Genomic DNA, 57,671 nt, shown 5'->3' on the forward strand with positions numbered 1-57,671 from the left:
ATCGTCGGCGCGGGTTATATCGGACTGGAGTTCGCATCGATGTACGCGGGCTTCGGCTCGAAGGTTACGGTGCTCGATACCCATGCCGATCTGTTGGCGCGGGAAGACCGCGACATGGCCGAGGCGCTGCAAGGCTCGCTGGAGAAGAAGGGAATCGCCTTCATCCTTGGCGTCGAGATCGAATCCGTGCGGGATACGGAGCAAGGCGTTGTCGTGACGTATCTGGATGGCGAACGGAACCGCCGCGAACGGACTGCGGACGCCGTTCTCGTCGCCGCGGGCAGAAGGCCCAATACCGAGGGCTTGCAGCTCGGCAAGGCCGGGGTTGCCGTTACCGGGCGCGGAGCCGTTCAGGTCGACGAACGGCTGCTGACGACCGTTCCGCATATCTTCGCGATGGGCGACGTTGTCGGCGGACTTCAATTCACGTATATCTCCCTGGACGATCAGCGCATTATTCTGGATCAGCTGTACGGGCAAGGCCGGCGGACGACGCATGACCGCAAGCACGTGCCGTATTCGGTCTTTATCGATCCGCCGTTCTCCCGCGTGGGATTGACCGAAGAGAAGGCGATCGCCGAAGGCTACGAGGTGAAAATCACCCGCCTGCCGGCCGCCGCCATCCCGCGAGCCAGATTGACGGGCGAGACCGAAGGCATGCTGAAGGCGGTCGTCGACGCGAAGACCGACCGGATACTCGGCTGCGCGCTGTTCTGCGCGGATTCCCACGAGATGATCAACATCGTGCAGATCGCCATGGAGACCGATCGGCCGTACGCTTTCTTGCGCGATCATATCTTTACCCACCCGTCGATGAGCGAGGCCTTGAACGACTTGTTTCAAATTTTGTGATGGATCGCGCAGTCAGCGACGATGCGGCTCGGGCATGGGACGGACGAACCGAACTTCGGCAGCAGCCGCGGTTTGGTTTTTTTTGCGCAGCGCCTATATTGCCCGCGATCTGCCGGGCGGGCTCAAAATCCGAGTCTGCGGCCGAAGAACCGTTTGATCAGCGCGGCGGACGCGGGACTGGCTTCCTCCAGGACGAAATGCCCGCCGCACAGCAAATGCGTTTCCACGTCCTTGGCGTATCGTTCGAAGGCGAAGGCCCCCTCCAAGGTAAAGATGAAATCGTTCTTCCCCCATGCGACCAGAACCGGAGGTTGGCAAGTATGCAGATAGTGCTGCCATTTCGGGTATTGCTCCACATTCGTGCGATAGTCGTAGCCGAGCGCCAGCTGAATGTCGGCGTTGCCCGGTCGGTCGAGAAAAAACTGGTCCATGGAGTACCCGTCCGGACTGATGAGATAAGGGCGGCAAACGCCGGTCAGATATTGCTTCTTCGTGAAATCGAAGCTGACCAGCGAAGCAAAGGCGGCTTTCGTTGCCGGATTCGGGTCCGCCCACAGCGCCTTGAACAGATCGAACGGCTGTCCCAATCCCGCTTCGTTGACCACCGCGTTCTGGATGACGAAGCCGAGAATCCGCTCCGGATGGCGCACGGCCAAGCGGAACCCGACGGGTCCGCCGTAATCGTGGCAGTACAAGACGTACTTTGGAATGCCGAGCCGGTGAAGCAGCTCCTCGATTATGAGGGATAAATGCTCGAACGTATAGGAGAATTCCTCGACTCCCGGCATGCTGCTGTTTCCGTAACCGGGATAATCGGGGGCGATGACATGGAAGCGATCCGCCAACAGGGGAATCAAGTCTCGGAACATATGAGAGGAGCTCGGAAAGCCATGCAGCAGAATAATGGCCGGGTTGGCCGGGTTCCCGGCCTCGCGGAAAAAGATCGAAAGCCCCTCGATTTTCATTCGTTTGTACAACACGGGCATGTGCAAGCGAAACTCTCCTTTCATCGCGGCGCTGCGCTATGATTAAGGGTATGAACGCGCCGGAAGTTTAAGTCCGGGGAGGAGCTCGCCCGCATGCCTATGGATTGCCGCAGAACGAGCCTGTATAATGGCATGAGTAACGTTAAGCTTGGCATGGGGTGAGGATATTGTCACGGCATGACTGGAAGGCTGCCGCCGAGGAAGCGGCCGAAAGCGGCCGCAGCGTGATCAGCTTGTACGTCTCTGCGGCCGGGCCGGGCGAGGATCCGGTCAAGCTGGCCGGCGGCGAAGCGGCCGAAGCGCTGCAAAACGCGATCTATCCGCTGGATGTCCGCTGGACGGCCGGGATGGGGCGGCCGACGACGCCGATCCGGCAGGATAACGCCTACGGCTTATCGGCGCAAAGCGATGACGCGATCCGGCTGACGTCGTCCGGTACGGCGGACTTGTTCGGCATTACGCCCGCCGCGTCCGCGTCCGCCAGGCTGTTCGAATTGGTACGGGCTTCGGGGAATATTGAAGATTTGCAGCGGGAGCTGGATCAGCTTCACGCGCCGGCTATCCTGGCATACGGCAGGCTCGCGGCCGCGCTGGCCAAGCTTCGTTCGTCCGTCACGTTCGAGCTCGCGGCACCGGCGGGCGGCCGATGCGAGACGGAGCTCGACCGCCGGCAGCTGGAGGAAGCCAGCGCCTATATCGACGAAACAAGGATCGAGACGGTGCCGTTGCGGATCAGAGGTCAATTGACGGAACTGAATCCCGCGGGCAGGACGTTTCGATTGGAGGCGGACGACGGTCAGCGGTATGCCGGCAAATTGGCGCGCGAGCTTCGGCAGCGCTATGGCAAGACGGAGGCCGTGCCGAACCTGCCGGTGCTGTCGGAGGCATGCATCGAGAGAAAGACCGCCTATCGGGTACGGCTCGACACGCTGACGATCGTCGATACGTTGACGGAGCTCGATACCGATCCGGGCATGAGCCGGGAAGAGACGCTGCCGACATTCCGGCGCGCGCGCGACCGGCTGCGCGCGGCGCTGGAGCAGGACGGCGGTTACGAAGCATCGTCGCCCGTCTCGGCCGCGGATTATTCGGCGCTCGCGGCGCTGATCGACCGGCTCCTCGACAGCAATCCGTTGAAAGGGGTCAGGCGCGAGCTGGACCCGGGCGTTCTAGCCGAGGCGAGCGCGTTATTGGCGGAGACCAAACCTATCGGCAGACTGGCGCTCATGGAAGGAAGCGGCTACGAGTCGGCGGGAGACGAGTCGGACGGCTACGAGCCGGATCCGGTCGCGCGCGCGGAGAGGCTGAGAGCGGCCGCCGACCGGCAAAAGCTAGCCGCCGCCGCGTATGCCGATACCGTCAAACTGGCGGGCAGGTTATCGAGAATGATCGATGCCTTGGAGGACGATGTGCCTGGTTAATCGGCAGCGGGCGCTAAGCTATGTACGTCGCGGCCGGTAACTTTGGGTCGGTCCTACCTGTCGGAATAGCAGTCATTTATGGTATAATAATAGAAAGAGATAGCAAAGGAGATGGCGAATATGACACGTTATTTATTTGAATACGAGGTTCCTTCCACCGGCAAAACGGCTACGTTCAGCTGGATCGGCAAAAGCGAAGAAGAGGCACGCGCCGCCGTGCACGCCAAGGTCGCCGATTTCGAATTCATGGAATTGTCGGATATCGTGGTCGGCAAGATGCTGGAAGCGAAAGAAACGACGGGCAACCAATATTACGAATGCGAAGGCTGCAGCGCCTAAGCGTTATCGGGATGGATTCGATACAAAAAAGCCCTGTTCGCAGGGCTTTTTGTTTTTCTCCGGCCGGGAAGGGAACCGGAACCGAACGGAGAAAGAATAAAAGGAGCCGCTGATGCGATCCTTATTCGCGTGCGGATGGATTAAATCCACTTCTTGAAGGAGCTGTCCCATGAAGCTGACATTCGAACAGAAGGCATCGATGCTGAAGAACGGTTATATTCACGTACCCGGCGTCATTCCCAAACTGATGGTCGACCGGGCCGTGCGGCACATCAATCATTCGGTCGGCGAAGGCATGGATCCGGCGAACATGCAGATTTACCGCGCGCAATCGTTCTGTCCGGAGCTGCAGGATCAGCCGCCGATCAGCGAGCTGTTCAACGCCACGCCGGTCAAATCGCTTGTCGAGGATCTGCTCGGGGAAGGGCAGGCGCTGCCCGTGGAGAGCGGTCAGATCGCGCTGCGCTTTCCTTCCCTGGAGGATCCGCCGAGCATTCACAAGCCTCACTTGGACGGCATGTATTCGCCGACCAACGGCGTGCGTGAGGGTACGATCGCCAATTTCACGATGCTGGTCGGCGTGCTGCTAAGTCCGGTCAGGGAAGCGTTCGCGGGCAATTTCACCGTATGGCCCGGTACGCACAGCTTGTTCGAATCGTATTTCAAGGCGCATGGACCGGAGTCGCTCTTGAACGGGATGCCGCCGATCGAGCTGCCGCAGCCGGTTCAGACCCTCGGCGAGCCGGGAGACGTGTTTCTCGTGCATTACCAGCTCGGGCACAGCGTCGCCATGAACGTCTCGCCGCTGCCAAGGTATGCCATCTTCTTCCGCGTCTCGCATGCGGAGCACGGACGGGACTGGAAGGCACCGATGACGGACATCTGGCTGCATTGGCCGGGCATCCGCGCGATCCGCGGCTAGCGCCGACGACGACAACGAGCCTGCCGGATTCGGCAGGCTCGCGGTGTTCACGAGATGGCTTGTTTGTTCTTGACGCCGCGGGAGAAAAAGATCTGTTGGACGATGACCGCGAGCAGGCCGACGTTGATGCATAGGTCCGCGATGTTCAAGATGCCGTCCCCGGATCCGAATTGAAGGAAATCCGTTACTTTGCCGAACAGCAGCCGTTCGATGCCGTTGCCTGCCGCTCCCGCCACGAGGAAGGCCAGGCCGATATCCATCAATCGGCGTCCGTCGCGGTTCTTCCTCCGGTAATAGATCACCAGCGCGATAAAGAGAACCGCCACGACGCCGAACAGCCTCCCGTACCCCTGGAAAGAGCTGCGCGCGGCGCCGGAATTCTGGTAAAAGGTAAAGCGCAGGATACCGTCCCAAACCGTATGGGAATCCCCGACCTGCATATTGAAACGCACGAACAGCTTCGTGATTTGATCGACCGCGGTCATAATAAACGCTATCCAGTAGAAAATAAGATCACCAGCCTTCCCGTCATACGTTCATCATACAAAGGATTTCGCCTTTGCACAACCGACGGGATCGGCCGCGGCGGCAGCCTCCGCGCAAGAAAGTCGTTGACGGCTGCTCCGCGATTCAACTAGGATAGCTTCATAAGCACTAGGCTTGACTGAAGAAGGAGATAACGAACATGCACAAGAAAGCAGAACGATTGCAGCAAGTGAAGCCGCCCGCGGCGGAATCGATACCCGAATTGGCCCATCGTTTGCCGCCCGGGCAGCTGTGGACGGATAGATTTCCGATCCTGCACGAGGGCGAAGTCCCGCAGTACGACATGGCGAAGTGGAATCTGCGCCTGTTCGGGGAAGTGGGCAGCGAGCTGCTGCTGAATTTCGAAGAACTGATGGCGCTGCCGCAGACCGAGATCCAAGTCGACATTCACTGCGTCACGCGCTGGTCCAAGGCGGATACGGTATGGAAGGGCGTGCTGGTCCGCGATCTGTTCAAGCATCTGAAGATCGACCCGCAAGCCGCGTACGTCATGGTGCACGCGGATCCGGATTACGAAACGAACCTGCCGCTCGCGGATCTGCTCGGCGACCAGGCGATGATCGCGCATACCTACGACGGCAAGCCGTTGACGGCAAAGCACGGCGGACCGCTGCGCCTCGTCGTGCCGCATCTGTACTTCTGGAAAAGCGCCAAGTGGGTGCGCGGCTTCGAGTTCATGAAGGAGGACCGGCACGGGTTCTGGGAGCGCAACGGCTTCCACAATGTCGCGGAACCGTTCCAAGAGCAGCGGTTCTCAGCGGAGGACTCGCATATGCCGGAGGACGAGTGGAAGAACTTCGACTTCGATTGAGGCGCGATTGATCGCGCCGTAGGATGCACGAGCGATTCCGGATGCGGCTCGCGCATCGCGCGCAAAAGGCTGCCCCTTGAGCCATGGCTCGAGGGGCAGCCTTTTTATGCGCATTTCCGGACGGGACGAGGCCTTAGTAGGCATCCACGCCCAGCTTCTTGATCGTTTCCTCGATAAAGTACGGCTCGTCGTCGGGCGTGCGGGAAGTGATCCAGTTGTCGTCGACGACGACCTGGTTGTCGATGTAGCGGCCGCCGGCGTCGTTGAGCTCGGCATGCAGTTCCGGATACGCCGTCAGGTTCCGGCCGCGGATCAGACCGGCTTTCTCGAGCAGGAGCGGTCCGTGGCAGATGGCGGCGATCGTCTTCTTCCGTTTGTCCATCCGGCGGACGAATTCCAGCACCTTCTCGCTGCCGATCAGGTGCGAGGGCGATTTGCCGCCCGGTATGATTAAGGCCTCGTAATCGTCCGGGTCCGCCTCGCCGATCGACAAATGGGTCGTGTACGAGATCGTTCCCTGCTTCCCCGTCAGCTCCGCGCCTTTCTCCAAGCCGATGATGACGGCTTGATGGCCGTTCTTCGTTATCGCGTCGTAAGGATTTTTCATCTCCGAGTCCTCGAAATCGTTCGCGAGCAGAAAAGCGACTTTATGCGCCATCGGTTCCACTTCCTTTTCTACGTGAATGGGCAGCCTCAGCTTCGCCGGCTCGGCAGCTTATGGCTTATTACCCGGGGGCGCGGAAGCGGAATCATCCGGGTTCCGTTACGTCCCGGTCCGAAAATGCGATCGCCGCCGCTGCTCTGGGCGAGGATGGAGTTGATAAAAACTTTATTTGACGATTGCCCTCCGGGTTGTTACAATAATCCACAGTAAAGGACTGGGTTTTGTCGAAATAAATCATTGTTGACCGGACCGCCGGAGACACGCGAATTACTGCGATGTCTCCTTTTTGCGTTTATCGGTACAGTACCGGAAACGTTCCGGAGACAGAAGGGAGCGAGAACCATGAATATTCGAAAAATCGCCGAGCGATGCGACGTTTCGGTCTCGACCGTATCGCGCATTCTCAACAACAAACCGGACGTCAACGCCGAAACGCGGGAAAAGGTGATTCGCTTCATGAACGAGCACGGCTTTCAGCCGACCGTCGTCGCGAATCGCCAGGAAACGATCGGCATCGTAACGCCTGTCGTCTCGTTCCCGGAATACATGGGCGAACTGATGAACGGCCTCATGGAGAAAGCCTATGCCTTGAACATGTACCTGACGCTGGTTCCTTACCAGGGAAAACTCTTCAGAGACGCCGGCTCGGTCGCGCATTTCTGCCGGTCCAACGGGTTCAAGGGACTGATCGCGATCAATCCGCCGCTCGTATCTCCGCTGCCGCAAGCGCTTGTCTCGAGCCGCATTCCCCATGTGGTCGTGGCGGCTTCCTATCCGAATACGGACGTGTCCTGGGTCGATGTGGATAATGCCGACGGCTGCAGGCAAGCCGTCCGTCATCTGGTTCAGCTTGGCCATAGGCGAATCGCGCTGTTTCATGCGCCAGTGGCGCATCCGTGCGACGCGGATCGCGTACGGGGCTACCGCGAAGCGCTGCAAGAGGCAGGGATCGAGGTCGGCCCCGGCTGGGTCCAAGAGTTAAACGCGCTTCGCGAGCCGGTGCGGAACACCGTCATGCACGTGCTGGAAGAAGCCCGGCCGACCGCGCTCTTCTGCTCGACGTACCGGGGAACGCTCGCCGTGAGCGGCGAGCTTCGGGAGCTGGGGCTGCGCATCCCGGAGGATATGGCGATCGCCGGCTTCGGCGATTACGACGTATCCCCGTTAATGAGTCCGCCGATGACGACGGTGCATCAGCCGATCGCGGATATCGGCAGGACCGCCGTGGCGGCCTTCGATGAACAGCTTCGCCAAGAGGCCTATGCCCGCATTCAGACGTTATTGCCGGCGCGCCTGATCGTGCGCGCTTCGACCAAGGGAGGGTGAAACCATGAAGACCGCCGCGCGAAGCGTTGCAGCCCGGACGAGCAAGATCGGCCTTTTACGGAAGATCTGGCGCGTCCGGCACGCTTATTTCTTCCTGATACCGGTCTTTGCCGTACTCGGGACGTTCAAATACGGACCGCTAGTCGTCGCCGTTCAAAAGTCGTTCTTCGAATGGAACGGAGCGAATATCGACCGTTTCGCGGGCTTATCGAATTACGCGAAGGTATTCCACGACGCTTCGTTCCGCGGCTCCGTCGGGAACGTCCTCTTGCTGACGGGAGGCGCGCTGCTCGAAACGTTGACGCTTCCGTTGCTCGCGGCCGTGCTCGTCTTCCATATTCGGCGCAGGCGGCTCGCGGAATGGGCCCGCGTGTTATTCATCGTTCCGCTGATCGTGCCCTCCCTCGTCGTCATCAAAATCTGGACGTGGGTCTATGCCGGCCAGAATGGCCTTCTCAATAGCCTGCTGAAGTCGATCGGACTGGACGGTTGGACCCATGCTTGGCTGGGCGAGAGCGGCACCTCCCTCTGGGCGTTGATTTTTTACAACTTTCCGTGGATCGGCGGCATTTACTTTCTGATTTATTTGGCGGGGCTGATGAACATTCCTTCGGAGCTCTTTGAGAGCGGGAGCATCGACGGCATGAACGTCTGGCAGCGATTCCGCTACCTGGAGCTGCCGCTCATCCGCGGCCAAATCCGGCTTGTCTCGCTGCTGGTGATCATCGGGCAGCTGCAGAATTTCGAGCTTCCCTTGATTTTGACCGGCGGCGGACCGGGCGAATCGTCCTTGACGCCCGCGCTTTATCTCTACGACCGCGCGTTCACGTATAACGAAATGGGCTACGCTTCATCGCTCGGCATGGTGCTGTTCGCCGGCATCCTGCTGCTTACGTTGACGGTGCAGCGGCTTATCAAATCTTCCGAGACTTCGGGTTAGGAGGCAGACGCATATGGCTGCTAGAACGACCTTCCGGTCGATCGTCCACTACGCCGTTTTGGCGATCCTGCTGCTGGCCACGGTGTTTCCGTTCTATATGACCTTGATCAACTCCTGGAAGCACCGAATGGACATCTACAACCATTTCTGGAGCTGGCCGACGCACGCTTACTTCGATAACTACGGGACTGCCTGGGGCTACCTGCTTCCGTACATGCTGAATTCGTTTCTCGTCGCCGGCGGGATCGTCCTGGCCGTGCTGATCCTCTCGTCCATGGCGGCTTTCTCGTTCGCGGCCTACGATTTTCCCGCCAAAGGCGCGCTGTACGTGCTCGTCATCATGATGATGATGATTCCGGGTTTCCTGCTGCTTGTGCCGCAGTTCGTGCTGGCAAAGGCGCTTGGGCTGCTCAATACGTACGGCGGTCAGATTTTTCCGCCGGCCGCGGTCGGCTCCGCGATGGGGACGATGCTGATCCGGGAGTTCCTGGCGGGCCTGCCGCTCGGGTTGTTCGAATCCGCGCAGCTGGACGGCGCCGGCCCTTGGCGGATCTTCAGAAGCATCGCGGTCCCGCTGGCGAAGCCGATCCTGTCGGTCGTCGGCATTCTGACGGCCATCAGCGGTTGGAACAACTATATCTGGCCGCTGGTGATCATCTCCGACGAGCGTCTGAAGCCGGTTATTCTGGTGCTCGGAAATATCTCCGGCACGGTCGAGCAGGGAACGGGGCTGCAGCTGGCGGGTTACGTCGTTTCTTCCTTGCCGTTCCTGGTGCTGTTCATATTCGCGACCAAGCCATTCATATCGGGCCTTACGTCCGGCGCGATGAAAGGCTGAGCACGAGCGGCATGAATCCGATTCTGCCTGGGAGGTGAGCCTCGCGTAAGTCGAAAGCCGGATTCGTTAACGATTCGCGATCCGCTATAATAAATGATTGGAGAGAATCCACCATGTCCAAGAAACGCATGCAATCCACGGCCATTCTGGCGCTCGGTCTCGTCCTGCTCGCAGGCTGCTCGAAGAACGCAGGCTCCTCCGACCAGGCGAACGCCGGCGGCGATGCCGGCTCGTCGAACGGCAAGCCCGTCATTCAATTCACGACCAGCAAAAGCAAAATCGAGGACGACAACAAGGCGTACGAGAAGCTTGTCCGCGAGTACAACGCCAATCCGAACGCCAAGGCGGAAGTCAAGCTGACGCTCGCCAACTGGGGGGATAACGGAACCGACCAGCGCACCTGGGTCACGACGCAGCTCATCGGGAATAACGCGCCGGATCTGTTCCAGTCCAAGTACCTCTGGTCCCAGGAGGATTACGGCAAAGGTCTCGTCGCCGACCTGACCGGCGATCTGGGGCAGCCGAACCCTTACGACGGCGGCGCGGATTGGCGCGGCACGCTGTCCGATACCGTGATGGCCAACATGCTCGTTCCCGGTACCGATAAGTACGCGGGCATTCCCACGTATTCCGCGACGATCCGTCTCTTCTACAACAAGGATCTCTTCGATAAAGCGGGGGTATCGACGCTTCCGGAAACCTGGGACGATTTCCTTGACGCGCAGGAAAAGATCCAGCAGGCAGGCATCACGCCGATGGCGATCGGCTTCGCCAAGCAAGGGGGCGACCGGCCGAACTGGATGCTCCGGTATTTGTCCGACCAGACGGTCGAGCAGCTCATCCCCAAAATGGATCTCGACCAGAACAAGATGATCGGCTCCAACGAGATCGTCGCGGCCATCGACGAAGGCGTACTCGACTTCGCGAAGGCGCCGTGGAAGGACGTGTTCCCGATCCTTAAGGATTGGACGCGTTATTGGCCGAAGGGGTTCAACGGCATCACGGTGGACGACGCGAACGAGATGTTCCTGCGCGGGGACGCGGCGATGACGCTGGCCACGCCCGATTTCGTCAAGCAGCTGGAAGGCATGAATTACGGCGTCATGCGGGTGCCTTACCTCACGAAGGAGAACCATCCGATGGCCGAAGGGAAATATTACGAGGTGGCTTCCGGCAATCCGGACGGCGTCTACGTCATGCCGAAAACGATCTCGGCCGAGAAGAAGGCGGCGGCCGTCGATTTCCTGATGTACCTGACTTCGCCTTCCGTGCAGAAGGAAATCGCCGAGCAGCTGTACCGGGTGCCGGTGCTGAAGGACGCCGAATTCCCGGACAACATCAAGCAGTTCCTCGCGGTCAACGAACCGTTCAAGATGAACCTGTTCGGCCCGGCATTCAGCAAAAACCTTTATGATACGTTCGGCAAGGACGGTCAGCTGTATCTGGACGGGTCGCTGCCGCTCGACGTCTTCCTCGGCAAAATGAACGACGTGGCGAAGCGGGAGGCGGACGCGCTCAAACAGTCGCAGGGCTGGAACGAGCAGAACGGCTACGGTACCCATAAATAAAGGCCAAAGCGCCAGAGGAGCGGCTATATGACTACGAATCGATCACGCCCGAACGTCATCGTGTTCTTCACGGATCAACAGCGCTGGGACACGACCGGCGTCCACGGCAATCCGCTGGGCTTGACGCCGAATTTCGACCGGATGGCGCAAGAAGGCACGCACGCGGCGTATTCTTTTACGTGCCAACCCGTTTGCGGACCGGCGCGGTCCTGCCTGCAGACCGGCAAGTACGCAACGACGACGGGGAGCTACCGCAACGGCATCCCGCTCGGCGCGGAGCATGCCACGCTGGCAGACCATTTCACCGCGGCCGGCTATCGCACGGGCTATATCGGGAAATGGCATCTTGCGGACGAGGAACCGGTGCCGGCCGGCAAACGGGGCGGCTACGACGAGTGGCTCGCGTCCAATCTGCTCGAGTTCACGTCCGACAGCTACGACACCGTGATGTACAATAACGAGAACGAGGCGGTGAAGCTGCCCGGCTATCGGGCGGATGCGCTCACGGACGCGGCGATTCGGTACGTGGACCGGCACCGGGAGGATCCGTTCTTTCTGTTTCTCTCGTACATCGAGCCGCATCACCAGAACCACTTGGATAGTTACCCGGCGCCAATCGGCTACGAAGGCCTCTACGCGGGGAAATGGACGCCGCCGGATTTGGCGGCGCTGGGCGGAAGCGCGCCGCAGCATCTCGGCGGCTACTACGGCATGGTCAAACGTCTGGACGAAGCGCTTGGACGCCTGATCGACGCGGTTCGAAGCATGGGCTTGTCCGACGATACGATCATCCTGTTTACGTCCGATCACGGCTGCCATTTCAAAACCCGCAACGCCGAGTATAAGCGCTCCTGCCACGACAGCTCGCTTCGCGTGCCGACGGCCTTCATCGGGCCCGGGTTCAACGGAGGAGGGCGGCTCCGGCGTCTCGTCAGCCTGATCGATCTTCCGCCGACGCTGCTCGAAGCGGCGTCCATACCGGTACCGCAAGAGATGGAGGGGCGATCGCTTCTCCCGACGATCCGCGGGGAAGAAGCCGAGGCGCCGGACGACGTGTTCGTGCAGATCAGCGAATCGCAAGTCGCCCGCGCGCTTCGAACGCCGCGCTGGAAGTACAGCGTATCGGCGCCCGATAAGAACGGTTGGGACGATTCGAGCTCGGAGACGTACGTGGAGGAATTTCTATACGATCTGGAGGCCGATCCGCACGAGCTGACGAATCTGATCGGCTTGGATAGCTATGACGCCGTGAGCGAACAACTCCGGAGACGGCTGCTGCAACGAATCGCGGAGGTGGAAGGCAAGACGCCCGTCATCGTTCCGGCAGAACGCAAGCCTTCCGGGCAGCGGCGCGTTTCCATCCGCGGGTCGGCGGAGTAGGCGAGATTCGCGGTAGAGAAGGTCATGCCCCGCTTTCGCTTTCAACAAGGCACCTGACGTCTTTCGACGGACAGGGCCTTGTCTGAGGTGGACGGATCAGGCAACGAAAAAGCCGCAAGAACCGAACACGGGCCTCAACCCCCGAGCGGTCCTTGCGGCTTTTTGCGGATCGCCGCCGTAAGATAAAGCAGCAGCGGGATAAGCACGAGCGGGATAAGCGACATGGTCGACCAGGATTGGGAGATGCTTTGCTGCACGACGACCATGTTGGAATAGCACATCAACCCCAAGACGATTCCTCCGAGCATGACCGGCCAGATCAGAATCTTCTCGTCCTGCAGGCGCAGGACATGCGAGACGCAGACGATCGCCGCATGGAAGGAGATCAGGATCCGAATGAAAATGGAAAACAGCCAAATGAAGATCAGCACGCCTTCGAGCCGCTCGAGAAAACCGCCGATGGAGACGTTTTTCGCCAGCAGATAGGTAGGGTACACGTTGTTTCCGGTCTGCTCGGCGCCAAGCATCATCACGCAGAGCAGCGTCATCAGGACGAGCACGAAATTACCTGCCAGCGTGCCGCCGACGAGCGCCCGCCGCCGGCCTTTTCCTTTCGCGACATACGGGTAGAGCGTCATCAGCAGCACCGAGTTTTGCAAGGAATAGAACGAAAAGGCGCCCTTCATTATCGGCTTGGCGCCGAATTCGAATACCGGAAGCAGCCTGGAGGGATCCAGGATCGGCAGCAGGCAGACGAGGAGCAGGAGCATCAGGACGGCCGTCCACGGGTAGAAGATCTCGACCGCATGGGAATAGACCGTGCAGCCCGACTTCAAGGCGATGACCACGACCAAGGCGAATAGCACCATCAGCGCTTCGACCGGCGTATCCTGCAGCAGCTGGGTCGTCATGAAGAAGCCCATAGAGCCGATCATTAGCGAACCCAAGAAGAAGCAATACAGCGTAAAGATGATGGTGATCAGCGCGCCGATCCATTTGCCGAGCAGCGAATCGGCGTATTGGGCCAGATGCTGGTCCGGAAATTTCTCGGCCAGCGCGGCATACAGCATGACGAGCAGCACGTTGACGGCGGAACCGACGATACCCGCGATCCACGCATCCTGTTTGGCCGCGGCGGCCAGCCCGCTCGGCGCGATCAGGATCGACGTGCCGATCGTGACGAAGATGACGATGAGGGTAAATGCCCGAATGCTGATTTGGGGTTTGTTCGTATCCAAGCTTATCCACTCCTTGGCTCAGCCGAGCATGGCGAAGATCGCCTTGCTCAGCGGATCGAATAGCGACATCGTCATTTTCAGCGGATTGGGCAAGTCGACCTGCGTCAATTCCAAGGTGAACAGCACCGCGCCCGCCGTCATGAGCAGGAAGTAGACCGAGATGTCCTTCCCTCTGCGTTTTCCTTTCAACGGACGAAGCTCGAACCAGCTGATAGCGGCGATGACAAGGATGACCAGTATGGCGGAAACCATCGGTTCATTCTCCTTTCTCGGTTTGGCGGGTTACGGGCTGCTGGGTCGTTCCGATCCGCCTCGTGTTGGTATGGACATGGATGTAGACGGGAACGTCCATGTACGTCGCGTTCCAATCCTTGATTCGATGCCAAATTTTCGGATGCTGGCGATGCACCTGCTGCCCGAACCCGAACACGTCGATCCCCAGTCTTTTCCTGGTATTCGCGACCGTGCTCTGGACGATCCGGCGGACCTTCGCGTCGGTTTGCCGGTCAAACCATTTCATCGTCGCTTCGTTCATCATGTCCAAGTCGCATTCGACGTCGGAGATGTCCTGTTCCATCGTGAGGTAGACATGGACGGCCAAGTCGTCTTTGCTTTTGCCGCGGATCTTGATCTTGGAATGGATATTGAACAGCTCCACCGAGGCGCGCCCTTTGTCCGGGCAGCCCAGATAGCCCACGGTCCACTTGATCGAATCGTGCACGTAATTGAGCGCTTTCGTCCCGCTCTCGTCCAGCCAGCCGACCATGCGGTCCTGCTTGAAGATGGCGGTCCCGGAGTACTTCAAATTGCTGGACGGGGAGATCTCTTGATGGTTCTTCTCGTTGGTATTGCTGGAATCCCCGACGATCTCGATGCCGGTCATGAAGGCGCTCATGCCTTCCGTTTCGGTGGCGATCAGCAGCTCGTTAAGCGTCATCTTGCTCGTCGCGGCCCACTGCTCGTCGGAGTTCCGGAGCTTGGTATACAGATTGTTGGCCGGAATCGGGTCCATCGAGCTGTACATCTTCAGGATGTCCGATGCCCGGCGGTTCTTCGCCACGACCAGGAAGAAGTCGTTGCGCATCTCGGCGTAGCGGGACAAATAATCGAGCGGCTTGCGCAGTCCTTGGCGCGCGGTATTCTCCCCGAACACGACCATGCGCAGGTGGGAGAATTGCAGCCGCCGCGGCGTGAGCACGGTCAAGCGACCGAGCGCGTCGGGCAGCGTTTTTCCGTCCTGCTCCAGCGTTACGACCGGCGCCAGCTTGGACCCGTAGCTGCTTTTGGGAGATACCTCCGCGGGATTGACGATCTGCACGGATATGTGATAGTTATCGCCTACCCGGTCGATGCCGAGGCCGGCGACGATGGAGATCTCGTTCAATTCTTGACGGTCCCAGCAGCCGGCCAAGGGAACGAGCAGGATCATCGACAACATAACGGGAAGGAATCTCCGAAGGCGCATCTCTCGTTCCTCCTTTGGCGCGGACCTTATTTCTGACGGATGGCGTTCCGCTTGGCCACGTTCTCCGGACGCTTCTTCATGAAGGGAAGGGGCACGCGCCACAGCGTGTCCTTCTGGTCGGATTTGTTGAACGGCGCAAGCGGCGACATGTAGGGAATGCCGAAGGAACGAAGCGCGCACAAACGCAGCACGAGCACGATCATGCCGAGAAACAGCCCGAACAACCCGAAGGATGCGGCGATCATCATGAATACGAACCGGATCATCCGCGCGGCGATGCCGATGTTGAAGGCCGGCATGACGAAATTCGCGATCGCCGTGATCGACACGACGATGACCATGGCGGCGGTGACGAGTCCCGCTTCGACAGACGCCTGGCCGATGACGAGCGTGCCTACGATGGAGATGGATTGGCCGATCGTTCGCGGCATGCGCACGCTGGCCTCGCGCAGGATCTCGAACGTCACCTCCATGATCAGCGCTTCCACGAAGGCCGGGAACGGCACGCCTTCACGCTGGCTGGCGAGGTTGTAGAGCAGAATCGTCGGCAGCAGCTCCTGATGATACGTCGTGACGGCGATATACAAGGACGGGGTGAATACCGCCAGGATAAAGGAGAGCATGCGGATCATGCGGATCAAGCTGGAGAACATCGAGCGCTGATAGTAATCCTCGGGAGATTGGAACATCTGCGCGAACAGCGCGGGCACGACAAGCGCGAACGGCGTGCCGTCCACCAAGATGGCGACCCGGCCTTCGAGCAGCTGGGCGGCGATGACATCCGGCCGCTCCGAGTTGCTGACCGTCGGAAAGATCGAGAATTGGCTGTCCTGAATCGATTCTTCGATGTAGTTGCTCTCCAGTATCCCGTCGATGTCGATCTTGTCGAGCCTTCGCCTGAGTTCCTCGAGCACCTCCATGGACACGATTCCGTCCAAATACACGATCAGAATGTTCGTCTGCGTCACGCGTCCGATCTTGCGCGGCTCCGCCCACAAACGGCGATCCCTGATTTTGCGCCGAAGCATGGACATGTTCCAGCTCAGCACCTCGGTGAACCCCTCCCGGGGTCCGCGGACGACGGACTGCACGTTGGGCTCTTCGACTTGGCGCGCATTGATTTTCTGGGTCGAGACGCATAGCGCGGCCGTTTCGCCTTCAAGCAGCAGAATGCCGTTCCCGGCGAAGAGGTGATCGTACAATTCGTCGAAATCGGTGATTTTCCATACGTTGCTGTCCGCGATGACGAATTGCATCAGATAGTCGGGCAACGAGAAATTGTCGTCCGACGTTTCCTGAGCCGCCGTCTTGCCGTATTCCAGCAGGGAGCGGACCAGGTCATGCGTATCGGAGAGGCCTTCCATCGAGACGATGGCGGCAGGGACCGGCTTTTTCCCCGGTAAGCCGATATGCAATTCCCGGATCTTGATGTCGCTGCTGCTGCCGCTCTCGCGCTTGAGCCGGGTTACGTTGTCTTCGACGCGCGCGCCGATTGCCTCCGGTTCGCCGTTGACCGTTGTTCCGCTCATGATGCTCACCTGCTTACTCGGGATAGAATGATGCTTAGGATGCGCACGTTGCGATCCGATTATTCCTGATTATGGGTTTCGAACCATGAAGCGGCAGACGGAACAAGCGGATCGATGATGGCAGGGCAGGAAAAAAATGACGGCCTGCGAATATAAGTAGAAGGCTGCGATAAGAAATGCACGCGCAAGTCCTCAAGCGCGGATGGAGGTGATGCGGTGGCCGAATTAGGGATGACCCTGCTGACCGTTCTGATCGGATTGACCGCAATCGTATTGCACGCGGGAAGGTTCGTGGATTTTTTTCGGCCGAGCGTGCTCCAGATTCAACTGTTCGGCATCCATATTACGCTGTTCGGCATCGTCTCGGCGGCAGCGTTTGACGGGAGCCGAGGCTATGGCTTCGCGATCGGCTTGATCGGGCTTCTTACCGGAGCATTGACGCCATTCAGCGAACCCGGTACGTCTCGTTCCGACGATAAATGACCGTCATGCGGCTTCGGTCCGGCCGAAGCAGACGGCGTGCGTTCATAATATTCCTTGACGGGAATATTCCATTTGGAGTATATTTAAGCCACAGCATGAAAGTGGACCTTGAACAAAGGACGTGATTACGAAAAAAAACCAAAAACAGAGGTGAGCGGCATGTCATGTTAAAGTCCGGCATGGACATAATGGCGCTGAGTGCTTTAGCCGAACCCAATCGAATAAATATCGTTCAACTGTTGCGCGACGGACCTCTTACCGTAGGAGAGATCGCCGAACGGCTGGAGCTGTCCCAACCGAAAACGTCGAAGCATTTGAAGGTGCTTAGCGAAAGCGGAATCGTGGAGGTGCGGGTCGATGCCAATCGCCGGATCTACCGGCTTCGGCCAGAGCCCTTTCAAGCATTGAATAGTTGGTTGCAGTCCTTCCGCCACATGATGGAAGATCGGTTGGATAACTTGGACGACTATCTGCATGAACTGCAGAACAAAAAAGAACCGTAATAGCGTGGGCAGGCCGAGAATGCTGAAAAATGAGCTTGAACCGAATATTAATTACCGATGAGGAGTGTATACAAGATGATCAACAAAATCAGCCAAGTGATGTTATATGTGAACAATCAAGACGCTTCGAGAGAATTTTGGACGGAAAAGCTTGGTTTCGAGGTGATCGCGGATGAAAAGAGCGGCCCGATGAGATGGATTGAAGTCGCGCCTAAGGGTGCGGCGACCAGCATCGTGCTTCATAATAAGGATCTCGTGGCCCAAATGAACCCCGGAATGAATCTCGGGACGCCGTCGATCATGTACTGCTCGGATAATTTCGATGCGTTATACGCCGATCTCAAGAACAATGGCATCAAGGTTGGAGACATCATGGAAATTCCCTCCGGCAGAGTCTTTAACTTTGCGGATAACGAAGAGAATTACTTTGCCGTATCGGAAATGAAGTAAGCTCGTAAAAATGTTGCGACAGCAGCTGATCCATAAAATCAGCTGTTTTTCTTATTTCTATCCAGTCCGTGAAACAGGGGGGCGTTTGAGAAAATCATGCATTTGTTCAAGTAAACAGTTGACTTGTAAACGATTCGGCATATAATAACATTATAGTTGACTAGTCTACTTTTATTCTCGTTGCATTGTCTTGGCAAACCAATCGCGAAAGGTGAGATGAAGCATGAATCAAGCAGATTTTCCGTATGAGAAGAAACGGCGGCGGGTTCTGGACTTGGAGATGGCCTATGTCGACGAAGGAAGCGGCGATCCGATCGTCTTCCTGCACGGGAATCCCGCGTCTTCGTATCTCTGGCGCAATATCCTTCCTTATGCGATCGGGCATGGACGCTGCATCGCGCCGGATCTCATCGGCATGGGGGACTCCGATAAACGCCGGGACGGCGGACCGGACGCGTATACCTTCGCCGAGCATCGCCGCTACCTGGATGAACTGCTGGAGCAGCTCGGCGTTCGCCGGCGCGTCGTCCTCGCGGTGCACGACTGGGGATCCGCGCTGGGCTTCGATTGGGCGCGCCGTCATCCGGATGCCGTGCGGGGTATCGTCTACATGGAGGCCATCATCAAGCCACGCAGCTGGAGCGAGATCCCGGAGACCGGACGCGTCGTCTTCCAGGCGCTGCGATCGTCCGAGGGGGAACGGATGGTGCTGGAACAAAACTCGTTCATCGAATTCAACCTGCCCGCCGGTATATTGCGCTCGCTGACGGATGAAGAGATGGCGCAATATCGCCGGCCGTTCGCGGAGCCCGGCGAGGGCCGCCGGCCGATGCTCGGCTGGGCGCGGCAGCTTCCCTTCGACGGGGAGCCGGCCGGCGTGACGGCCATCGTGACCGCTTACGGCGATTGGCTGGCGCAAAGCGCGGTCCCCAAACTATTCGTTCGCGCCGAGCCCGGCCTGCTGCCGCAATCTCACGTGGAATTCTGCCGTACGTGGCCTTCGCAAACCGAGCTCGCGGTTCCGGGACGCCACTACCCGCAGGAGGACGCCCCGGAGGAAATCGGCAAAGCGCTCTCTTCCTGGTTGAACGCGCTGGAGCGGCGCGATCCGCCCGGATGATCGACTGGACGGAGGATATAAACGTGCTTTATGGGCCGGTCGGCAGATTGCGGATATCGGCGGATCGGGTATAATCGATTGGTGCGAATGCGAAGAAAAGAGGGAAACACGAATGAAACTTATCGATTTAAGCGTACCGATCAGTCCGCGAATCCGGGAACCGCTGCCGGCTAGCATCGAATATGCAAGTCACGAGGACGGGGCGAAGCAAGCGGCCGCGGCGCTGGGCTTGAAGCAGGAGGATTTTCCGGAAGGGAAGGCTTGGGCGACCGAGACCGTCACGCTGAACACGCATGCGGGCACGCATATCGATGCGCCGTGGCATTACTGGCCGACCTCGGAAGGAACGAAGGCGAGAACGATCGACGAGCTGCCGCTCGAATGGTTTTATTCCGACGGGGTGGTGCTCGACTTCAGCAAGAAGCCGCCCGGCTACGAGATCACGAAGGAAGACCTGATCGCGGAGCTGGACCGGATCGGGTATTCGCTCAAGCCGTATGACATCGTGCTCATTCGGAGCGACGCGGACAAACGCCTGTATCAGGAACATTACGCCTTCCTGCATGCGGGCGTGTCGGCCGAAGCGACCGTCTGGCTGCTGGACCAAGGCATCAAGGTCGTCGGAACGGACGGCTGGGGCTGGGACATTCCGCTCAATCTCCAGGCCGAGGCGTACCGCGCGCAGCCGAGGGACGGCGTATTATGGGCCGCGCATTACGTCGGCAAGGACCGGGAGTACTGCCAGATCGAGAAATTGGCGAATCTCGATCAACTGCCGAAGCCGTACGGCTTCAAAATCAGCTGTTTTCCGGTGAAAGTGGAGCAGGCGAGCGCCGGCTGGGTGCGCCCGGTGGCCATGTTCGAAGACTGAACGGAAGCCGATTGCCAGGGGCTGTCGCGCGTACGATCAAGTTTTCCGGCAGGGGCTTCGAGCGCGACGACCTGCGAATCATTCGTTAGCGGCAGTCCATCATCGTTAGTGCGCTGACGAATGTCTGCTTACGACATAGGAACAGCCCGACAGGGCCCGGGAGGGACGCCGCGACGAAGCGGCTTCCTCCGAGGGTCCTGTTCGTCGTTCGCGCAGGCGTTCCGATTTTCTTCGCGCCAGCAAAGCAAAGCTTGTGTTACGATAAAGCTGAACTTGCACGCGCGGTTGGCCGGCAGACGAGAGAGACCGGCGATCGCAGGCACGAAGGGGAGTCGAAGCATGGAAGCGATCCGCCGGTTTTCGTTGATCGGGTCATTGAAGGGAAGATTGGCCGTTATCTTGACCGTCGCGACGATCGTGCCTATCCTGTTGACGGGTTATATCTCGTACCGCTGGATCTACGTGGTGCAGACCGAGAAGATCGAGGGCGACTGGCAGGACAAGGTGCGGCAGGAGCGGGACGAGCTGGGGCGCAAGCTCGACGAGCTCGGGAGGGTGTCGCAGCTGATGGATATCGAGGGCGGCATCGGACGGGACGTCGTCACTTTCATCTCCAGCACCGATTCATACAACAGGTCCATCCTGTACCGCGATATCAATCAGTCGGTGGCGAACGTGAATTTCTCGAATCCCAATCTGGGGGCGATGTTCTATTACGCGCCGGAGCTGGCGGAGCCGATGCTGTTTCCGAACGCCGCCGTGGGAGCCGGCTTCGAGCCGGACGCCCTGCATATCTTCTTCAAACAAAAGCTGTTCACCTATTACGGTCCTTATCCGTCGCTCGACGAATCCAATCGCAACGAGCTCGTGTTCTCCCTGCTGCGGAAGCTGGAATACGGCGAAGGGCGCTTCCTGTACGCGTATATCGAGACGAAGGTCATCGGCCTGGAAGCGATGTTCGCCCCGGGGGGCGAGTCGGATGGCGCGGGCAACGATCCCGTCTATCACGTCTTGACGACGCCGGACGGCAAGGTGGCGTACAGCAATCTGCCGGATGCCGCGATCGCGGCCGGGCAGCCGTTCTCGCTCGCGGGCGAAGCCTATCAGAGCTTTCAAGCGACCGGGACGCAAGGCTGGACGCTCTATCAGCTCATTCCCGAGAACGCTTACAATAGCGTGATGAAGAAATGGCTGTCGCAATTCATTTTGTTCGCTTCCTTTTCGCTGGTGCTCGGCATCGTCCTGGCTTGGCTGATCTGGCGCATGGTTTATCGGCCGATCCGGTTGATCAACCGGGAAATCACCCGCTTCAGCCATATTCCGTCCGCCGCGAGCACGCCGGCGACCGGACTTGCGGAATTCAATCACATCATGGACAACTTCCATCAGATGAGCCGGCGCATCACGGAGCTGATCACGGACGTGGAGGACAAGGAGAAGCGGCGGGGGCAGCTCGAGGTCGAGAAGCTGCTCGTACAGATCAATCCGCATTTCCTGCACAATACGTTGAACACGATCCAATGGCTGGCGCGAATGGAAGGACAGACGACGATCGCGGGCTTGGTGGCGATCTTCACGCGGGTGCTGCATTACAATCTCGGCAAGAAGAACATCATCGTCACGGTCCGCGAGGAAGTCGACGCCGTGCGGGACTATATCGATCTGCAGAACATTCGCTACGATCATTCCTTCAAGGTGAAGCTGCTGGTCGATCCGGATTGTCTCGACGTGCCGATTCCGCGCTTCATCCTGCAGCCCCTCGTGGAAAACGCGCTGTACCACGGCTTCGACGACGACGACAAGGGCGAGATCGAAGTGGCCATCGCCCGGGAGCGCCGGTCGCTGCTGCTGCGGGTCAGCGATAACGGCAGGGGAATCCCGGAAGAGAAGCTGCTCGTCATGCTGGAGGAGGACGACGAACGGCTGCGGAGATCGGGCCTAGGCATCGGGTTGCGGTACGTCAAGAAAATGCTGTTCGTCTACTACGGCCATGAAGCGCGGTTGACGATGGAAAGCGGAGCCGGCGTCGGAACGACGATCGCCATCCGGCTCCCGGACACCTTGAGAGGAGTGGAGGATCTTGATTCAGGCATTGATCGTGGATGACGAAAGCTTGGTGCGCAAAGGGATGCGTCTGCTATTCCCGTGGGAGAAATTCGGGGTCGAAATCGCCGGCGAAGCGGCGACGGGCGAGAAAGCGATGGAATTCATGCGGACGCATCCCGTGCAGCTGCTCATGACGGATATCACGATGCCGGGCATGTCCGGTTTGGAGCTGGTCAAGCTGGCGCGGGAGCTGGATCCGCCGCCGAAGGTCGTCATCCTGACCTGCCATCAGGATTTCGATTACATTCAGGAGGCGCTGCGGCTCGGCGCGATCGATTATATCGTCAAGACGCAGCTCGAGGAGCTCGACTTGGATCAAACCATGGAACGCATCCTGCGGGTCGTCCGCCAGGAGCTGCCCGGCAGCGTGCAGGCGCAGGGCAAAACGAAGCCCGGCAGCGCGCGGAAGGCGGTCGTCCGACTGGCGGAGAACGTGCAATGGGTGATGGACGACGAGAAGTTCGCGTCGCTCGCGGCAGCGGTCGCCGAACTGGACGGCGGCGATTCCTCCGAGCCGTCCTCCCTCTTGCGCGCCGCGATGGAGCGCTGGAGGCGGAGCTTCCCGATGTTCGGCTGGGAACGGCTGACCGGGCCGGGGCAAGCGGATGCGGGCGCGTGGCTGCGGACGCTTCGCGCCGAATTGGCCGCGTGGCTGCGCGGCTCGGCCTATTCCGAGGACGTCATCAAAGCGATCGTCAAGGCGGTCGATCTCATCCTGGAGCAGCCGGGACTTCATATGAAGCAGAGCGAGATCAGCCAGGCGGTCAATCTGAGCAAGAGCTATTTCAGCACCAGCTTCCGCGACATCACGCGGCTGACGTTCACGCAGTTTCTCCAGGCCGCAAGCCTGCACGCCGCCAAGGAGCTGCTGCTCGCCACGAACCATCCCGTCTATTGGATCGCCGAGCAATGCGGGTTTACGGACCAACGGTATTTCAGCAAATTGTTCAAGGAGCAGACGGGGGTGCTGCCGAGCGAATACCGGCAGCGGCATCCGGCACGCTCCTGAGCTTCGATCCAAAGCCCGAGCGCGGACGGCGGCAGACGATGCCGCCCGCGCTCGGGTTTTTGCTGATCCGGCGAAGAGCGGCGTTGCCTTGGCGCACGTAATCGACCGCCGTTCTCCCCGGAAGAGGGAAAATATTCTCCGCCTGGTGCGGTTATCGTTTTCTCGGCCACGGCAGCGGAAGAAAATATTCCAACCGATCGCGAACGGGAGCCGCTCACGGCGCGATGAAGGCGTTTGCTATACTTGCGAGGCAAGGGAAAATACAGACAGGGAGGGTCCTCTTCATGAAGAGAAACAAGGCAGCGGCGCTTATGCTCGGTTTGGGTCTGATCCTTACGACGGCGGCCTGCAGCGACGGCAACGGCAACAATAACGGGACGCAGACGCCGAATGCGAACGCGGCATCGCCCGATGCGAACGCGCCGGCGGCCGCCGGCAGCGACACGGACGCCGCGGCACCGGCGGATCCGCTCGGCAAATACGATCCGCCGATCGAAGTGACGGCCGTTCGGGGCATTACCGAAGGCACGAAGTTCGTCGACGGCGAGGCTATCGATAACAACGTTTGGTCGAAGGCGTACGAGAACGAGCTGGGCGTGAAGGTGAAGTACCTGTGGACGACGCCGACGGCCCAGTACGACCAGAAGCTGAACATCGCGATCGCGTCGGACGATCTGCCCGATATTACGCCGGTCAGCGCGTCGCAGCTGAAGCGGCTCGTGGAGGACGGCGGATTGGAAGATCTGACGTCCCTCTACGGCCAATACGGCTCCGAGCTGACGAAGAACATCTTGTCGCAGGACGGCGGCAACGCGATCAAGTCCGCGACGTTCGACGGCAAGCTCTACGGCCTGCCGAACATGACCTCGGGCCTCGGACAGTCGCATGTGCTCTGGGTGCGGACCGACTGGCTGAAGAAGCTGGGCTTGCCGGAGCCCAAGACGATGGACGACGTCCTGAAGACGGCCGAAGCCTTCGCCAAGCAGGATCCGGACGGCAACGGGAAAGCGGATTCGTACGGACTCGGCATCACCAAGGATATTTTCGGCTTCTATGCCGGCATGGAAGGCTTCTTCAACGGCTTCCATTCGTATCCCAACACGTGGGTGAAGGACGCCTCGGGCAAGCTGACCTACGGCAGCGTCGCGCCGGAGACGAAGGCCGCGCTGCAGAAGCTGCAGGAGCTGTACAAGAACGGGATTCTCGACAAGGAATACGGCACGAAGGACGCGACCAAGGTGAGCGAAGCGGCTAATAGCGGCAAGCTGGGCTTGTTCTACGGCTACTTCTGGAATGCCGGCTGGCTGCAGGACGGCAAGAACGCCGATCCTTCGATGGAGTGGAAGCCGCTGCCGATCGCGTCGGCGGACGATCAGCCGGCGAAAGCCCAGGTGCCGTTTGCCATCAGCACGTACTACGTCGTGAAGAAAGGCGCCGCGCATCCGGAGGCCGCCGTCAAGCTGCTGAATTTCGATTACGAGAAGCTTTGGGGCAAGACGGCCGAGCCGAACGCGTACAACGCGAATAACGGCGTAGGGGTCTTCGAATACGCGCTGCTCTACGGCGAGGCGCCGCGCAAAAACCTGGATGCCCATCTCCATGTGGTCGATGCGCTCAACGCGAACGACCCGTCCAAGCTGAATCCGGAGGAGAAGGGCTACTACGACAGCCTCGTGGCCTTCCGCGGCGGAGACAATAAGATGTGGGGCAACGCGCTGATGTACGGACCGGGCGGCTCGCTGTCCGTTCTCGACGGGTATTCCAAGAACGGCCGGATCGTCGACGACGCTTACTTCGGCGCCCCGACGCAGGGCATGACGGACAACGAGGCGACGCTGCAGAAGCTGCAATTGGAAACGTTCACGCGGATCATCATGGGCGGCTCGATCGACGAGTTCGACAAGTTCGTCGCCCAGTGGAACGATCTCGGCGGCAGTACGATTACCGGAGAAGTGAATGACTGGCAGGCTTCCCGCTAAGGGAAGCCGTCTCCGGCAAGGAAGAGGCGAATGAAACATGAGACGCAAGACCATCCGGGAGCTGCCCTTTCACTTGATGATCCTGCCGGGCTTTCTCCTGGTGCTGATCTACAGCTACGTGCCGATGGCCGGGATCGTCATGGCATTCGAGAGACTCGTTCCGTCCAAGGGGATGTTCATGTCCCCGTGGGTCGGATGGAAAAATTTCGAGTATATGCTGCGCTTGCCCGGAACGCTGGACGTGCTGCGCAATACGTTCGTCATCGCCGGCATGAAAATGGCCGCGGGCATCATCGTGCCCGTCTCCTTCGCCCTGCTGCTGAACGAAGCGCGGCAGCGGCTGTTCCGGCGGAGCATCCAGACGATCATTTATTTTCCGCATTTTCTCTCGTGGATCATCCTGAGCGGGATTCTGATCGACATTCTCTCGCCGTCGACGGGGATCGTGAACGGCATGCTCGGGATATTCAAGATTCCTCCGGTCTATTTCCTGGGCGATTCGCGCTGGTTCCCGTTCACGCTCGTGCTGACCGATACGTGGAAGGAGTTCGGCTACGGCACGATCGTCTACCTGGCCGCGCTGACCGGCATCAATCCGGCATTGTACGAGGCTGCCTCCATGGACGGCGCGGGCAGGCTCCGGCAGACGATCAGCGTCACGCTGCCCGCGCTGCTGCCGATGATCGTGCTCATGTCGGTGCTCAGCCTCGGCAATATCCTGAACGCGGGCTTCGAGCAGGTATTCAACCTGTACAGCCCGCAGGTCTACAAGACGGGCGATATCATCGACACGCTCGTATTCCGCATCGGGCTCGAGAACGCCAATTACGGCGTGGCCACGGCGGTCGGGCTGTTCAAATCGGTCGTGTCCTTCGTCATGGTCGGCTTGTCTTACCTGCTGGCCTACAGGCTGACGGATTATCGCATCTTCTAGGAAAAGCGGGATGATCATGCATAAACAGCATTCGATAAGCAGACGGACGTTTCTTGCGTTCAACTACGTGTTCCTGACGGCGGTCGCCGTCGCCTGCCTGCTGCCGCTGGCGAACGTGCTGGCCATCTCGTTCAGCTCGAGCGCCGCGGTCGGCGCGGGCAAGGTCCATCTATGGCCGGTCGGATTCAACTTGAAATCCTACGCGTTCGTGCTGAACAAGCCGGAGTTCGCCAAGTCGTTCCTCGTCTCGCTCGGCAGGGTGGCGGTCGGCGTTCCGCTCAATATGCTGCTGACGATCCTCATCGCCTATCCGCTCTCGAAGGGGAGCCGGGAATTCCGTTTCCGCAATGCCTACGCCTGGTATTTCGTGCTGACCATGCTGTTCAGCGGCGGACTTATTCCGTGGTACATGACCATCAAGCTGACGGGCATCATCGATACGTTCTGGGCCATGATCCTGCCGGGGGCCGTGCCGGTCTTCAATGTCATCCTGCTGCTCAATTTCTTCAAATCGCTGCCGGACGAGATCGACCAAGCCGCCCAGATCGACGGGGCGGGCAGGTGGCAGGCGCTGTGGCGGATCGCCGTTCCGTTGTCGGCGCCGGCGGTCGCGACGCTGACCTTGTTCTGCATCGTGACGCATTGGAACGCGTGGTTCGACGGCTTGATCCTCATGAACCGGCCAGAGCATTACCCCTTGCAGAGCTATCTGCAGACGGTGATCGTCAACCGCGACCTGTCGCTCGTGACGGCCCAGGACCTGCTGAACTGGTCGGAAGTATCCGATCGCACCTCGAAAGCGGCGCAAGTATTCGTGGCCGTGATTCCGGTGCTGCTCGTCTACCCGTTCCTGCAGAAGTATTTCGCGGAGGGCATCGTCATGGGCAGCGTGAAAGGCTAGCGAGGCAAGAGAGGCGCAACGCGTAAAAGAGCGCAAAGGTAACGCCGAAAGACTGCGTGAACGGACATGACCGGCGGAAGGCCGGCCGCGTCCGTTCGGGCGCCAAGGCGGCATTTATCGTTCGACATCTAAGCATACGGAAAAAGGAGCAGGAAGAAGCCATGCCAAAAATCGCCTTCATCGGTGCGGGAAGCACCATATTCGTCAAAAACGTACTCGGGGACTGCATGCTGACGCCGGCGCTGGCCGACGCGCATATCGCGCTGCACGACATCGATTTGGAACGGCTGAAGGAATCGGAGAAAATGCTGCTCAACCTGAACGCCAACCTCGGCGGGAAAGCGACGATCAAAGCGTACGCCGACAGGCGCGAGGCGCTCAAAGCCGCGGATTACGTCATTAACGCCATCTCCGTCGGCGCATTCGAGCCGGTCATCCGGCGCGATCACGAGCTGCCGCGCAAATACGGCTTGAAGCAAACCTATGCGGATACGCTCGGCATGGGCGGATTGATGCGCGGGTTGCGGACGATAGACGTCATGCTCGAATTCGCGCGCGACATGGAGGAGCTGTGCCCGGACGCGTGGTTCCTGAACTATACCAATCCGATGGCGATCCTGACGGGCGCGGTATTGCGGGAAACCGGCATCAAGGCGGTAGGGCTGTGCCACAGCGTTCAGGTCTGCGCGAAGGAGCTGCTCGAAGGGCTCGGCATGAGCGCAGAGAATGTCCGCTGGCGGATCGCCGGCATCAATCATCAGGCATGGCTGCTCGACATCACGCGTGGCGGCGAGGATCTTTACCCGGAGATCAAGCGCAGAGCGGCGGCAAGACCGGGACCGCATGACGACATGGTCCGGTACGAGATCATGAATACCTTCGGTCATTACGTGACCGAATCCAGCATGCACGGCGCCGAATACCTGCCTTACTTCATCAAGAATGCCTATCCGGAGCTGCTGGAGAAATACAATATCCCGACGGAGAACTACAAGGGATGGGGCGAGAGCGGCAAAACGTACTGGGAACGGGCGATGAACGATCTGGTCCGCAACGCGTCGGTGACGCATGTGCGCACGCATGAATACGCCTCCTATATTATGGAAGCCATGGAGACGAACGTGCCTTACAAAATCGCGGGCAACGTGCTGAACACCGGAGGGTTGATCTCGAATTTGCCGGAGGAGGCTTGCGTGGAGGTATCCTGCGTCGTGGACGGCGAAGGCGTCACGCCGACGCGCTTCGGCGCGCTCCCGCCGCAGCTCGCCGCGCTGAACCGGACGAACATCAACATGCAGCTGCTTACCATCGAGGCGGCGGTCACCCGAAAGCGCGAGCATATCTACCATGCGGCACTGCTCGATCCGCACACGTCCTCCGAGCTGCCCATCGACACGATCAAGGCAATGGTGGACGAGATGCTTGAAGCTTACGGCGATTTGCTGCCGGCGTACAGGTAACCGGTAACCGATATCGGGAAGTAATCGCTTAAACCCGAACAAGCGCGTACCATCCTTCTAGGGACGATACGCGTTTGTTCGGCGTTGGCGATGAGGGGCGGGACTTTTGTGGGCTTGCGATTAGCGAGCTCGCGCTGTGCTTTTTCGAATCTCTCATGCCGACGGAATCGTACTTGGACGATGCATGTTGGCGGCGGTCGCGTAACTTCGCCAAAATAATACGGACAGCCCGGCGAGCTGCCCGTATTGACCGCTATGAGAAATGCCATGTCCGTACGCTGTAGTGCTCAGGCGCCGCCGCTCTTGCTTTGCTCGAGCTTGAAGCGTTTGATGTACCCGAAGCCCATCAATTGCTTGCGGTGCTCATCCCATATGCGAAAGCGAAACGAGCGCAGGCTGGTGAACAGGGTAATCGGATGGTCGCTCTGAAGCATCTCGTTCTCGTCATGCGTGCGTTCCAGGTAGTAGTTCGGCACGCGCGGGCTCAAGTGATGGATATGATGGTACCCGATGTTTCCCGTGAACCATTGCAGCACTTTCGGAAGCTTGTAGAACGAGCTTCCTTGGAGCGCCGCGTCGACGTAATTCCAGTTCTCGCCCTTCTCGAAGTAGCTGTGCTCGAACTGATGCTGCACATAGAACAGCCAGAAGCCGACGATGCCCGATATCAAGAAAGTCGGTCCTTGGATCAACAGGAAAGCCTGCCAGCCGAAAGCCCAGCACAGCAGCCCCGCCGCGGCGACGATGCCGGCATTGATGATATACGTGTTCAGCCGTTCTTTGATTTTCGCTTCCTTGCGGTTGAAGCGGTACTGGAACAGGAAGACGAAGATGGGACCGAGTCCGAACAAGACGAACGGATTGCGGTAAATCCGATAGCCCATCCGCTTGTAGAAAGGCAGGGCCAGGTATTCCTGGACCGTCAGCGTCCGGATGTCGCCGGTTCCCCGTCGATCCAGGTTGCCGTTGGTAGCATGATGCATGGAGTGGCTGTAACGCCATTGATTTAACGGACAGCAAGTCAAGATGCCGGCAATCGCGCCGACGATTTCGTTGGCCCTTCGATTCGCGAAGAATGAGCCGTGGCAGCAATCGTGGAAAATAATGAACACCCGAACCAGCAATCCCGCGGTGATGACGGTTAGCGGCAGCGTCAGCCAATAGGAAACGGAAAGACTCAAATATGCCACGTACCACAGGATGAATAAGGGGGCAAAGGTATTGAACATTTGCCATACGCTCCGCCATACGCTCGATTTCTCGTAAGGCGCAACGATCTTGCGCAGGTGTTTCGTGCTGCCGAGTAAGTTCATCGAATAACTCCTCTACTGTATCGAACGAATCAAGTGTATCATATCGGAGCGGCAATAACCGGAACTCGCGCAAGGGAAAAGGAGGGGTAGGGAATATTTAATTCGGAAAGCGAATACAATTGCAGTTCTGCCCGCAATGTGCTATGATAAACGCATTGAGATTTTGACCTTAATTCACATTTTGCACAGGGTTAATGTTTTGATATCAACCTTGTGCAATATGTGAATTTTTCTAATATGGAAAATTCATGTAATTTTTGGAGGTGTTTCCATGCAAACAGGAACAGTGAAATGGTTTAATGCAGAAAAGGGCTTTGGTTTTATCGAGGTAGAAGGCGGCCAAGACGTATTCGTGCATTTCAGCGCGATTGCCGGCGACGGCTATAAATCGTTGGACGAAGGCCAACGCGTCGAGTTCAACATCGTTCAAGGCAACAGAGGCCAACAAGCCGAGAACGTCGTAAAACTGTAAGCAGCCATGAATCCCCGAACTTCGCGTTCGGGGATTTTTTATTGTCCAGCCGCGTATAACGCGGCTTTTTTTGTGAGCATTTTCAACGGAACGGCTGAAGTACAATCTATGATGCATGAAGATCGCCGGTGCTGATTTCGCCAAGAAACGACAATTTACGGAGAAGATAGCCTTTCCGTCTAGTGAAATCTTCCTGGATAAGCACCTAGTTTGCCGAGTAGGCAATCGTCCATACTTTCGATCGGAATTATCCGGCATTTGGGGGGATAGATCGAATCCGTCATTACGCGTAAATCGTTTAGTCAAACGATCAGCTCAAGCCAGCACGGCTTGAGCTTTTTGTTTTTCAGTGACCTTCCGCGACGTTAAAACGCGGTATAAGGGGTCATCAGAAGCTAGTTATTTATTTGCACTATTTGTATACTGCTATTTGTTGCGAGAGACCGGAAGATACGATGGAACCAAGGGGTTTACATCATTTTCATATTATAAACCTCACATGAAGTCATGAGGAAAGTAGACAAATCCTTTGTACTGAGTTACTGAAATTGGAATTTATTCGGCTAAATTACTTTAATTAATTAACGCTTTGCTGGAATAATTGGCTAAATCTTTTTTAATATCAGGTGAGAAAATAGCGAAATTGAAATAAATAACGAAATTAGTTACGTGGATATAACATAATAAGTTATGTCTTAAGTCGTATATACTTTGGAGTCAAGTCCTGTTTATCACCAGAAAATAGAAAATATTTTTGTCGGACGATTGATAAGGAATTTGCACTATGCTACAATTCGCAACATGATGTTCCAGCTCTATTAAATCGTGCTAGATTCAAAATGGTAGAGGAGGTTAAAGCGCGGGGGATCCGGAAGCTTGCCGCAGCCTACATAGTTCAACATTATTGTCAAACAGGAGGGCGACAACTTGAAACGAGAACAGGTAATAAAGTCGATCGCGATCACGGCATTATCTTCGCTTATGATCGGCTCCGTTAGTCCCGCTTTGACCCATGCGGCCGAGGCGAATCCGAAGAAAAGCACTTGGACAGCCAAGACGGCTCCCAAAGAAAACATCGTGCAAATCGCGCCGAAAGCCGGCGCTTCGAACGACGTGAAAGCCGTTCCGCCAACATCCGACAAGAGCCTTGAGGGCGTCGACCGGATCATCGTGAAATACAAGCAGGGTCATGCTTCGGCCGCTGCTTCGATTCTGCCCGCCGGCAAGACGAAAAGCAGCGCGAAACTGGCAGGCATCGATGCCACCGTCATCGAGCTAACCTCTGCCGACGACGTGAAATCGCTGCTCGACAAACTGAACGACGACCCGAACGTGCTCTATGCCGAACCCGACCGCAAACTGTACAAATCCGGCACATCGGCCGACAGCCTGAATCAAATCAAGAAAATCGCCCAAGACGTGACGCAACCGGACGATACGTACTTCGACAGGCAATGGGCGCTGCAAAATACGGGGCAAACCCCGCCTTTCAACTTGAACAATCCGTTCCAGGAAGGGTATCCAGGCCTTCCGGGACTCGATATCAAAGCGCCTGAAGCGTGGACGGTCACGAAGGGGAATCCGGACGTGGTCGTCGCGGTGATGGGCACCGGCATTCAGATCGACCATCCGGACCTGGCGGACAGCATCTGGACCAATCCGAAGGAGCGGGCCGGCAACGAAACGGATGACGACAACAATCATTACGCCGACGACGTGCACGGCTGGAACTTCGTCGAGGACAATAACCAAATTTATTCCGAACTCGACTTGAACTCGGAAGGCACGGCTTTAGCCGGCATCATCGCGGGCTCCGTCAATAACGGAACCGGCTTGGCGGGCATTGCGCCGAACGTCAAGATCATGCCGCTCAAATACATCGGCGCGGATAACGGTTACGTGTCCGACCTGATCGAAGCCATCGAATATGCCGACAACAACGGCGCTCAAATCGCCGACATCAGCGCGCAAACCTTCGAATACAGCCAAGCCTTTAAGGATGCCATCGACTCTTCCTCCATGCTGTTCGTGACGGGAGCGGGCGATTATCAGGTGAACATCGACGGCACGCCGTCTTACCCCGCTGCTTTCGACAGCCCGAACATCCTCTCGGTGACGGGAATCGATAACGAAGGCCGTATTGTCAACGATGCCAATATCGGCTTTGCGTCCGTTGACGTCGCTGCCCCCGGGGAGGCGATCGCGGCCGCGGTTCCGGTATCGAACACCGGCTTGGCGGCGGAGATCCACGATCCCGCGAACGGCTCCAAGGCGATCTTCAACGGCATTGCCTTCGAGAACATCCTGGACGAGGAAGACGCGGACTATGACTATCGTCAAGACGCGTTCGACACGGCCATGGACTACCTCGAGGTATCCAAAAGCGATCCGGACCGTAAAATTCTCCTTGTTCAGGACGACCTCTCGAATTACACGGCCCTTCCAAGCGCCAGCAAACTGGCGAAGTACACCGACCTTCTTCAGGATTACGCCGGGGTCGATATCGTGCAAGCCTCGCCGGACGGAGGCGACGGCCCGACGCTGGCGAAAATGCAGGCGTACGACGCCGTGATCTGGTTTACGGGCATGGCGGACCGGTTTTACGTTTCCAACCTGACCGCGAACGATCAGAAGAACCTGACGGATTTTCTGCACGGCGGCGGTCATCTGATGCTGACCGGCACGAACGTGCTGAACGGACCGACGGAATACATGGGCGAAGAAGCTTCAAGCATCATTGACACGCCTTTCGTCAAGGATGTCCTGCACCTTGCTTTCATGGATCAGTATTTCTACAGCAACGCAATCGGGGTGTCCGGCACGATTTACGACTATAAGGACTACCCGCTCGACGAGGACAAAGACAGCTACAACTGGATCATTTCGCGGGATCCTTCGATTGCCAAGATCGACCTGTTGAACGTGACGAAGGATTTTAAAGGCAGCAGCTACGGCTACATGCGAGGCACCTCGATCGCCGCCGCGCATGCGGCTGGCGCAGCGGCGCTGGTGCTTGGCCAAGAGACTTCGCTCAGCGCGCTGGCCGTCAAGCAGCGGGTGATCAACAGCGGCACCAAGATCAGTTCGTTGTCGGGGAAAGTAGCCAGCGGCCGGATGATCAACGCGTATCAGGCGTTGACCGACGACGAGATTCCCGGTTCGCCGTTCACCGGCGACAGCATCTCCAATCGCTTGGATGACAGCTCTGACCTGAACGACGTCTATGCGGTCGAGCTCCATGCCGGCGAGAATATCAGCGTCTCGATGACCGGCGACAAGAACGCGGATTTCGATCTCTATCTGTACGCGCCGGACGCAACGACCGTGAACCTGAACGATCATATGCTCGCTTACTCCGAGAACGACAAGACATCCTCGGAATCCTTCGATTACAAGGTAACGACGAGCGGCACTTACTACCTGGACGTTTTCGCGCATAAAGGCAAAGGCGCGTACAGCCTGACGCTCCAGCGGGATAACCAGATCGGCGACTACGAGGATTCCAGCAGTTCGCTCGCCTTCTCCGGACCTTGGAAGCAGATGGACGGCAGCGCCTATTCGGGCAGCAGCAAGAAGGAAATCGATGCCGCGGGCAAAGTCGAATTCGCCTTCGTCGGCAGCTATTTCTCCTGGATCGGCTCCAAGAACGCGGATCAAGGGATCGCCGACGTCTACGTCGACGGCGCGAAAGTGGCTTCGCCTTCGCTGTACAGCGCCAAATCGCTGAACAAACAGATCGTGTTCGAGAAGATGCTGCCGTTCGGCCAGCATGCGATCAAGATCGTATGGACCGGCAAGCACGATCCGTCCGCCAAGAAATCCGACGGCACGTTCATCAACGTCGATGCGTTCAATGTCGCGAATTTGGTACAAGACAACGATCCCGGTTTGACGCTTTCGGGGCAATGGACGACGAACTACAGCGTGAAGCATCTCGGAGGCAGAGCCATCTACTCGGATAAAGCGGGCAGCTACGCGAAATTGAAGTTCGAGGGCACGCAGGTGAAGCTGTATGCGCTCGTCGGCAAGGACCGCGGCAAAGCGAATATCTACATCGACGACAAGCTGGTTACGCCGGACGCGGTCGATCTGTACAGCGAAGCCGACCATTATCGTACCGTCGTCTTCGAATCGAACATTCTCACTTCGGGCGCCCACACGATTAAGATCGTCAACCTGGGCGAGAAAAATCCGCAGTCGGGCGGCACGATCGTCTCGTTCGACGCCTTGTCCGTCACGCAGTAAAAGGTCATCATTCATCAATCATAGGAAAAGAGGAATCGCAAATTGGCTAAATCCATGATCAAACAATCGGTCGCCCTCCTCACGGCCGCCATGCTGCTGACGGCTCCGTTCGGCCACGCAAGCGAAGCGGCCGGAGCGGAGACGAATCTCGCCAATATCCTTCATCCCGGCGGTCCGCTGTTTCCTTCGAACCTAAGCGAGCTGAAGGCGCTCAATCCCGCCGGCAGCGGCGCTTCCGGCAATCCGGGCGCGACCATCGATCCGAGCCTCGATACGACCTCGACCGACAAGGTCAACGTGATCGTGCAGCTGAGCGCGCAGCCGGTGTCCGTCGCCAAGTATGCATCGGAGCTGACGAGAAGCTCGTTCTCGCCTGATTCGGTTCAGCGCGCGGTCAAGGCGGAGCAAACGTCGTTCGTCAGCGCCGCGGGCAGCAAGGGCGTCGCCATGACCGTGAACTATCAGTACGATACGGTGTTGAACGGCATGGAAGTGACCGTCAGCGCCAATGAAATTCCGAAGCTGGCGCAAATGGCCGGCGTAAAGGCGATCAGCAAGAACCGCACTTATTATCCGATCCCGATGCCTGCAACGCCCGAATACGGCGCGGATGGCGCAAGCGAAATCAACTACGATATCGATCCCATCAAGCAAATCGGAGCGGATACCGCCTGGATGAACGGCTTGACGGGGAAAGGCATGAAGATCGGCGTCATCGATACGGGCATCGATTATGACCATCCCGATCTGAAAGGCGCCTACAAAGGGGGGTACGATTCCTACTATAAGGATAACGACCCGTACGAGGACGTCCCGAACATCAGCTACGGCTTTGCGGGCTCCGAACACGGCACGCACGTTGCCGGAACCATCGCAGGCCGCGCGGCGAACCCGAATGCGGAGCTCGTGCAGAAGGGGATCGCGTACGAGGCCGACCTCTATTCCTATAAGGTGTTAGGGGCGAAATGGAACGAGGACAAGCAACAAGTCGATGTGACGGGCTCATCCGCCCAGGTCATCGACGGCATCGAGCATGCCATCAAGGACCACATGGACGTCATTAACATGTCCTTGGGCTCGGATATGGAGAAAAGTCCGAATTCGCCCGACTCCATCGCCGTCAACAATGCCGTGCTATCCGGCGTGATCGCGGTCGTGGCGAACGGCAATGCCGCGGCCGACGGTTACTATTACTATTCCATGGGATCCCCGGCGAGCGCGCAGCTGGGCATATCGGTCGCGGCGGCCACGAGCACCAGCCGCCACTTCGGCGGCAGCTTCACGGATTCGCTGTCGGTTGATCAACCGCCGTATTCGCTCGATGCCATGGCTTGGCAGGACAATCAATCGAACTTCGGCGAGATATTGGGAACGGATCCGCAGGATGCCGTGTACGTCGGCCTGGGCAACGACGACGATTACACGACCGACGTGTCGGGCAAAGTGGTTCTCGCCTCGCGCGGCGTGCTTGCGTTCGTGGACAAGATCGCGATCGCCAAGCAGCACGGCGCGAAAGCGATCGTCATTTTTAACGGCAAAGAGGTTACGGATACGAACGAAGCCGACCTCTCCGAGCATATCGCGGATCGGGACGGCAAGATCGGTTCGATCGCCTTCCTTGGCGAAAACTCCGACTATATTCCAGCCTTCGACATGTCGGGTTCCGAGGGAAGGGCGCTGGCAAGGAAGATCCTCGATCCCGCGAACGAAGGCAAGCCTCTGCAATTCGCATTCGGAGCGGATTATCCCGAGACGGTGCTGCCCGGCGACACGATCGCCGATTTCAGCTCGCGCGGTCCGAACTCGGACGGCAATTACAGCATCAAGCCGGATATTACCGCGCCGGGCGTGAACATCCGCTCTACATGGCCCGCTTACGGGGAAGTCGATTACGGGTACGAACCGATTCCCGATTATGACACGGCCTACTACCGGATCAGCGGCACGAGCATGGCTACGCCGCATATTGCCGGATTGGCCCTGCTCATGAAGCAAGAGCATCCCGACTGGACGCCGCGCGACGTGCGCGCCGCGCTCGCCAATACGTCGGATACGCTGCATGACGAGAACGGCACGCAATACGACGTCTATTCCCAAGGCGCCGGACGGGCGGACGTGGCGAACGCCATCCTGACGCCGGCGATCGTGGAAGCCATGGATCCGATCACGATCTACGACGAGAAGATGAATGCGAAAATCATCGACAGCGAAGCGAGCAGCGTAAGCTTCGGGGCGATCGAGCCCGGAGCCGATCCGCTGTCCAAACCGCTTCGGCTGAAGAACTTCTCGGACAGCCCGGTGACGTACACGGCTTCCGTGATCATGCACCCGAGCGTGACATCGGATCCGTCCGATCCGATCGCGACGCCGGACGTGAACGACGTCGCTGTGGAGCTGGGCGGACTTGATGCCGGCACCAATACCATCACCGCGGATGCCGCTTCCAGCCACGCATTCACTTTGACGGCTGCAGCCAAGAGCGATGCCGCGCATGGCGTGTACGAAGGAGAAGTCAAATTGGAAAGCGGCGACGGGAAGCCCGCGCTTCATCTGCCGTTCGTTATCCATGTCGGCGACGACGTGGCCGATAACGACTTCACGCTGCAAAACTTCGCCCTGTCCGGCCAAAAAATCGTGCCTGAGTCGCCTATCGACATCACGGCGACGTTGGCCGACGATTCCATGAACTACGCCGCGGTCTATGCCTATAACATGGACGAAGAATACGTGGGCACGCTGGCGTATATGTACAATGTCGATGAAGAGACGCAAAGCTTGAATTCGCTGCCGGCCGGCGATCTTCGGATCGAGAAGCTGGATGGCACCTATACCGACGAGACCGAGGACGAGAACGGGTTCGAGACCATCAAGCAGCTGCCGGAAGGACAGTACGTGCTGCAATTGATCGTGGCGCATCTCATAGGAGGAGGCAACGCGGATCTTGTCCAATCGGCCGGCTCGATGATCTATGTCCAGGATGAGCCGGACGGTACCGAGGAACCGGGCAATCCGGATGAGCCGGGCAATCCTGGCGATCCGGGAACCCCGACCAATCCGGGTAACGGCGGAGGCGGCGTGCCGACCGAACCGGTAACGACGCCAATCTCGGAAACGCTGGCTTCCGTCGTGCCATTCGATCAGAAGCTGGTGTCGCTGACAAGCGCTAGCGAAGTGAAGGATAACCAAACGGTCGTCACCGTAACGGATGCCGAGCTTCAGAAAGCGATCGACAGCGCGAACGGCGCTCCGTTTGCCTTCTCCGTCGCCGCGACATCCGCGGATGCATCCGCCGCCGATGCGCGCCTCTTCTTGACGGCCGCGCAGGTGAAGCTGCTGCAATCGGCTTCCGGGCAAGGAACCGTTGCTTTCACGTGGAACGACGCTTCGGTTGCGATCCCGTTGTCGGCGCTCAAAGGAATCGATGCCGATTTCGAGCTCGAGATCAATCAAGCCGCCGATCAAGCATCGATGTTTACCAAGGGTTATCCGACTGCAACCGTGCTTGGCACGCCGTATGAATTCGAAGCGCATACGATCGCAGGCGGAGTGGAAAGGCCGGTTGCCTTCGCGCCAGAACAAGCGGTTCGCCGCGCGTTCCTGTTGGACAAAGGCATCGATGCAAGCACGGCCGGCGCGCTCTATGCCGAAGACGGCAGCGTGTATCCCGTCCCTGCCGCCTTCAAGAAAACGGCAGACGGTCGTACGCTCGTCTCCATTAATCGCCCAGGCTTCTCCGTGTATGCCGTCGCAACGCGTCATGTCGCGTTCACGGATACGACAGCCTCATGGGCAGCGGAGCAAATTCAGTCGCTTGCGGACAAATTCATCTTGAACGGCACTTCCGATTCCGCGTTCTCGCCGAAGAAGTCCGTCACGCGGGCGGAATTCGCCGCCATGCTGGTGAATGCGATCGGCTTGGACAAACGCTCCCCATCCGCGCCGTTCTCCGATATCCGCGGAACGGAATGGTTTGCCCAAGACGTGGCCGCGGCCTATAAGGCTGGACTGATCACGGGCAGCGACGGCAAATTCAGACCGAACGATCAAATCACGCGTCAGGATCTGACCGTGATGCTGGCGAGAGCCATCAAGCTGCTGCATATCGACAAAACGAGCGGCACGCCGGATCGCCCTTATGCCGATGCCTCAACGTTCGGCTCGTATGCGCAAGAAAGCATCCAAGCCGTAACGGATGCCGGCTTGATGCAGGGACTCGAGAAGCAAGGACAGCTCTTCTTCGATCCCGCGATGCCGACGACGCGCGAAGCGGCGGCGAAGGTGCTGTACCAATTGCTCACGGCAGCAAACTTGATCTGATTTCAAATCGACCGGATATCAATTATTCTGAATCGAATGAAATTCCATGATTCGAGGCTCGTACGATAACCCGGCAGGCGGACGCTGACACAGCGTCCGCCTGCCGTTTTTATTTGCGTTCCGAAGGAAACGATCTCGGCTGCGAGCAGGCGAATATTCGTGTTAGCCGCTTGATTTCCGGCCATGCTAACGAGAAGCGCGCGGAGCGGCGATTACAGCCGAACGATCCATTCCGTGTTGCGCGGTTTGTCGAATCGTGACATGATAAGGGAAAAAGCGGCATAATCAAAGAGAGGCAAGCGCGATGAAGAGCACCGACCGAACCATGCAACGGCCAAGCGGCAGGTCCATGACGTTGAAAAAAAGAATCATCATTCTTTTTTTAATCAGCTCCCTGCTGCCGTTTATTTTTGTATTCTTCATCTCTTACCACACGATTTATTCGATCCTGACGAACAAAATCCAAGATAACCTGCAAAGCAATCTGAGGCAGGTCGAGCTTTCCCTCGAAAATGCCATCGGGAATTTGAATTCGGTCTCGGAGCAGCTCGCCTTCAAAGGCTCGATCGGCCGGGATTTGGAGATTCTGCTCACCTCCAACAACGCCTACGAACGATCGCAGATGACGACGCAGATCAACGCCGAGCTCAACCTGATCACCTTTACCAATACGAACGTCGGGCTCACGATGTACTACTTCCAGAAGGACGGGCTGCACCAGTTCGAGAATACGGGCGTCAAGCCCGATTTCGATCCGAATACGCTCCCGCTGCTGACCGAATATTACGGCATTACCTATTACGGCCCGCATATCAGCTACGACCGCTTCAACAATAACTACGTGCTGTCCGCGCTGCGGAAGGTCGATCTGCCAAGCCGTGACGACGTGTACGTCTATATCGAGAGCAATTTCAAGCTGACGGAAAGCCTGCTCGACAACGGCGAGAACCCGCAGCATGCGTACTATCTGTTCCTGGACAACAACCGCAAAATCACCTACAGCGAGATTCCGGACGAATACCCGCTCGACTCGGCGTTCACCAGCGATTCGCCAGACAAATCCCACGGCTTGAACAAGGAATTTTATTGGTTCGACGAGACCAGCAACCAAGGCTGGAGCATCGTGTCCGTCATCTCGAACGCGGATTACAACAAGGAAATGAACAAATGGTTTCTGCAGACACTCGTGTCCTCGCTGTTCTTCCTCGGGGTCAGCGTGTTCATGGCTTGGCTGCTGTGGAAAATGGTATATCGCCCGTTATCGAACTTCAACAAGGAAATCAAACTGATGACCAGCAACAAGACGCCGTCCGTGCTCGTCCAGACCCGGATCCCGGAATTCGATCAGCTCCTGGAGCAGTTCCGCGACATGAAGACGCAGATCTGGGACCTGTTCGTGGAGGTTCAGCATAAGGAGAAAAGGAGAGCCGACTTGGAGGTCGAGAAGCTGCTCTACCAGATCAATCCGCATTTTCTGATGAATACGCTGGACACGGTGCATTGGCTCGCGGTCATGAACGGGCAAGGCGAGATCGACCGGATCATCACGTCGCTCAACAAGCTGCTGCACTATAACTTGGGCAAGCTCGGCCAGTCCTCGACGATCCGCGACGAGGTGGACGCGCTCAAGCAGTATTTGATCCTGCAGAAGGTCCGCTACGATTTTGAGTTCCAGGTGGATATCGAAGTGGATCAGAGCTTGCTCGACATGCCGATTCCCCGCTTCATCCTGCAGCCGCTGGTGGAGAATTCGCTCTATCACGGCTTCAGCGACAACGGGATCATCCAGGTTCGGGTCAAGGCGCAGGAAATGATCGAGATTTCCATACAGGATAACGGCTCCGGCATGACGCAGGAAGCCATCGCCAAGCTGCTCCACAACGAACAAATGGAGCGGGAGAAGGTAGGCATGGGCATCGGCATGAATTACGTGAAACGGATGCTGGAAGTGTATTACAACGGCAAAGCGCGGATACATATCGTGAGCGCGCCCGGACAAGGGACGAGCATCTATCTAAGCTTGCCGATATCGAAGGAGGATACGCCGTGATTCGGGTACTGGTCGTGGACGACGAGAAATTGGTGAGGCAGGGCTTGATCACGTCCTTGCCATGGGCGGAATACGGCATGCAGGTGGTGGGCGAAGCCAAGAACGGGGAGAAGGCCATCGAATTTCTGGCGGAGCACGAGGTGGACTTGATGCTGACGGACCTGGCGATGCCCGTCATGTCCGGCATCGAGCTGATGCGGATCGTCCGCAAGCGTTATCCGCGGCTGTATATTATCGTCCTGACGCTTCACCAGGATTTTGAATATATCCAGGAGGCGCTGCGGCTCGGCGCCATCGATTACATCGCCAAAGTGGAGCTGACGGCCGACCGCTTCTCCGAAATCCTGGCGCGCATTCGCGAGCGGATCGCGGAGGAAGAGAAGAAGCGGCCGCAGTCGGGCGGCGAGACCGAGACTTCCGCCGAAGGCATCGAGGATCGTCATGTCCCGGAAGCGCGGGAGTCACGGCCGGACGTGAACGAAGACCAACTATCCGATGCCGCCGAGCATTGGCTGTCTCCCGGCTGGGTACAGGACGACGAAGGCTTCGAAGTTCTTCTGGACAAGCTATGTGCCATGAACCTTTCTTCGGACAGGCTGATGGGGCTGCTGAGCAGGCTGACGGAGGAATGGAATGCGCTGTACGGCTCGATTTTGGCGGACCGGCTGGAACTGCCGGAGGTCTTCGCCGATTGGCAGGCGGTCGCGGATTGGCTGAACCGGATCAGGGGGGCGCTCGGCAAAGCATTGGGATCGCCGCATTATTCGCAGGAAGTCCAAGATGCCGTCAAGAAGGCCGTCCAATTGATCCAAGAGCAGTTGGCCGGACAACTGTACGCCGCCGATATCGCGAAGCGGGTCAACATGAGCCGCAGTTATTTCAGCCAATGCTTCCGGGACATCGTCGGAAAGACGTTCAACGAGTACGTGCGTCAGGCGAGAGTGGACAAAGCCAAGGAATACCTGGTGCATACGAATATGCCGATCCTGTGGGTTGCCGAGAAGACCGGGTATTTGGACGGCAAGTATTTCAGCACGGTATTTCGCGATCAGACCGGCGAACTGCCGAGCGCCTTCCGCAAAATCCATCGCAAGGAATAGGACGTAATACCCTATCCCCGAATCGGACATATGTCGCACTCCTGCCGCCGAATGCGCCGCAGGGTAGACATATGTCCGATTCCATAAGGCGGACAAGTGTCCGATCCGGACATGAACAGTCCTGAGGCGCAGCAATCCCGCACATCTCTCCCCATGATCTCCAAACCGCTTCCCGTCTTAATGGGAGCTATGGATGCGTTATATTTATGGAGCAAGAACGATGACTAGTCGGAAAGAAGGGGAGCAAGTTGAAGAACAAAAGAAAAAGCATGTCGGCCGTTGCGGCATTATTGACGACAGCGCTGCTGATCAGCGCTTGCAGTTCGAACTCGGATTCGAACACGAACGCGGCATCGGACAACGGCGGCAACCAGTCGGGGAACACTGCCTCCGCACCGGCGGATCCATTCGGTAAATACGCGGAGCCGGTGTCGCTCGCGGTCGGCATGAAGGTCGATCCCGCCGACAAATCGCTCCCGGCCGGAGACACGCCGGAAAACAACCAATTCACGCGCTACATCAAAGACAACCTGAACATCGACGTCACCAACGCCTTCACGGCGTCGCCGACCAACTACGATCAGAAAGTCAGCTTGTCCATCTCGAGCAACGACCTGCCGGACGCGATGGTCGTCAACGCGCAGCAGCTGCGGAATATGTACGAGAACGGTCAATTGGCCGATTTGACGGACGCGTTCGATCAATACGCGTCGCCGGCTCTGAAGCGCGTGCTGCAGGATTCGAACAAGCGCGCGATGGATACCGTCACGTTCGACGGCAAGATCATGGCGCTGCCGCAGGCCGAGGATGCCGGCATCCACGAGATGTGGATCCGCAAGGACTGGCTGGACAAGCTGGGCTTGCAGCCGCCGAAGACGATGGCCGATCTGGAGAAGGTCGCCGAAGCGTTCGTCAAGAATGATCCGGACGGCAACGGCAAGGCCGATACGATCGGAATCGCCGGACCGTCCAGCAGCGGCAAAATGTACGCGAACTTCCTGGATTCCGCGAATAACCTGTACGGCTTCGATCCGATCTTCTCGGCTTACGGCGCTTACCCGGGGTACTGGGTCAAAGACGCGGACGGCAATCCGGCCTACGGCTCGACGCTGCCGCAGACGAAGGAAGCGCTCGGCGAGCTTCATGATCTGTACGCGAAAGGCTTGATCGACCAACAGATGGCGATCCGCACGGATTCCGGCGAGTCGATCGTCAGCGGCCAAACGGGCATGTTCTTCGCGCCGTGGTGGATGGGTTACGGCCCGCTTACGGACGCGATCAAGCAAAACCCGAAAGCCAACTGGCAGGCATATGCCTTGCCGCTGGACGCCCAAGGCCAATTCAGCCCGCATCTGAGCGCGCCGGCCGGACAATTCGTAGTCGTCTCCAAAGACTACAAAAATCCCGAATCCGTCATTAAGCTGCAAAACCTGCTGCTTCGCGACGAAAGCAAATTCGATCTGACGAAAGGCTCGATCGGTTTCTACCCGGTTCGCCTCGCGCTTGGACCGTCCGACGAATCGGAATTCACCGTGCAAGCGGTGCGCGACGTGCTCGCCGGCACGAAAACGCCGGAGGATTTCGCGGACAAGCCGGAATACAAGCTGCTCGCGGGAGACCTGAACAGCATCAAGAAGGTGAAGCTGGAGCCGTACGACAAGATGGATATCCAATACTGGAATCCGACGGCCGATATGGGCGCATGGACGCGGCTGTACTCCGTCATGGTCGGCGTCGCGCCGTTCGTGGACGTGCCGATGAACCGGGTGAGCAGCCTGCTGTACTCGCAAACGAACGCGATGGAAACGAAATGGGTCAACCTGAAGAAGATGGAAGACGAAACCTTCCTGAAAATCGTCGTCGGCGGAGCGTCGCTCGATACGTTCGACAAATTCGTAGCCGACTGGAAGAAACAAGGCGGCGATCAAATTACGGCCGAAGTCGCCGAAGCAGTGAAGTAATTAGAGGTTGAACGGAGGGGCTTGGCTTCAAGCGAGCCCCTTTTCATTGCCCGCCATTGGAAGAGTTGGGGAGGGATAACGAGTGAATACCAAAGGATTTGCCAAGCATTACTACTTGATGCTTCTGCCCGGCCTTGTCTGGCTCGGAGTATTCAGTATTTTCCCAATGTTCGGAATCGTCATCGCTTTCGAACATTTCAGCCCCGTCAAAGGCATGTTCGGCTCGGATTGGGTCGGTTTGGAAAATTTTCGCTACATGTTTACGCTCAGCGATACCAGAAGCATCTTTTTCAACACGATATTCATCGCGGTGATGAAGATCATCGCCAATCTGCTCGTACCGCTTGTCTTCGCTTTGCTGCTTAACGAACTGCGCCTGACCGTACTTAAGAAGTGGGTACAGACCATCGTCTATTTGCCTCACTTTCTGTCATGGGTCATTCTCGGGGGGATCGTGCTCGATCTGTTCTCCTTCGACGGTCCGATCAATGGCATCCTGTCGGTCTTCGGTCTGAAAGCAACCAATTTCTTCGCGAACGCGACGCTGTTCCCGTTCCTCGCGGTCGGCACGGACGTCTGGAAGGAATTCGGTTTCAATATGATTATTTATTTGGCCGCGCTGACCGGCATCAACCCCGCGCTGTACGAAGCGGCAGGGATGGACGGCGCCTCGCGGATGCGCCGCTTGTGGCATGTGACGCTGCCGGGCATTCGCACGACGGCCGCGCTGCTCGCCGTACTCGGTCTCGGGAACGTGCTGAACGCGGGCTTCGACCAAATCTTCAATCTGTACAATCCCCTCGTATATTCGTCCGGGGATATCATCGATACGTGGGTGTACCGTACCGGGTTGCTGAACATGCAGTATGAGCTTGCTACGGCCGTCGGGCTTCTGAAATCCGTCGTCGGCTTCATCCTGATCGCGATCTCGTACGTCGCGGCGAGCAAGTGGGCCAATTATCGGATTTTCTAAAGAAAGGAGGCGAGCGGAATGGTCAAAGATACGACATTCGGTTCAAAAGCGTTCGATGTGCTGATCGTGGCGGTGCTGGTGCTTGTCGCCCTCACGTGCATACTTCCGCTATGGTATACGCTGGCCGTATCGTTCAGCACCAAGGCCGCCGCGGCGGGAGGACAAATCTCGTTATGGCCGGTCGGCTTTAATTTGAATTCCTACAAGCAGCTGCTGCAGGACAACCAGTTCTTCATCTCGTTCTGGACGTCGATCAAGCGCGTCGTGCTGGGGGCCGGCTTGAATCTGATTATCGTGCCGCTGATGGCGTACCCGCTGTCGAAGACGATCCGCGACTTCCGGCTGCGGAACGTGCTCATGTGGGGCGTAATCTTCACGATGCTCTTCAACGGCGGATTGATTCCGCTGTACCTGACGGTCAAGAACCTGGGCCTGTTCAACAGCATCTGGTCGCTGGTGCTGGTCGGCGGAGCGCAAACGCTCGTGTTCAACGTCATTCTGGCCATGAACTTCTTCCGGAATCTGCCGAAGGAGCTGGACGAAGCGGCGCTCGTGGACGGCGCGGGACCTTGGTATATCCTGCTCAAAGTGTACGTGCCGTTATCAGCGCCGGTGCTGGCGACCGTGTCGCTGTTCAGCATCGTATACCACTGGAACGAATTCCTGTACGGGCTGGTGTTCATGACGCGGGAGCATTTCTATCCGCTCCAGACGTACATTCAGCAGGTCGTCGTCATGCTGGACCCGTCGACGATGTCCACGGACGAGCTGCAGCGGCTCAGCCAGCTGTCCAACCGGACCTTGAACGCGGCCAAGATCTTCATCGCGATGGTGCCGGTGCTGGTCGTCTATCCGTTCTTGCAGCGCTTCTTCATTCACGGCATCACGCTCGGCTCGGTCAAGGAATAAGCCGGGCGCGATTCGATCTATTTCTAGCTTATCATTCTAATCGATCATCCAAAGGAGCCTGACCTCATATGAAACAAATCCGAATCGGCACGCTCGTCGGCGGCGGAGACGCGGTACGCGTCCTGCCGCAAATTCTTCCGCACGGCTTCGAATCCTTCAGTCTGACGTTCTGGCAATCGACCAATGGTCTCGACCTGTCCGAGACCGCCAAGCGGGTCAAGGAAATACTGGCCGAGAAAGGCGTTCCCATCTCGAGCCTCGGCATCTTCGGCAATCCGCTGACCGGCGCGGGAGACAACGCCGACACGCTCGCCAGCTGGGAACGGCTGATCGATCATGCGCATGAATTCGGCACGGACCTGGTGGCGGGCTTCACGGGCCGCATGCCCGGCACGATCGACGATTCGCTTCCGCGGTATGCGGAAGTATTCGGCGAGCTCGCGAAACGCGCGGCGGACAAAGGCGTGAAGCTGGCGTTCGAGAACTGCGACATGGGCGGCACCTGGGACAGCGGCGATTGGAATATCGCCCACAATCCGACGGCCTGGGAAAGAATGTTCAATGCCTTGCCCGCGGAGAACATCGGACTTCAATGGGAGCCGACGCATCAAATGGTCAGTTTGATCGATCCGCTTCCGCAGCTGCGCAAGTGGGTCGGCAAGATCTTCAACGTGCACGGCAAGGATGCGACCATCGCCTGGGACGTCGTGCGCGAATACGGCATTCACGGTCCGAAGCCGTTCGTCTGGCACCGGACGCCGGGCTTCGGAGACACCAACTGGACGGACGTCATCTCGATCCTCCGTCAGCACGGCTACGAGGGCAGCATCGATATCGAAGGCTGGCATGATCCGGTGTATCGGGATGAATGGGAAATGACGGGCCAAGTGCACGCGCTCAATTATTTGAAAAACTGCCGCGGCGGCGATTTCGTTCCGAACCCGTCTTAACCGTATTTGCGATAGTGGCATCGAAATAGACAGAAAGAGGTGAGCGGAGTGGCACAACATAAAGTAGTGGTGGCCGGATGCGGCGGAATGGCCAACGAATGGCTCGATTACGCCGCGCAGCGGGAGAACGTCGAGATCGTCGGGCTGGTCGATTTGTTCGAAGAAGCCGCGAAGAAAATGGCGCAGAAGCGCGGGCTGAACGTGCCGACGTTCACGGATTTGTCCGAAGCGCTGGCCCAAACCGGCGCGAATCTCGTATTCGACGTGACGATTCCGGCGAGCCACAAGCAGATCGCCACGACGGCGCTCCGGGCGGGCGTCCACGTATTCGGCGAGAAGCCGATGGCGGAAACCTTGGCCGACGCGCAGGAAGTGCTGGCCGTGGCGAACGAGACCGGCAAGCGGTATTCCGTCATGCAAAACCGCCGGTATTTGAAGCATATCCGCGCGTTGTCGGGCTTCCTGGCAGACGGCGGGATCGGCAAGGTCGGCGCGCTGCACGCGGATTTCTTCCTCGGGCCGCATTTCGGCGGCTTCCGCGAGACGATGGCGAGTCCGTTGATCCTGGACATGGCCATCCATACGTTCGATCAGGCCCGTTTCTTGAGCGGAGCCGATCCCGTGTCGGTCTATTGCCATGAGTTCAATCCGGCCGGCTCCTGGTATGCGGGCAACGCTTCGGCGATCTGCATCTTCGAGATGAGCGACGGATCCGTATTCTCGTACCGCGGTTCATGGAGCGCGCAGGGCGCGGGCACCTCGTGGGAGTCCGATTGGCGCGTGACGGGCAGTCTCGGAACGGCGCTATGGGACGGGGACAATCGTCCGACGGCCGAGATCGTCAGCGGAGAGGAAGGCTTCATGCATCCGACCAAAGCGATCGAGGTACCCGATATCTGGACGGGCCGCCAAGGCCATTTCGGCTGCCTGGACAATATGTTCGACGCGCTGGAGCATGACCGGCTGGCCGAAACGGACAGCAGCGACAACATCAAGAGCGTCGCGATGGTCTTCGGCGCGATCGAGAGCGCAAGAACCGGACAGAAAGTAATGCTTGGATAAAACGGCCGCTTGATCGGCCGAGCGAATATAGAACAGCGCAGGATAGGATGGAGGCACAAGCATGAAAGAGATCCAAGTTGGCATGATCGGCTATAAATTCATGGGCAAAGCCCACAGCCATGCGTATCGCGATTTGCCGATGTTCTTCCCGGATGCTCCGGCTCCGGTCATGAAGGCGATCTGCGGCCGGGACGAGCAGGGCGTACGCCAGGCCGCCAAGCAGTTTGGCTGGGAGCATGCGGTGACGGATTGGCGCGAGCTGGTCGACCGGGCGGATATCGACGTCGTCGATATCAACGCGCCGAGCGACGCCCATAAGGAAATCGCCATCGCGGCGGCGAAAGCGGGCAAGCATCTGTTCTGCGAGAAGCCGCTTGCGCTGACGCTGTCCGACGCCAGAGAGATGCTGGCGGCTGCCGAAGCGGCGGGCGTCAAGCATATGGTCGGCTTCAATTACCGCTTCGCGCCGGCGATCCGCCTCGCGAAGAAGCTGATCGCCGAGGGCAGAATCGGCAAGATCCATCATTTCCGTGCCACCTTCCTGCAGGATTGGCTGGTCGATCCGGCATTCCCGCTCGTATGGCGGCTGAAGAAAGAAGTCGCGGGCTCCGGCTCGCACGGCGATCTCGGCGCGCATCTGATCGATCTGTCCCGCTACCTCGTCGGAGAGATCGACGAAGTGGTGGGCATGAGCGAGACCTTCGTCAAGCGCCGTCCGATCGCCGAGTCCATGACCGGCCTGAGCGCGCAAGGAAACACGGAAGGGCCGATGGGAGACGTTACGGTCGACGATGCGACGTTGTTCATGGCGCGGTTCGCGAACGGCGCGCTGGGCAGCTTCGAAGCAAGCCGGCTGGCCGCCGGCCATCGCTGCACGAACGCGTTCGAGATCAACGGCAGCAAGGGCAGCGTGCGTTTCGATTTCGAGCGCATGAACGAGCTGGAGGTTTATTTTACCGACGATGCGGACGACGTGCAGGGCTTCCGGCGCGTGCTTGCGACCGATCCCGCCCATGAATACATGGATGCCTGGTGGCCGCCGGGCCATACGATCGGCTTCGAGCATACGTTCATACACGAAGTGCTCGAGCTGATGGAAGCCATCCGCGACGATCGCCAGCCTGAGCCGAATTTCACGGACGGCATCAAGTGCCAAGAAGTGCTGGAGGCCGTGGACGTCTCGATCGCGGAGCGGCGCTGGGTCGCGATCAGCGAATTGCAGCAGTAAGCAACGGATCAGGAATCATATTAACGAACGGATCGCTTTGAGCGGCTTCGGGGGCAGGGATGCCTTCGGATACGCCAAGGCGATTTTTTTCGTTCAAGACGCCCGGTCATAGCCGTTTGCCGCAAGGGGCAACCTATTCCGTAGTCGGAATTTCCCGGCTAATCCGGAAACGGCATGGTCAGCCAAGGTATGGGAGGAGCAGACATGAGCGTCTTGAGCGCATTTCTGAATCATTTGTTGGACGTATACGGCTATTGGGTTCTGGGCGTCTCCTTGTTTCTGGAGATGCTGGCGCTGCCGCTGCCCGGGGAGCTGATCATGACATATGCGGGTCTTATCGTCTATCAAGGCAAGCTGGATTGGTTGCTTAGCGTCTTCATCGCCGGAATCGGGGCATCGCTTGGGATGACGGCTTCCTATTGGATCGGGTACCGCTTGGGCAATCCGTTCTTCGAGAAGCATGGAGCCCGCTTTCATTTCGGACCCGACAAGCTCGCCCGCCTGTCGGCCTGGTTCGAGCGGTACGGCAATAAGCTTTTGCTGATCGCGTATTTCATTCCCGGCGTTCGGCATATGACGGGCTATTTCTCGGGCACGACGAGATTGCCGTTCCGTAAATACGCGGCATTCGCGTATGCCGGAGCTTTCTTGTGGACGTTCGCGTTCGTTACGCTAGGCAAGCTGCTCGGGCCCAAATGGGAGCAGTATCATCAGGCGATCGACCGTTATTTGATTATTTTCGGCGTTGCGGCGGTAGTTGCCTATTTGCTCTATACATGGATCAAGAAGAGGCGGGTACAGGTCTACAACCGGTTGCTATCGTTAGCCGAAGCCGGATTCAGGCGATTCCGGTCCGTCAGTAAAATCAAGCTCCTCGTCCTTGCGGCCGGGGCGTTGTTCTTCGCGTGTTTTTCCTTGATGATCGGCATGATCCAGGATTTCATGGCCCATGAATTCGCCCGATTCGACGAGGTTGCTTCCTACGTGGTCGTCCGGATCTTCGACCGGGATTGGTCCGAATCGATGGGGCGGTTAACGGCGCTCGGGTCGTTATCGACGCTGATGTTTCCGATTCTGCTCGTGCTGCTCTGGATTCACTTCAGAGGAAAGGAACGTTTGCTCGAATTCGCCTTTTATATCGCCGTCGTGGCGGGCGGCAAAGGCTTGGACGAAGCATTGCGGCGATTATTCCATCTCATCGGTCCGGCAGGGAATCGGCCGACGTTTCCCAGCGAGCAGGTGTTCATGGCGCTGACCGTGTACGGTTTCTCGGCTTATCTGCTCGTTCGTCATCACGGGTCGTCCTGGCATCGCATCGCGGCAGCCGCGACGGTATCCGTCCTGTGCCTCTTGACCGGCATCAGCCTGGTCGATCTGGGCTTGAACGATCCAAGCGACGCCGCGGCCGGTTACGTCTTCGGCGGGATGTGGGTCGCGCTGAATATCGGATTGATGGAAAGCTTCCGCATCATGGGAAGAAGTTCGCTCTGGCTGCGATCCATCGTAGACGTGTAACCCGATCCGACATCTATTCATGGCGGATCAATGATGGGAAAAACAGGAATCAAGGGTTGTCTCCAGAACATACGTTTGGTATAATCGGTGCAGCGCGGTGCAGCGACTTTTGTTCGATGGAGGGATTCATTTGAAGATTTTGCAGGTCCGCTTGTTGGTGCCGAACGTTCGAGACTGTTTTTTGTTCTACAGGGACATCCTTGGTTTAGAGGTTCTCCATGGCAATGAAGACACGCCGTACGCCGAGTTCCAGACGGGAGATATTCATATCGCGCTGGAGCCGCTGCTCGCGAGCGAACCGGCCGATGCCCCGGGCAAGCCGCATGCATTCAGCGCCCGGGACCGGATCACGATCATCATCGGCGCCGAGAACGTGGACGCAGCCTACGATCGATTGACGGGCCAAGGCGTCGAATTCGTCAAAGCACCGCATGATACGCCCGAATGGGGCCATCGCGTCGCTTATTTCCGCGACCCCGCGGGCAATCTGATCGAGCTTAACGGCGGTCTCTGATTCGTTCTCCCCGTATTGCTCCTATCGTGTCCATATCCACGATAACCAAAGAAGCCGCGAAGTTCGCGGCTTCTTTTTCGTTATGAAGGCTGGCAGCTCACGCGGCTCCGGCGCGAAAAGCACGTATTTCAAAAGCGGCATCCACATTCGAAAACCGCAAAAGCCCGAAAACAAAGCCCGCGGCCGGAATGCGAAACGTTCGGCAGGCCATGTCTGGTGTAAGCTTAGGACAGATTCGCGCCAACACGAAAGGAGGATCGAAAGGATGAGTGAATTGAAAGGGCTTGCAGGGTTGGAAAGGCGTGTTCCGTCTCCGCCAACGGGACGGAAACCGATGTTCCCGACCGTCTTCTTCAAAGATCTGCTCAAGAACCCGCTGGCCTATTTGCTGGCTTTGCCGGCCATCGCGTATACCTGCGTGTTCGGGTATTTTACGTATCCGTACATGCTGGTGGCGTTTCAAAAATTCGATTACCGGAAGGGGCTGTTCGACAGCGATTGGGTAGGATTCGATAATTTTCAATTCCTGTTCAAGACGCCGTACACCTATCATGTCGTCTACAACACGATTAAGCTGAATCTCTTGTTTCTCGTGTTCGTCACGTTGTTTGCCGTCCTGCTGGCGCTCGTGTTGAACGAGATGCGCGCCAGGTGGTTTCTGCGGATAACCCAATCGACCATGCTGTTTCCCAACTATTTGTCCTGGATCGTGGTCAGCTACGTCCTGTACAGCTTCTTCTCCACCGATTACGGGATCGTCAACCAAGCGCTCGCGAAGTTCGGCATCGAATCGATCAACTGGTATTCCGAGCCGAATTCGTGGCCATGGATCCTGACCGGCATGCGGGTATGGAAGGACGCGGGTCTGACCGCGGTGATCTATCTGGCCGCGATGACCGGCATCGACCAGTCGCTCTACGAATCGGCGGCATTGGACGGCGCCAATCGCTGGCAGCAGACCAGGTGGATCACGATCCCGCTCATCATGCCGACCATCGTCATCCTCACGCTGCTCTCCCTGGGAAGAATCATGTACGGCGATTTCGGCATGATCTATGCCATCGTCAGCGATAACGGCGTGCTCTTCCCGACGACGGACATCATCGATACGTACGTGTTCCGGATCCTGCGGCAGACCGGAGATCCCGCGGAATCGACCGCCGTCGGGTTCCTGCAGTCGGGCATCGGATTCGTGCTGGTCTACCTGACCAATTACGCGACCCGCAAGTATTACAAGGAAGGCGCCCTATATTAACCCCGGATCGTTTCGATCGGAAGACGGGGATGAAGGAGGAAGCATATGGTTCGCGCGAACAAATGGGTCATCGGCCTGCTCGGCGCAAGCAGCGTCGTCTTTTCGTTATTTTGCATCATCCCGGTCATTCTCGTCTTGATGGTATCGTTCACGAACGAAGACAGCATCATCCGGGACGGGTACAGCTTCTTCCCGGAGCATTTCTCGTTCTATACGTACGAAATGGTCTTCTCGCGGGGCTCCAGCGTCTTGAACGGTTACCTGATCTCGACGGTCGTCACCTGCGTCGGGACGGCGCTTGCCGTCGCGATCACGGGCATGGCGGCGTATACGCTCGCCAACAAGGACGTCAGATGCCGGAACGCGCTGGCCTTGTTTTTCTTCATCACGCTGATCTTCCATACGGGCATCGTCCCGTGGTACCTGATGACCTTGCATCTGGGCTTGAAGAACAACCTGCTGGCGCTGATCGTGCCCAGCCTGCTGTTCAATCCGTTCAATCTGTTCCTGGTCCGCAATTACATGAACGGATTGCCGGACGCACTCCGGGAATCGGCCAAGATCGACGGCGCCAACGATCTGCAGATCGCCTTCCGGATCTATTTCCCGTTGTCGGTGCCCGTGCTGGCGACGGTCGGGTTGTTCTACGGCTTGGCGTATTGGAACGATTGGTGGAACGCGATCATGCTGGTCGACAACGAGAAGCTGTATCCGCTGCAGTACCAGTTGTTTCAATTGATGTCGAACATCCAGATGATCAAGGACATGCAGAGCATCGCGGGGGGCAGCGCCATCGTGACGCCGCCGCAGGAGTCGCTGAAGATGACGACCGCGATCGTGACGATCGGCCCGATCGTGCTGCTCTATCCGTTCCTGCAGCGGTATTTCGTCAAAGGACTCGTCATCGGTTCGGTGAAGGGATAGGGGACAGTCCTCCCGTCAAGGGATTGATATAGATGAGGATATTCAAGAACAGAGAGGGTGTTCGCATGTTTAGAAAAGGGATGTTGGTCGCGCTGGCCGCGATCCTGCTTGCGGTCCTCGCCGGCTGCGGCGGCAACGGAAACAACGAAAACAATGGAAACGCTTCCGATACGGACTCGCCCGATTCCGCCGTTCCTGCCGAGACGGGGGAGAGCGGCAAACCCGTTACCGTCAAATACGTCGTTCCCGGCGACAAGCCCGGCGATTACGACACGGTAATCGGCGAGGTCAACAAGAAGCTGATCGCCGACGGCACGGGCGTGCAGATCGACGTGCAGTATATTCCGTGGAGCGCGTGGGAGCAGAAGACCAACCTCATGCTCTCGACCGGCGAGCCGTTCGATTTGTTCCAAATCATGCAGGACGTCACGCCGTTCTCGACGTACTTCGCCAAGGGCGCGCTGTTGGATATTACGAAGTACCTCGATCAAGACGGCCCCAACCTGAAGCAGTACATCCCCAAGCAGGCCTGGGACGGGGCGACTATTAACGGGAAGATTTATACGATTCCGACTTATTGGCTCGAAGGCGGACGCAACGGCAATATCACGATCCGGAAGGATCTGCTCGACGCCCGCGGCCTGTCCGTCCCGACCGACGGGCAGGGGGTACTCGATGCCTGGAAAACGATCGCGCAGGATTGGAAAGGCGCCAGACCGCCTTATCTTCCGCTTGCGGCGACGAATTTCGACGAGCTGTGGATGGATTTTCTGCACCGCGGCTATTCCGATTATCCGTTTACCATCACCGAGAAGATGTTCTACGTCAATCAGGACGGCACGATCAAGCCTTGGGTGGAGACCGATGCCTTCAAGGCGGACAGCGCATGGTTCCGTCAAGCGTATCAGGCGCATCTGATAGACCCGGACGTGCTCGTCGCCAAGCCGGAGCAGCGCTCCGCGATGGAGAACAGCGGGGATTGGTTCCTGGAGCTCGGCGTGTACCAAGGCTCGATGGAGGACCTGAACAAGAACTATCCGGATCTGAAGGAAAGCGACGTCTATACGTACGACTTGTTTCCGGACGCGCAGGATCTGCGGACGCGGTCGATCAAGAACAGCAACGGCATTCCCACGACGAGCGCGCATCCGGAGGCTGCGGTCAAGTTCCTGAACTGGCTGTACGATAGCCAGGCGAATTACGATCTGTTCATGTACGGCATCGAAGGCAAGTCGTGGACCACGAGCGGCGGTCAAACTTACGCTCCCGTGCTCGATCCCAAGACCAACGTGCCGCTCTACAACCAGGCGGACTGGATGATCGGCAACCTGAAGTATTTGCGTTACAGCGACCGGATGCTCGACGTCACGACCAAAATCCTCTATACGCAGGACCCGGATGCGGTCAACAGCATCGTTGCGGCGTTCTTCTTCGACGCGGCGCCGGTGAAGGCGCAGTACGCGGCGGTCCTGAGCGCATACGAAGCGAACATGCTGCCGATCTGCCTCGGCGTGCAGGATTACGACAAGGCTTATCCCGCGGCGCTCAAGAAGATGAAGGAAGCCGGCCTGGACGAAGTGGTTGCCGAATACGCCAAGCAGTTCAAGGCTTATCAGGCGACGGTCGAATAAAGCGGAACGGGAGGATGTCATAAAACCGTTAGTTCGATCCTATTAGGTCGTAGTCATTGCCCGGATCGCGATCTACATTAGAAGATGAGGACCAGCACTCAGAATAGGATGTGAAACGATGAATACCAAAGTATTGACGAATTCGCAAATCGAGCAATTCATCGAACTCGGGTACGTACAGCTCGAAGAGGCATTCCCGCGCAAGGCGGCGCTTGCCGCGCAGGAGTTGCTATGGACGCAGGTCGAGAAGCAGGGCGTGAAGAAGGACGATCGCGCGACCTGGAATCAGCCGATGGTGCACATCAAGGAGCAATTCGACGACGAGGCGTTTCAAGTCTGCAATACGCTGAGACTGGCCGATGCCATCGAGGACGTGGTCGGAGCCGGGCGGTGGAAGGAACGTTCCGTCTACGGGCAGGACGACAAGAAGACGCTGTGGGGCTGGTGGCCGGTCAACTTCGCGTCCGGCGCGGACCGTCCATGGGACGTGCCGACGAACGGCTGGCATTGGGATGGCATGAGCCGCCCGCATTACGTCGACAGTCCCGAGCAAGGCCTGTTGCTGCTGTGCGTCTTCTCGGAGATCGGCATGCGGAGCGGCAGCACGCTCGTTGCCGAAGGTTCGCATAAGGTCGTCGCCAACATCTTGGCGGAGCACAATGACGGCCCGATGGCGCACGAAGCGATCGCCATCGCCAACCGCTCGCATCCTTGGCTGCGGGAGCTGACGAATACGAGAGACGGCGAGACCGTCGCCGATATTTACGCCAACGATGCGGCCGCGGCGGCCGATCCCGGAACCGGCGATCGCATCCGTAGGTTCATGGAACAGACGCATGTCGACGCCAATGGGGTACGCCTGCGCGTGGTCGAAACGCCGGCGTCCCCCGGCGACGTGCTGCTCTGTCACCCGTTCCTGTATCATTGCGCCTCGCAGAATCATTCGGGCGTGCCGCGCTTCATGTGCAACCGCGCGACGCCGTTGGTCAGACGGATGAACTTGAACCGGGCGAACCCCGAGGAGTATTCGCCGCTCGAGCTCAGCACGCGCCGTTCGATCGTGCGGGCATGATTCGCGCCGCGGTACGGCGACGTGCGATGGAACGTACCGCAAAGCGAAGTACAACGCATAGCCGAAGTACAACGCACTGCGGAATGCGCCGCATAGCCGGAGTGCGGCGCATAGCTGCATCGCGCTGCGCGCCAAAGTACCCATAGGCAGGTTGCGCCGCGCGCCGACGTGTGCCGAATAGCGAACCGTTCGCCGATTCATTGAACGGAGCCATATCGGCAGTCAGCCGCTCGATTTCCCGCGGGAAACGAGCGGCTGTTTCCTTGTGCGGACGGATCAGGCTTCCTCGGCATGGGTGTCCCGATACTGGGAGGGCGGATAGCCGTAATGCTTCTTGAATAACGTCGAGAAGTAAGCGGCGTTGCAGATTCCGACCCGCAAGCAGATTTTCGAGGCGGGCTCGTCGGTTTCGGTCAGCAGGCGCTTGGCCGCTTCCAGCCGGACTTGGTTCAGGTAGTCGTTGAAGGAACAATGGGTTCTTTTTTTGAACAATTTTCGCAGATAGCCCGGGGAGAGGCCGACGACATCGGCTGTCGTCTCGATCGACAGACCGGGCTCGGCGTAATGGTCGCGAACATGGGCTTGCACTTGTTCGATGATTTTGTTGTACTTCCCTACGACGGCCCGCTTGTTGAGCCGGTCCAGCAGGACGGCGATCTTGTCGCAGAATTCGCGCAGGACCGCTTCGATGTCGCCCAGCGTTTCGGCTTCCTTGATCTTCTCCAGCACCTCGTAATCGTCGTTGCCTTCTTCGTCGAGCCAGTCGAAGGCGGTTTCGAAATGCCGCGTCAGGTTAAGCGCCAATTGGTTCGTAAAGCTCACGGTCTGGTAATACGTCAGCGCGTTCAGCGCCCGAACCCAGTGGTCGATCCGCTTGTCGACGAGGCTTTCGTCCCCGCTTTGCAACGATTCGACGAGCTGTTTCTCCAGGGCGGAAGGGTACTTCTCTTCGAAGGAAAGGCGTCCCTCGACCCGCGGGAAATCGATGATCGCTTCCGGGCCGAAGAACATCCGGTACTTGGCGTACTCCAGCGCCGATTTGTAGGCGCGGCTCAGCTCGCCGCGGTCATGGACGATATCGCCGATCGCGATCGTGACCGTGATGCGGAAGTACGACCGTATGACGTCCTGCATCTCGGCAAGCGCCAGAAGGGCGTGCTCGCTCAGGCGTTCTCCCTGCAATTGGATGACCAAGACCACCTCGTCCTGGTCGGCGATCACCGCGTCGTTGGCGAAATGGCCGGACAGCATCTCGTGCGCGATATTCGAAATCGCGAATCGCAGCAATGCCTGTCCGTTAGGCGTACGCTGTTCCCGTACGAGGCGGAACCGGTCGATCTTGATCACGATGGCGGCGAAATGCGGACCGGTCAGCTCGCTTTCGGCCTGCTCGATCAGGTTGGCGGGAGAGACGACCGGCCGCACGCTGACCTTCAGCAGATGGAGGAGGTAATTCTCCTTGATCATGGGATAGGAGCGGCTGAGGTCTGCCCGCATGGAGGACGCGGTCTGCTGGGATTGGAAGAACGCATCGGTGAG

The 57,671-nt window shown here is 58.2% G+C and carries 47 protein-coding genes (2 of these 47 running past the window's edge); 38 read left to right on the forward strand and 9 right to left on the reverse strand.

Annotated features, from left to right (window positions below):
* Positions 1–852, forward strand: partial view of an FAD-dependent oxidoreductase gene (locus tag AC50YL_RS17970; protein ID WP_494833615.1) — the 3' portion only. Its footprint begins 522 nt before the window's first position; only the last 852 of its 1,374 coding nucleotides appear in the window; its start codon lies off the left edge, out of view; the stop codon is at positions 850–852.
* Between the two features lie 122 nt (positions 853–974).
* Here AC50YL_RS17970 and AC50YL_RS17975 read toward each other — a convergent pair whose 3' ends face one another.
* Complete coding sequence (locus AC50YL_RS17975; protein ID WP_494834440.1) at positions 975–1,838, reverse strand: alpha/beta fold hydrolase; 864 nt, start codon at positions 1,836–1,838, stop codon at positions 975–977.
* Positions 1,839–2,005: 167 nt separating this feature from the next.
* Between AC50YL_RS17975 and AC50YL_RS17980 the strand changes: the two genes are divergently transcribed.
* The 3 genes from AC50YL_RS17980 to AC50YL_RS17990 all read left to right on the forward strand — a co-directional run bounded on the left by AC50YL_RS17980 (position 2,006) and on the right by AC50YL_RS17990 (position 4,520).
* Entirely contained in the window at positions 2,006–3,259 is a 1,254-nt protein-coding gene (locus AC50YL_RS17980; RefSeq protein ID WP_494833617.1) for a hypothetical protein, read from the forward strand.
* A gap of 120 nt (positions 3,260–3,379) precedes the next feature.
* Positions 3,380–3,598: a hypothetical protein gene (locus AC50YL_RS17985; RefSeq protein WP_494833618.1), complete on the forward strand. Its 219-nt coding sequence runs from the start codon at positions 3,380–3,382 to the stop codon at positions 3,596–3,598.
* A 169-nt stretch (positions 3,599–3,767) separates the two neighbouring features.
* Entirely contained in the window at positions 3,768–4,520 is a 753-nt protein-coding gene (locus AC50YL_RS17990; RefSeq protein WP_494833619.1) for a phytanoyl-CoA dioxygenase family protein, read from the forward strand.
* Between the two features lie 47 nt (positions 4,521–4,567).
* On the opposite strand, the gene lspA is transcribed toward AC50YL_RS17990, so the two are convergent.
* Entirely contained in the window at positions 4,568–5,029 is a 462-nt protein-coding gene (gene lspA / locus AC50YL_RS17995) for a signal peptidase II (protein ID WP_494834442.1), read from the reverse strand.
* A gap of 176 nt (positions 5,030–5,205) precedes the next feature.
* On the opposite strand from lspA, the gene AC50YL_RS18000 reads away from it, so the two are divergent.
* Positions 5,206–5,877: a sulfite oxidase-like oxidoreductase gene (locus AC50YL_RS18000; RefSeq protein WP_494833621.1), complete on the forward strand. Its 672-nt coding sequence runs from the start codon at positions 5,206–5,208 to the stop codon at positions 5,875–5,877.
* 133 nt (positions 5,878–6,010) lie between these two features.
* Here the strand turns inward: AC50YL_RS18000 and AC50YL_RS18005 are convergent, their stop codons facing one another.
* The gene (locus AC50YL_RS18005) at positions 6,011–6,535 is read right to left on the reverse strand and encodes a type 1 glutamine amidotransferase domain-containing protein (RefSeq protein WP_494833623.1); all 525 of its coding nucleotides are present in this window, start codon (positions 6,533–6,535) and stop codon (positions 6,011–6,013) included.
* A 348-nt stretch (positions 6,536–6,883) separates the two neighbouring features.
* Between AC50YL_RS18005 and AC50YL_RS18010 the strand changes: the two genes are divergently transcribed.
* The 5 genes from AC50YL_RS18010 (at position 6,884) to AC50YL_RS18030 (ending at position 12,593) form a co-directional block, all read left to right on the forward strand.
* Positions 6,884–7,867 carry a LacI family DNA-binding transcriptional regulator gene (locus AC50YL_RS18010; protein WP_494833624.1) on the forward strand — a complete coding sequence of 328 codons (984 nt, stop codon included), beginning with the start codon at positions 6,884–6,886 and terminating at the stop codon, positions 7,865–7,867.
* 4 nt (positions 7,868–7,871) lie between these two features.
* On the forward strand, positions 7,872–8,807 hold the full coding sequence (locus tag AC50YL_RS18015; RefSeq protein WP_494833626.1) for a carbohydrate ABC transporter permease: 936 nt from the start codon (positions 7,872–7,874) through the stop codon (positions 8,805–8,807).
* 13 nt (positions 8,808–8,820) lie between these two features.
* Positions 8,821–9,645, forward strand: coding sequence for a carbohydrate ABC transporter permease (locus AC50YL_RS18020; protein ID WP_494833627.1), 825 nt, complete (start codon positions 8,821–8,823; stop codon positions 9,643–9,645).
* Between the two features lie 113 nt (positions 9,646–9,758).
* Positions 9,759–11,213: an ABC transporter substrate-binding protein gene (locus AC50YL_RS18025; protein WP_494833629.1), complete on the forward strand. Its 1,455-nt coding sequence runs from the start codon at positions 9,759–9,761 to the stop codon at positions 11,211–11,213.
* A 27-nt stretch (positions 11,214–11,240) separates the two neighbouring features.
* On the forward strand, positions 11,241–12,593 hold the full coding sequence (locus tag AC50YL_RS18030) for a sulfatase family protein (protein ID WP_494833630.1): 1,353 nt from the start codon (positions 11,241–11,243) through the stop codon (positions 12,591–12,593).
* A gap of 134 nt (positions 12,594–12,727) precedes the next feature.
* On the opposite strand, the gene AC50YL_RS18035 is transcribed toward AC50YL_RS18030, so the two are convergent.
* From AC50YL_RS18035 to AC50YL_RS18050, 4 genes are read right to left on the reverse strand one after another with little or no spacing between them, the layout of a single operon-like run.
* The gene (locus AC50YL_RS18035; protein WP_494833631.1) at positions 12,728–13,831 is read right to left on the reverse strand and encodes a GerAB/ArcD/ProY family transporter; all 1,104 of its coding nucleotides are present in this window, start codon (positions 13,829–13,831) and stop codon (positions 12,728–12,730) included.
* Between the two features lie 18 nt (positions 13,832–13,849).
* Positions 13,850–14,083 (reverse strand): hypothetical protein, encoded by a 234-nt coding sequence (locus AC50YL_RS18040; protein ID WP_494833632.1) that lies wholly within the window; start codon positions 14,081–14,083, stop codon positions 13,850–13,852.
* Between the two features lie 4 nt (positions 14,084–14,087).
* Positions 14,088–15,296, reverse strand: a complete 1,209-nt coding sequence (locus AC50YL_RS18045; RefSeq protein WP_494833633.1) for a Ger(x)C family spore germination protein — start codon at positions 15,294–15,296, stop codon at positions 14,088–14,090.
* Positions 15,297–15,322: 26 nt separating this feature from the next.
* Positions 15,323–16,825 (reverse strand): spore germination protein, encoded by a 1,503-nt coding sequence (locus tag AC50YL_RS18050; RefSeq protein WP_494833634.1) that lies wholly within the window; start codon positions 16,823–16,825, stop codon positions 15,323–15,325.
* A gap of 216 nt (positions 16,826–17,041) precedes the next feature.
* Between AC50YL_RS18050 and AC50YL_RS18055 the strand changes: the two genes are divergently transcribed.
* From AC50YL_RS18055 to AC50YL_RS18105, 11 genes are all read left to right on the forward strand, one after another.
* Positions 17,042–17,308, forward strand: coding sequence for a hypothetical protein (locus tag AC50YL_RS18055; RefSeq protein WP_494833635.1), 267 nt, complete (start codon positions 17,042–17,044; stop codon positions 17,306–17,308).
* A 164-nt stretch (positions 17,309–17,472) separates the two neighbouring features.
* Positions 17,473–17,811, forward strand: a complete 339-nt coding sequence (locus AC50YL_RS18060) for an ArsR/SmtB family transcription factor (protein ID WP_494833636.1) — start codon at positions 17,473–17,475, stop codon at positions 17,809–17,811.
* Positions 17,812–17,886: 75 nt separating this feature from the next.
* Positions 17,887–18,261, forward strand: coding sequence for a VOC family protein (locus AC50YL_RS18065; RefSeq protein WP_494833638.1), 375 nt, complete (start codon positions 17,887–17,889; stop codon positions 18,259–18,261).
* Between the two features lie 223 nt (positions 18,262–18,484).
* The gene (locus AC50YL_RS18070) at positions 18,485–19,381 is read left to right on the forward strand and encodes a haloalkane dehalogenase (RefSeq protein ID WP_494833639.1); all 897 of its coding nucleotides are present in this window, start codon (positions 18,485–18,487) and stop codon (positions 19,379–19,381) included.
* Positions 19,382–19,493: 112 nt separating this feature from the next.
* A complete protein-coding gene (locus AC50YL_RS18075) occupies positions 19,494–20,252 on the forward strand; it encodes a cyclase family protein (RefSeq protein ID WP_494833641.1) in 759 nt (252 codons plus the stop codon).
* 339 nt (positions 20,253–20,591) lie between these two features.
* On the forward strand, positions 20,592–22,358 hold the full coding sequence (locus AC50YL_RS18080) for a sensor histidine kinase (RefSeq protein WP_494833643.1): 1,767 nt from the start codon (positions 20,592–20,594) through the stop codon (positions 22,356–22,358).
* A complete protein-coding gene (locus AC50YL_RS18085) occupies positions 22,333–23,367 on the forward strand; it encodes a response regulator transcription factor (RefSeq protein WP_494833644.1) in 1,035 nt (344 codons plus the stop codon). Before AC50YL_RS18080 ends, AC50YL_RS18085 begins: the two co-directional genes overlap by 26 nt.
* Before the next feature lie 284 nt (positions 23,368–23,651).
* Positions 23,652–25,346, forward strand: coding sequence for an extracellular solute-binding protein (locus AC50YL_RS18090; RefSeq protein WP_494833646.1), 1,695 nt, complete (start codon positions 23,652–23,654; stop codon positions 25,344–25,346).
* A 37-nt stretch (positions 25,347–25,383) separates the two neighbouring features.
* Positions 25,384–26,280: an ABC transporter permease gene (locus tag AC50YL_RS18095; protein WP_494833648.1), complete on the forward strand. Its 897-nt coding sequence runs from the start codon at positions 25,384–25,386 to the stop codon at positions 26,278–26,280.
* Between the two features lie 16 nt (positions 26,281–26,296).
* Positions 26,297–27,181 carry a carbohydrate ABC transporter permease gene (locus tag AC50YL_RS18100; protein WP_494834443.1) on the forward strand — a complete coding sequence of 295 codons (885 nt, stop codon included), beginning with the start codon at positions 26,297–26,299 and terminating at the stop codon, positions 27,179–27,181.
* Positions 27,182–27,342: 161 nt separating this feature from the next.
* Positions 27,343–28,641 carry an alpha-glucosidase/alpha-galactosidase gene (locus tag AC50YL_RS18105; protein ID WP_494833650.1) on the forward strand — a complete coding sequence of 433 codons (1,299 nt, stop codon included), beginning with the start codon at positions 27,343–27,345 and terminating at the stop codon, positions 28,639–28,641.
* Positions 28,642–28,928: 287 nt separating this feature from the next.
* Here the strand turns inward: AC50YL_RS18105 and desA are convergent, their stop codons facing one another.
* On the reverse strand, positions 28,929–29,954 hold the full coding sequence (desA, locus tag AC50YL_RS18110) for a Delta(5) desaturase DesA (RefSeq protein WP_494833652.1): 1,026 nt from the start codon (positions 29,952–29,954) through the stop codon (positions 28,929–28,931).
* A gap of 271 nt (positions 29,955–30,225) precedes the next feature.
* On the opposite strand from desA, the gene cspD reads away from it, so the two are divergent.
* The 17 genes from cspD to AC50YL_RS18195 all read left to right on the forward strand — a co-directional run bounded on the left by cspD (position 30,226) and on the right by AC50YL_RS18195 (position 56,132).
* Positions 30,226–30,426: a cold-shock protein CspD gene (gene cspD / locus AC50YL_RS18115; RefSeq protein WP_161746776.1), complete on the forward strand. Its 201-nt coding sequence runs from the start codon at positions 30,226–30,228 to the stop codon at positions 30,424–30,426.
* 927 nt (positions 30,427–31,353) lie between these two features.
* The gene (locus AC50YL_RS18120) at positions 31,354–34,671 is read left to right on the forward strand and encodes a S8 family serine peptidase (RefSeq protein ID WP_494833655.1); all 3,318 of its coding nucleotides are present in this window, start codon (positions 31,354–31,356) and stop codon (positions 34,669–34,671) included.
* Between the two features lie 42 nt (positions 34,672–34,713).
* Positions 34,714–38,988: a S8 family serine peptidase gene (locus AC50YL_RS18125; RefSeq protein WP_494833657.1), complete on the forward strand. Its 4,275-nt coding sequence runs from the start codon at positions 34,714–34,716 to the stop codon at positions 38,986–38,988.
* A gap of 349 nt (positions 38,989–39,337) precedes the next feature.
* Positions 39,338–41,038, forward strand: coding sequence for a sensor histidine kinase (locus AC50YL_RS18130; RefSeq protein ID WP_494833658.1), 1,701 nt, complete (start codon positions 39,338–39,340; stop codon positions 41,036–41,038).
* A complete protein-coding gene (locus tag AC50YL_RS18135) occupies positions 41,035–42,138 on the forward strand; it encodes a response regulator transcription factor (RefSeq protein WP_494833660.1) in 1,104 nt (367 codons plus the stop codon). Before AC50YL_RS18130 ends, AC50YL_RS18135 begins: the two co-directional genes overlap by 4 nt.
* A 269-nt stretch (positions 42,139–42,407) precedes the next feature.
* Positions 42,408–44,099 carry an extracellular solute-binding protein gene (locus AC50YL_RS18140; RefSeq protein ID WP_494834444.1) on the forward strand — a complete coding sequence of 564 codons (1,692 nt, stop codon included), beginning with the start codon at positions 42,408–42,410 and terminating at the stop codon, positions 44,097–44,099.
* 82 nt (positions 44,100–44,181) lie between these two features.
* The gene (locus AC50YL_RS18145) at positions 44,182–45,072 is read left to right on the forward strand and encodes an ABC transporter permease (RefSeq protein ID WP_494833661.1); all 891 of its coding nucleotides are present in this window, start codon (positions 44,182–44,184) and stop codon (positions 45,070–45,072) included.
* Positions 45,073–45,090: 18 nt separating this feature from the next.
* Entirely contained in the window at positions 45,091–45,981 is an 891-nt protein-coding gene (locus AC50YL_RS18150) for a carbohydrate ABC transporter permease (protein ID WP_494833662.1), read from the forward strand.
* Positions 45,982–46,049: 68 nt separating this feature from the next.
* Positions 46,050–46,931, forward strand: a complete 882-nt coding sequence (locus AC50YL_RS18155; RefSeq protein WP_494833663.1) for a sugar phosphate isomerase/epimerase family protein — start codon at positions 46,050–46,052, stop codon at positions 46,929–46,931.
* Positions 46,932–46,979: 48 nt separating this feature from the next.
* Complete coding sequence (locus AC50YL_RS18160; RefSeq protein ID WP_494833664.1) at positions 46,980–47,993, forward strand: Gfo/Idh/MocA family protein; 1,014 nt, start codon at positions 46,980–46,982, stop codon at positions 47,991–47,993.
* Between the two features lie 61 nt (positions 47,994–48,054).
* On the forward strand, positions 48,055–49,221 hold the full coding sequence (locus AC50YL_RS18165) for a Gfo/Idh/MocA family protein (RefSeq protein ID WP_494833665.1): 1,167 nt from the start codon (positions 48,055–48,057) through the stop codon (positions 49,219–49,221).
* Positions 49,222–49,425: 204 nt separating this feature from the next.
* Entirely contained in the window at positions 49,426–50,736 is a 1,311-nt protein-coding gene (locus AC50YL_RS18170; protein ID WP_494833666.1) for a VTT domain-containing protein, read from the forward strand.
* 130 nt (positions 50,737–50,866) lie between these two features.
* On the forward strand, positions 50,867–51,250 hold the full coding sequence (locus AC50YL_RS18175) for a VOC family protein (protein ID WP_494833667.1): 384 nt from the start codon (positions 50,867–50,869) through the stop codon (positions 51,248–51,250).
* A gap of 265 nt (positions 51,251–51,515) precedes the next feature.
* Complete coding sequence (locus AC50YL_RS18180; RefSeq protein WP_494833668.1) at positions 51,516–52,505, forward strand: ABC transporter permease; 990 nt, start codon at positions 51,516–51,518, stop codon at positions 52,503–52,505.
* Between the two features lie 45 nt (positions 52,506–52,550).
* Positions 52,551–53,429, forward strand: a complete 879-nt coding sequence (locus AC50YL_RS18185; protein WP_494833670.1) for a carbohydrate ABC transporter permease — start codon at positions 52,551–52,553, stop codon at positions 53,427–53,429.
* 65 nt (positions 53,430–53,494) lie between these two features.
* Positions 53,495–55,060 (forward strand): extracellular solute-binding protein, encoded by a 1,566-nt coding sequence (locus AC50YL_RS18190; RefSeq protein WP_494833671.1) that lies wholly within the window; start codon positions 53,495–53,497, stop codon positions 55,058–55,060.
* Between the two features lie 118 nt (positions 55,061–55,178).
* On the forward strand, positions 55,179–56,132 hold the full coding sequence (locus tag AC50YL_RS18195; RefSeq protein WP_494833672.1) for a phytanoyl-CoA dioxygenase family protein: 954 nt from the start codon (positions 55,179–55,181) through the stop codon (positions 56,130–56,132).
* A gap of 276 nt (positions 56,133–56,408) precedes the next feature.
* On the opposite strand, the gene AC50YL_RS18200 is transcribed toward AC50YL_RS18195, so the two are convergent.
* Positions 56,409–57,671, reverse strand: the 3' portion of a protein-coding gene (locus AC50YL_RS18200; RefSeq protein WP_494833673.1) for a helix-turn-helix domain-containing protein. The gene runs 1,026 nt beyond the window's last position; 1,263 of the gene's 2,289 nt are visible here — the last part of the coding sequence; its start codon lies off the right edge, out of view; its stop codon occupies positions 56,409–56,411.

The organism is Paenibacillus sp. J22P277 (assembly GCF_059383675.1).

What these genes read in the sequence shown, in the direction of transcription:
- cspD (WP_161746776.1), top strand. Translation starts at nt 30,226, where the DNA reads ATGCAAACAGGAACAGTGAAATGGTTTAATGCAGAAAAGGGCTTTGGT.
- AC50YL_RS18190 (WP_494833671.1), top strand. Translation starts at nt 53,495, where the DNA reads ATGTTTAGAAAAGGGATGTTGGTCGCGCTGGCCGCGATCCTGCTTGCG.
- AC50YL_RS18170 (WP_494833666.1), top strand. Translation starts at nt 49,426, where the DNA reads ATGAGCGTCTTGAGCGCATTTCTGAATCATTTGTTGGACGTATACGGC.
- AC50YL_RS18105 (WP_494833650.1), top strand. Translation starts at nt 27,343, where the DNA reads ATGCCAAAAATCGCCTTCATCGGTGCGGGAAGCACCATATTCGTCAAA.
- AC50YL_RS18095 (WP_494833648.1), top strand. Translation starts at nt 25,384, where the DNA reads ATGAGACGCAAGACCATCCGGGAGCTGCCCTTTCACTTGATGATCCTG.
- AC50YL_RS18195 (WP_494833672.1), top strand. Translation starts at nt 55,179, where the DNA reads ATGAATACCAAAGTATTGACGAATTCGCAAATCGAGCAATTCATCGAA.
- AC50YL_RS18130 (WP_494833658.1), top strand. Translation starts at nt 39,338, where the DNA reads ATGACGTTGAAAAAAAGAATCATCATTCTTTTTTTAATCAGCTCCCTG.
- AC50YL_RS18070 (WP_494833639.1), top strand. Translation starts at nt 18,485, where the DNA reads ATGAATCAAGCAGATTTTCCGTATGAGAAGAAACGGCGGCGGGTTCTG.
- desA (WP_494833652.1), bottom strand. Translation starts at nt 29,954, where the DNA reads ATGAACTTACTCGGCAGCACGAAACACCTGCGCAAGATCGTTGCGCCT.
- AC50YL_RS18185 (WP_494833670.1), top strand. Translation starts at nt 52,551, where the DNA reads ATGGTTCGCGCGAACAAATGGGTCATCGGCCTGCTCGGCGCAAGCAGC.
- AC50YL_RS17990 (WP_494833619.1), top strand. Translation starts at nt 3,768, where the DNA reads ATGAAGCTGACATTCGAACAGAAGGCATCGATGCTGAAGAACGGTTAT.
- AC50YL_RS18025 (WP_494833629.1), top strand. Translation starts at nt 9,759, where the DNA reads ATGTCCAAGAAACGCATGCAATCCACGGCCATTCTGGCGCTCGGTCTC.
- AC50YL_RS17975 (WP_494834440.1), bottom strand. Translation starts at nt 1,838, where the DNA reads ATGCCCGTGTTGTACAAACGAATGAAAATCGAGGGGCTTTCGATCTTT.
- AC50YL_RS18060 (WP_494833636.1), top strand. Translation starts at nt 17,473, where the DNA reads ATGTTAAAGTCCGGCATGGACATAATGGCGCTGAGTGCTTTAGCCGAA.
- AC50YL_RS18065 (WP_494833638.1), top strand. Translation starts at nt 17,887, where the DNA reads ATGATCAACAAAATCAGCCAAGTGATGTTATATGTGAACAATCAAGAC.
- AC50YL_RS18100 (WP_494834443.1), top strand. Translation starts at nt 26,297, where the DNA reads ATGCATAAACAGCATTCGATAAGCAGACGGACGTTTCTTGCGTTCAAC.
- AC50YL_RS18075 (WP_494833641.1), top strand. Translation starts at nt 19,494, where the DNA reads ATGAAACTTATCGATTTAAGCGTACCGATCAGTCCGCGAATCCGGGAA.
- AC50YL_RS18140 (WP_494834444.1), top strand. Translation starts at nt 42,408, where the DNA reads ATGTCGGCCGTTGCGGCATTATTGACGACAGCGCTGCTGATCAGCGCT.
- AC50YL_RS18020 (WP_494833627.1), top strand. Translation starts at nt 8,821, where the DNA reads ATGGCTGCTAGAACGACCTTCCGGTCGATCGTCCACTACGCCGTTTTG.
- AC50YL_RS18090 (WP_494833646.1), top strand. Translation starts at nt 23,652, where the DNA reads ATGAAGAGAAACAAGGCAGCGGCGCTTATGCTCGGTTTGGGTCTGATC.
- AC50YL_RS18015 (WP_494833626.1), top strand. Translation starts at nt 7,872, where the DNA reads ATGAAGACCGCCGCGCGAAGCGTTGCAGCCCGGACGAGCAAGATCGGC.
- AC50YL_RS18045 (WP_494833633.1), bottom strand. Translation starts at nt 15,296, where the DNA reads ATGCGCCTTCGGAGATTCCTTCCCGTTATGTTGTCGATGATCCTGCTC.
- AC50YL_RS18180 (WP_494833668.1), top strand. Translation starts at nt 51,516, where the DNA reads ATGAGTGAATTGAAAGGGCTTGCAGGGTTGGAAAGGCGTGTTCCGTCT.
- AC50YL_RS18010 (WP_494833624.1), top strand. Translation starts at nt 6,884, where the DNA reads ATGAATATTCGAAAAATCGCCGAGCGATGCGACGTTTCGGTCTCGACC.
- AC50YL_RS18005 (WP_494833623.1), bottom strand. Translation starts at nt 6,535, where the DNA reads ATGGCGCATAAAGTCGCTTTTCTGCTCGCGAACGATTTCGAGGACTCG.
- AC50YL_RS18040 (WP_494833632.1), bottom strand. Translation starts at nt 14,083, where the DNA reads ATGGTTTCCGCCATACTGGTCATCCTTGTCATCGCCGCTATCAGCTGG.
- AC50YL_RS18080 (WP_494833643.1), top strand. Translation starts at nt 20,592, where the DNA reads ATGGAAGCGATCCGCCGGTTTTCGTTGATCGGGTCATTGAAGGGAAGA.
- AC50YL_RS17985 (WP_494833618.1), top strand. Translation starts at nt 3,380, where the DNA reads ATGACACGTTATTTATTTGAATACGAGGTTCCTTCCACCGGCAAAACG.
- AC50YL_RS18165 (WP_494833665.1), top strand. Translation starts at nt 48,055, where the DNA reads ATGAAAGAGATCCAAGTTGGCATGATCGGCTATAAATTCATGGGCAAA.
- AC50YL_RS18000 (WP_494833621.1), top strand. Translation starts at nt 5,206, where the DNA reads ATGCACAAGAAAGCAGAACGATTGCAGCAAGTGAAGCCGCCCGCGGCG.
- AC50YL_RS18155 (WP_494833663.1), top strand. Translation starts at nt 46,050, where the DNA reads ATGAAACAAATCCGAATCGGCACGCTCGTCGGCGGCGGAGACGCGGTA.
- AC50YL_RS18030 (WP_494833630.1), top strand. Translation starts at nt 11,241, where the DNA reads ATGACTACGAATCGATCACGCCCGAACGTCATCGTGTTCTTCACGGAT.
- AC50YL_RS18150 (WP_494833662.1), top strand. Translation starts at nt 45,091, where the DNA reads ATGGTCAAAGATACGACATTCGGTTCAAAAGCGTTCGATGTGCTGATC.
- AC50YL_RS18050 (WP_494833634.1), bottom strand. Translation starts at nt 16,825, where the DNA reads ATGAGCGGAACAACGGTCAACGGCGAACCGGAGGCAATCGGCGCGCGC.